We start from the raw sequence: 57,671 nt of genomic DNA, 5'->3' as shown, positions 1-57,671 counted from the left end.
AAGAAGGTGTTCCCGTAATATGAAGTGCAGAGGCAATTTGAATGTTTTCTTTAAAAGCGTTTTGCAGAGTGGGATCTTGTATTGCATTATGTAGTTTTTTTTCATCTGCTCCTAATGAAACAGCTACTTTAATAGCTTTAGCTTCATTTGCACGACCCTGATACATTAAAAGCGTTTTGTGAAACTGAGGATATTTCTCTGGAAATTGTTTTCGAAATGCGTAGGCAACAGTATGGGCTGCCATAGAATCAGAGCTTAAAATTGGTAAGTCCTTGATAATAACCTTTAAATCTGGATATTCTTTTATCAAGTCTTCTATATTTGAATAGGAAATTTTACAATATCCACAGTTGTAATCAAAAAAATTGACAAGCACTCTTTTACCATTTGGGTTTCCCAAAACAGCGTCATGAGGAGAATGAAAAATCTCTTTTTCTAATGAATGAATGACTGAAGTTTGTTTTTGGTTTTCGTATTCATTCTGTTTTTCCAGCTTATCTTGAAGAATAAGCTGCATTTCAATCATAATTTCTGGATGAGTAAGAAGATACTCTCTGACGATTTGTTGAATATGATGAGAATCAGTATGTGGTATCATTTTTTCTTTAAGCTTAGATAAAAAGCTAGAATCTTCTAAAAGTTGTGATTTAAGCTTTTCTAAGCTTAAATCATTTGCTGTTTTTGAGCGTGACGTTGCGTTTGATAAAGAAGGTAAAAAGATTAAAATACTCGACATAACTATGACTAAAATTTTTGAAAGAAGTGTTATTTTCGAGTTTTGAGAGTGATAATTCATTTGGATACCTTCACATTTTCTAGGGTGTCATTGAGTGAACTATATGAAAAGTGCTATCTATGTGCAATGAAGCATTTAGTTATAGTGTATCTTTAAGAATGAGAAAAAACATCAATTTTTCTCTAAAAAGATTTCATATGATGAACCTTGGCTTGGCAAGGATTATGTTTTGTAAAAGATAAAAAAATTCTCTTTAATTTGTCAAATGTTGTTTTGATGTATAAGGATATCAAAAGCTTTTTGTGCGTGTTTATTTTAAGAAAAAGTACGTTGATAATACAATGAAGAACACTTGTATTATTTTTTCCTGTTGCTTTATTGAATACTGAGAAACAAAATTAAATAATGAAAAGTGAAATTATGAAAACTACAACACATTATGAGCTGTTTATCATTGGAGGAGGGATAAACGGCTGTGGATTGGCAAGAGATGCAGCAGGACGCGGATTTAAAGTGGGATTGGCTGAAATGAACGATCTTGCATCTGGGACCTCAAGTGCGTCAACAAAGCTTATTCATGGTGGGCTTCGTTATCTTGAACACTATGAGTTCAAACTTGTTCGTGAAGCATTGAAAGAACGCGAGATCATTTTACGTATGGCTCCACATATTGTGCGTCCTTTGCGTTTTCTCCTTCCTTATCATAAAGAATTGCGCCCTGCTTGGATGTTGCGTTTTGGACTTTTTATTTATGATTATTTAGGGAATTGGAATCAGAAATTGTGGCGCAGTAAAACGATTAATTTTTCACAAAAATTTTGCTCTACACTGAAGAAAGAATATCAGAGAGGTTTTGAATATTCTGATGCAAGAGTAGATGATGCGCGTTTAGTTATTGGCAATGCTCGTGATGCAGAAAAGTGGGGAGCTGATATAAAAGTACGAACAGAAGTTCTCTCTTTAAAAAAAGAAGACAATAAATGGCATATATTTCTTCAAGACAAGTTAAGTAGCAAAGAATATAGTGTCACAGCTTCTTATATCGCGAATATGACAGGACCTTGGATTGATCATGTTTTGGCAAGCATATTAGATTGTAAAGAACATCCACCAGTACGGCTTGTTAGAGGTTCTCATATTTTGGTTCCCAAGCTTTATACTCATGATCGTGCTTATATTTTTCAAAATGGTGATGGGCGTATTATATTTGCTATTCCGTATCAAGAAGAGTTTACCTTACTTGGAACAACAGATTGTAATTATCAAGGAGATCCGGCTGACGTTCATATTACTGATACAGAAATTGATTATATTTGTGCAGCAGCCAGTGAATATTTCATACAACCAGTGTTGCCTGAAACGATTGTCTGGTCTTACTCTGGAGTTCGTCCACTCTATGATGATGGAGCTTCAAAAGCACAAAAAATTACGCGCGATTATGTTTTAAAAGAAATGGGAACAGGAACGACACCAAAGATACTTAATCTTTATGGTGGAAAGATTACAACTTATCGTAAGTTGGCTGAAGATGCGATGAAATTTGTTGAAAAAGAGCTTGGTAAAAAGGGAGCATCATGGACGGCTAAGGCAGTACTTCCAGGGGGTGATTTTCCCTATAACAAATTAGATACAATCGAAAATAGGATTGCTCTTTTAATGCCAGATTTAGATGCTTTTACACATCGCAGGCTTGCACGCTCCTACGGTACGGAAGCATTGGTGATCTTTGCACATGGTAAGGCAAATAAAGGAAAAAATTTTGGACATGGGCTTTATGAAGTAGAAGTAAAATGGTTGATGGAAAAAGAATGGGCTAAAGTATGTGAAGATGTGTTATGGCGTCGTTCAAAACTGGGGCTCCTATTTAATGAACAAGAGGTTGATACTCTTTCTTCCTATATGCAAAGCCAACAAGAGATTGAACAACGTTTATGATCATTTCATTTTACAAATTGTATCTGCAATATTGTAAAATATTTTCCTTCGAGAGATACTGATATTAGTTATAGATATTAAAAAGGCAATGGTTGTCTATACCCTGATTTTAGTTTTTTTTTGCAAGAATCACAAAATGGCAAAATTAGATAGAATATTTAAGATGAAATTTGTCTATCTTATAAAGTGAAATCTAAGAATATCACCAAAAAGAACTCATTGATAAAAAATAATTTATAATTAGATTCGTGTGAAATAAGGTTTTTTTCTTCTTTAGGAGAAGATAAAGCTACTTTCTGTATCGTTTATTTGCACAATGAGTTAAAAAAATCTAAAGAAAATTAAATCGATCATGAAAAATTGTATAATGTGTTAGTTTAGCATTTATTATCTTAAACGCTGTACTAAATCATGTAAGGGGAGAGGCTTGAAGAGCGTAAGAAGAACTTATAAATGAGATTTTTATATTATAGTAAAAATCTTCTTTTTTCATGTTTATATACCTGAACACTAATCTATGAGAAATGCGATATTGTGTTTTGGCATGATTGATTGTAGTAAACCTTGATATCAATTGGAAATAATGAGCTGTTATTATACTCATGATAGTATAAGAGAATAAAATTTTCCGTAAACTAAAAGTAAGTATTTTTTTATGTATAAAGAGAGAGCTATAGGGACATGAGAGTAATACCCTCATGATATTTTACAACCTTCCATCGCCTATAAAATTTGCAGTAGCACCAATGTTGGACTGGACAGACCGACATTGCAGGTTTTTTTATCGTCTTTTAACGAAAAAAGCTCTCCTTTATACGGAAATGATGGTAGCAGATGCTGTCATTCATGGTGTTCGTGAACAATTGTTGGCTTTTAGCGACAAAGAACGTCCAGTTGCATTACAATTAGGGGGGGCAGATCCGAAAAAGTTAGCAGAAGCTGCACGAATTGCTGAGGATTTTGGCTACAACGAAATAAATCTCAATGTTGGTTGCCCATCAAATCGTGTTCAAGCAGGGGTCTTTGGAGCTTGTTTGATGCTACATCCAGACATTGTGGCAAATGCAGTAGAAGCAATGAAACGAGAGGTTACTATACCTGTAACTGTCAAATGTCGGATTGGAGTGGACGAACAAGATGAAGAGTTAGCGTTAGATCTTTTGGCTAATCAGGTTTGGAATGCTGGATGTGATGCGCTCTGGATACATGCACGCAAGGCATGGCTACAAGGATTGAGTCCGAAAGAAAATCGCAATATTCCGCCCCTTAATTATGAAAGGGTTTACAAATTAAAAGGTCAATATCCTCATAAATTCATTGGGATAAATGGTGGAATTAAATCGATTGATGAGATCAAAGAACACTTAACTTTCTGTGATGCTGTCATGGTTGGTCGCCAAGTTTATCATGATCCAACTTTGTTAAAACATATTGATTTTGAACTCTATGGTGAGTCGCAGAATAGTCTAAGTGAGAGTGATCTTATTGAGGTTATGTGTGATTATGCGGCTCGACATATTGCATCGGGGGGACGGCTTTCTCATGTGACGCGTCACATGATTGGTTTATTTCATGGGCGGGGTGGGGCACGTCGATGGCGGCAAATACTATCAAATGATGCGACAAAACCAAACGCAGATATATGTACTTTAAAAGAAGCTTTTTATGCTCTCATTTAATAACAGTCAGACAATTAACATATATTAAAGTTGAGATCCTTTGCGTTTTGATTTCTTTGCGATAATTTTGATCCCTTCAATTTTATAAGTTTTTGAAAGTTTATAACTTTTATTATGAATAAGAATGTTAGAATTTATATATTAAACGGCATGCTGATTATGCCTATTAAATAAAAAATAGCTTAAGGGTATCACTGTAAAGTAGTCATAAGATATTAATAACATTTTGAATCTTGCACGTTTGTTATTGGGGTAGAAAATAGAATGTAGAAATTATTGCTTTCATAGTATTTAACATTTTTAAAGCACTGTTAAAAAAACAATAAATTATTCATATCCTGTATATATGACGTGATTTTCATAAACATTGTAGATTTTAAAAGGTATCCTTATGATCGCTAGTCCATTTGATGATTTTCGTGCTTTGCTTACAAATTTACCTGTTGCTGATGAGTTTTCTATAATTTTGGCAAAAAAATGGCAAAAAAACTTAACAAAAGAGCAAGGAACATTGGGAAAACTAGGAGATATTGCTGTTTGGTATGCGGGGTGGAGGGGTACAGAAAAACCTATCGTAACGCGACCTTTGGTTGCTATTTTTTCTGGAAACCATGGTATTGTAGAGGAGAATATTACACCATTTCCACAATCTATGACACAAAAAATGGTAGAAAATTTTGCCTCTGGTGGAGCTGCTATCAATCAAATTTGTATTGCTTATGATCTTGGATTAAAAATTTTTGATTTAGCATTGGAATATCCAACAATGAATATTACGAAGGATGCCGCAATGGATGAGCGGAGTGCGGCTGCTACAATGGCATTTGGAATGGAATCCATTGCGGGTGGGACAGATCTTTTATGTATTGGAGAAATGGGAATTGGAAACACAACAATAGCTTCAGCTTTATGCTTAGCATTGTTTGGAGGGGAAGTGGAAGAATGGACAGGAAATGGTATGGAATCAGAAGGTGATTTTTATCAGCGTAAAATTGCAGCGGTTAAGACAGCCATTTCTTTGCATAAGGATTATTTTAATGATCCTTTTGAGATAATGCGTCGCTTAGGAGGACGTGAGATTGCTGCTATGGTTGGTGCTATTTTAGCAGCAAGAATAGAAAAAATACCCGTTATTTTAGATGGTTTTGTGGCAACAGCAGCAGCAGCGGTTCTTTATAAAATGCATCCAAAAGCTCTTGATCATACCCTTGTTGGACATGTTTCTTCTGAGACAGCTCATCGTAAACTTTTAAAAAAAATTGGCAAAGAACCACTTCTAGATTTGGGGATGCGTCTTGGTGAAGGGACAGGAGCAGCTATAGCAGCTGGTATTGTCAAAGCTGCTGTTTTAACACATGCACAAATGGTGGTTTTTTAACAAGAAAGTTTGAATGCCTAAAAGATCATAAGACGGATATAAAAAATCTTAAGAGCTTTGTTCATGCGTCTTGTCGTGTAATTTAATATAATTAAGTGGAAGTTCTGTTGTATATTTAATCTGTTCCATTGCGAAAGAAGAAGAGACATCACGGATGTCAATTTTAGAAATTAATTTTTTATAAAAAAGATCATAAGCTTCAATGTTGGGCACAACAACACGCAATAAATAGTCAATATCTCCACTCATTCGATAAAATTCAATGACTTCACGGAATTCTTGCACAATTTTTGAAAAACGCTTAAACCATTCATGACTATGTGTATTTGTGCGAATAGACACAAAAACAGTGACGTGTGCGTTTACTTTTTCTGGAGAAAGAACAGCAACACGACGTTGAATGACGCCATCTTCTTCAAGTTTTTGAATTCTACGCCAGCAAGGAGTGGTAGAAAGCCCCACTTTTTTAGCAATATCAGCAACAGAAAGTGTCGCATTTTCTTGCAAAAGATGTAAAATTTTTCGGTCAAGACGATCCATATTTTTTCTCAATATTTTAATTTATAAAAATTTACGCACTAAACGACGCAGATATACAATAAGCTCATCGTTAAACCATGGTTTTTTCTGTAACCAAGAAGTATTTCGCCATGACGGATGAGGCAAAGGCATAACATTATAGCCTCGAGGTTGAGGAATGGAAAGAATATTTCTCCAATCACCAACAGTTGCAGAAACGGTTTTATGTTTTAATTCTGTAATGTGCCACTTTTGCGCATAACTGCCAATAGCAAGAACAAGCTTTATTTGAGGCATTGCCTGAAATATCTTTTCATGCCATATTTCTCGACATTCCCGTCTTGGTGGTAAATCAGCTTTATTTTTGTCATAACCTGGAAAACAAAATCCCATAGGAACAATAGCAAAAAGAGATTTATTATAAAATTCTTCTTTCGTGACACCCAGCCAATTACGCAATTTTTCACCAGAGCGATCATTAAAAGGGATAGAAGTTTCATGGACACGCAACCCTGGTGCTTGGCCTGCAATTGCAATCGAAGCAGTATCGGATAAATAAACGACAGGGTTTGGTTCATGAGGAAGAGGAGGAAAATAATGGGGTTGTTGGACGCAAACACGACAGGAATAGATCTCTTTTTCAAGTTTGATAATTGGGCTACATTGTTTCATTAGTAAATAAAATTAAAAAATATTTTTCTTATTCTGTGCGAGGATTTGCTTTGCGCCATTCTTTTGGTCGTTGAAAACTTGATACCCATATTCCTTTCTTTTTCTTCCTAGCTTCTTGCTCTTCTTTGGGGTATTCATAATAATTTACAGCCCAACCATTATGTACAAGTGTTGCGTTGATATTGCTAACTTGTTTTGTTTTACATGTTGCAAGAATACGGCGATATTTATCTGTTTTTTGCCAGTGACATGTAACAATTTGATTTTTTAATAATTGTTCTAAATATTTCTTTGCTTCAAGCCCACAAGGGTAGCGTGCTTCCTTTTTTCCACAAAATTGGTGGAGTTCAGGAGCATCAATTCCAGCTAGTCGAATCTTAATTGAAGAAATCATAATGGTATCGCCATCAATAATTAAAGCATTTCCTTTAACAGAGTTTTGAGAAGAAAAATTTTCTTTTTGAGGCAACCGTTGAGTCTGCTTAAAATAAGTTGACATAATGATAAGAATGCTAGCAGCGACAAAAATACTGAAACCGATAACTTTTAGATTAAAGATTCTTAGATCAAAATGAGAAAAAGATTTTTTCATGAAATAAAGAAACTGCTAACATTACTATAACTCTATTTTAGTATTGTTTATAATTCATCCGAGAAGCTTTATTCATATGACGAAACAATGTCTCGTTTTAATGACAAAATTTTCGTTAGATATCACAATAATCAAATACTCATGCAAAATATATGTAAGCAACTTAAATAATAAATCAACTTATCCAAATCCGTACAAAACATACAAAGTTTAAAGTAAACTTTTTAAACTTAAGGAAATAAAAAAAACACCCCTCAAAAAATAACTTTGAAGAGCAATACTCCCACATTTCTTTTGGAGTATAAAATCTATCAATTTAATAATAATTTTATTTATTTAATTTTTGTTTCTTTAAATTCAACGTGCTTTTTTACAACTGGATCATATTTACGCTTGCTCATTTTATCTGTCATTGTACGGCTGTTTTTCTTTGTTACATAGAAAAAACCAGTATCTGCAGTTGATAAAAGCTTGATCTTAATGGTTGCTGCTTTAGCCATAATGTAAATACCCTATTTATACTGAAAAAATATTATTTCTGTCAAAATTTATTTCCGACATCATCAGATTTTCCGGCAACACTACGGATGTTCTCAAAAAAGTCAAGAGCTGATTAATTTTCTCATAAGTTGGACAAACACCAAAATGACATATAAACCGAAAAAAACAGCCATGGCTATTGAAAAACCAAAGGGTTTAAAGATATCCATGGATTTTCCGATAAAGGTCGGTCCGATGAGCATACCAATTCCATAACAAAAAATAAAAGCAGAATTAGCAGCAGCAAGTTCTTGCCCCTTGAGACGGGCTCCTAAATGTGCAAGACTAATTGTATAAAGGCTCGCTGATACACCACCCAGAAAAAACAAATCAAGCATCAGAATCCATGGATATTGAAGAATCCATGGTACTATAAAAGTTCCTATAAAACCTAGAATAGCGCAACTCATCAGTGGGTAGCGTCGATCTTTGGCGTAGTCGCTTATAATGCTGATAGGAATTAAGAGGAAAATATTCCCAAGTGCAAGGGTTGCCATAAAATGTGCTGCTTCATTCTCATTATAACCAATGGATAAACTAAAGGGTATTATAAGAGTTAATACGCCCATTTGAATGGCCCCGTAAACAAGGACCGCCATCATTGCACTTGGAACGTGAAAAAGATAACGAAAAAATGGCATATATTGATTTTTTTGAAATTCTGGACTTAATTTCCAAGCGGTAAGAATTGGTATAGTAGCAAGCATAATAAGGCTATATCCAACAGCAAAAGGAATAAATCCTTGTGTTCCCACTTTTGCTAGCAGCGTTAGACCTATTATAAACCCTAATCCTAAGACAATAGCATAAATAGAAAGGATCAAACCGCGTTTTTTGGGGGGAGCATAACTGTTGATCCAAAACTCTGACAGGATAAACATAACTGTCATGCTGAAATGTAATATAAACTTTAAAATAAACCAAACCCATATGGGATCAAAAAAATAGAATCCTAAAAAACTTAAAGATCCTATCGCCATCATAAGTAATATTGTTTGAGCGATTCCTAAGCATAAGGCGATTCGAGACGTAAAAATAGCTGCAATAATTGTGGCGATTCCACCAACTGTTCCACTATAGCCGATTGTACTGTTGGAAAGTCCTTTCTCTGCCATAAGAAGAGAAACAAGTTGTGTTCCCATTGCCAATGCTGTTCCAACAGTGCCAATGGTTGCAATAGCGGCAATAATTGCACGCAAAGAATTATTTTGAGAGTCAAAAGGTTTTTTTTTCATGAGAATGGCTTAAGGTACTCTTGTTTATTTAAACAATGAAAAGATGAGCTGAAATGAAAGGAAGCCAAAACTATCCTTTGCAGTTTCTCTCATTTTCTAAGTATAAAAAACTGCAAGATTTTTATATGGTTATTATAGACTTAATAATAAAATTTATCCTCTTGTATACTAGAGAAAGAATATTGTATATATAAAATAATATAAATATTATATAATATAAGTCATTTCTTAAATTGAATTTATTATTCATATTCTATTTAATTGAGGGCAAGAAGCTTAATTTTTTCTTTTCCCATAAAGAGTATACTTTTGTTTTTTTAATTTGTTTTTATGGTAGGATGTCGGTGAAAATTTTATTGGACGAGGTTTTGTTAACAGTTTAAAGCATAAAGCGCCAGCAAAAGGTTGTACCGTTATAAGTTTTACTTCTACAACATCACTGAGCTGATAGCCTTTATGGCTACGCTGTCCTACAAGAACATGTTGTGCTTCATCAAAATGATAATAATCATTTTTAAGTGTAGAAATATGGACAAAACCATCTGTATTGAGTTTATCAAGTGAGATAAAAAGACCTGCTTTTGTAACTCCGGAAATGCGGCCTGTAAAAATACGACCGATTTTATTCGTTAAATAGTGAGCAACAAGCCGATCTATCGTTTCTCTTTCAGCCATCATTGCACGGCGTTCGTATAAAGAAACTTGCGTAGCAATTTCTGCAAGATTTTTTTCTTGTGTATCTGTTAATTGATCATTTCCTAATTTGAGAGCTTTAATGAGTGCTCGATGAATAATGAGATCAGCATAACGACGGATTGGTGATGTAAAATGTGTATAGTTCTGCAAATTCAAACCAAAATGGCCACTATTTTTAGGGTTGTACTCTGCTTGTGATTGTGAACGCAAAATAACTTGATTGACTAGTTCTTGTTGTTGAGTATGAGCGACCTTTTCTAAAATTCTATTAAGGCGCGCTGAGGTAAGTTCGCTTCCGCGGGAGAGTGGTATCCCCAAACTTTGAAGAAAGCTCCGAAGTATTTCTTGCTTAGCAAGAGAAGGTTTTTCATGAATACGATAAATGAGCGGCTGGTGATGTTGTTTTAATGTTTCAGAAGCTGCAATATTGGCTTGTATCATAAACTCTTCAATTAAACGATGCGCTTCTAATTGTGTTTCACTCACAACATCTTTTATGCATCCATTTTGATCAAGAATAATCTTTTTTTCTGCAATTTCTAATTCTAGTGGTTGGCGACGATTTCGCGCAGCTTTAAGGCATGCATAGGCTTCCCATAAGGGGTGCAAAATGCTCTCAAAAAGAGGGGCTATTTTTTCATTTATATTACCTTCAATTGCCAATTGTACTTCTTGATAAGAAAGTTTGGCTCTTACACGAATCATAGTACGATGAAAACTATGTTTTCGTTTATTACCGTTTGCATCAAAAATCATACGAACGGCTAAAGCTGGTCTTTCTTTTCCTTCACGCAGAGAACATAAATCATGAGAAAGGCGTTCAGGTAACATTGGCACAACGGTATCGGGAAAATAAACAGAATTTCCACGTTTCAATGCTTCTTTATCTAAAGCGCTTCCTGTTTTGATATAATAAGAAACATCTGCAATGGCTACAATAATAATCCAACCATCATTATTTGCTGGATCCTTATCCTTGGTTGCATAAACTGCATCATCATGGTCTTTTGCATCTGGTGGATCAATTGTAATAAAGGGTAATTGTTGCCAATCTTCACGATTATCCATATTGGCAGCTTTGATATGTTTGGCTTGCTCAAGAACACTTTCAGGAAAAATATAAGGAATTCCTTTCGAAAGAAGCGCTATCATTGAGAGTGTTTTCTCACTCTTAATGTGCCCTAAAACATTCTTTATTTTTGCGCTCTTTAATCCGTAACCAGTATTTTTTTTTATTTCGACTTCAACGAGATCACCAATTTGAATCTTCATTTCTGGAGACATTTCAACAATGAGTTCATTGGTTTTGCGGTCTATAGGATCAAGGCGCCATTGATTATTTTCCAATTTTCGTACAATAGCAAATGCGCTTTTGGGAGATACGTCAATTTTACGAATAATTCGTCCCGTATAAGGATGACTTGAGCTTTCAGAATTTTTATTTCGAAAAACTTTTACAAGAATATGATCTCCAACACCAATATTACTTCCTTTTATGTGATGAAAAGAGTGTATTTCAATATTGGGCTTTGGAGAATCTTCCCATTCAAGAGGTTTTGCAATAAAACTTCCATCTTTATCACGTCCACTAATTTTCATTAAAGTAACAGGGGGTAATTTTCCTTTGTTTATTGCTCTTTTGTGGTGTTTAGATATGAGATTTTGATCCTTTAACTCACGTAACATATCTCTAAGCCAGATACGAGAATCGCCTTTTAAGTTAAAAGCTTTAGCGATTTCTCGTTTACTTGAGTGGTTAGGATTCTCAATTATAAAGGAAAGGATTGCTTCCTTATTGGGAAAAGTTTTCCCCTTGAATGAAGAGAGATATTTTATGTTTTTTTCACCTTTAGCCAAAATTTATGTCTCTTTTATTTTTGCTTTTGTTTTAGAAGAAGCTCTTTTTGAAGTTGTTTTTTTACTCGATGCTTTAGCCGATATAAGTTCTAGTGCCTCTGGAAGAGTTACACTAATGGGATCTTTATCTTTTGGCAATGTTGCATTAATTTTACCCCAATTGACATAAGGACCATAACGCCCGTTGCGCACGGTAATGGTTCCTCCTTCGGGATGCTCTCCTAATGTTGCCAATGCTTCAGGTGTTGTTCTGCTTTGCCTGGTTTTGTTTTCTTGTTGTTCTGCTAATACTGTAACAGCGCGATTGATACCAATATCAAAAACTTCATCTGCATGAAGAAGGCGCGCAGATTTTCCGTTATGGCTAAGATAGGGACCATATCGTCCAATCGTAGCCGTGATTGTTTTTCCAGTTTCAGGATGAATGCCAATTTCACGGGGAAGGGATAGTAAAGCCAAGGCTTTATCAAGGGTTACATTTTCTGCCTGCCATTCTTTTGGTAATCCTGCACGCTTAACTTCTTTGCTTTCACCAAGTTGAATATAGGGACCAAACCGGCCATTACGAAGAGAGATCTCTTTTCCTGTTTCAGGGGCAATACCAAGTATAACAGGTTCATCATTGCGTACAGCTTCATTCTCTTCTCCAGTATCTGTACCAAGTTGGCGTGTGTATTTACATTCGGGATAATTGGAACAGCCAACAAAAGCACCATAACGCCCAAGTTTTAATGATAATTGACCATTTTTACAAAGAGGACAGGAACGTACATCACTTCCATCTTCGCGTTCAGGAAAGGCGAGAGGTGCTAATGTTACATTTAAAGCATCAAGAACATTAGTTATACGGAGTTCTTGGATATTGATAATAGATGCATTAAATCCATCCCAAAAATCTCGCAATACGTCTTTCCAAGAAAGTTTGCCATCAGAGATAAGATCCAGCTTTTCTTCAAGATCTGCTGTGAAACCATATTCTACATAGCGATTAAAAAAATTTTCAAGAAAGGCTGTAACAATACGTCCCTTGGCATCGGGAATAAGCTTTCGTTTATCAATGACAATATATCCACGGTCACACAATGTCGCCAATGTGGATGCATAAGTTGAAGGACGACCAATTCCTAACTCCTCAAGCTTTTTAATTAATGAAGCTTCAGAATAACGAGCAGGGGGCTCTGTGGTATGTTGTACAGATTCAACTTTTTCTTTTGTAAGTGCTTCACCAGTGTTTATTTGTGGTAAACGTGTTGTTTCATTTTCTTCATTATTTTCTTCGTCTCGTTGATCCGTGTAGACGGAAATAAAGCCATCAAAGCGAATAACAGATCCTGTTGCCCGTAGATTTGCACAGTTTTCTCCTGTCTGTGCTTCAATTTCAACAGTTGTACGTTCAATTTCAGCAGAGCGCATTTGGCTGGCAATAGCACGCTTCCATATCAGCTCATAGAGCTTTGCTTGATCGCTATCGAGAAAATTACGGACTTGACTAGGATTGCGTTGAAAATCTGTTGGACGGATCGCTTCGTGTGCTTCCTGTGCATTTTTTGCCTTTGTTGAATAAAAACGTGGCTTTTCAGGAATATAGTCTTTTCCGAAAGTTTCATGAATAACTTTTCTTGCTGAATCAATAGCCTCAGGTGCTATCTGCACACCATCGGTACGCATATAAGTAATAAGCCCTGCCGTTTCACCATTAATTTCAATGCCTTCATAAAGTTTTTGGGCAATTTGCATAGTGCGAGAAGCTGAAAATCCTAATTTTGAAGAAGCTGCTTGTTGTAGTGTGGAGGTTGTAAATGGAGGAAAAGGATTTCTCTTTGTAGGTTTTGCTTCAACACTGAGTGTATGGTATTGGGCTTGCTCCAACATAAAGCGAATTTGGTCTGCTTGTTCTTGAGATTGAATATCAAGCTTGCCTATTTTTCTTTGATTAAACATTGTCAATCTTGCTTGGAAACTATCATTTCGGATGGTTTTTAACTGTGTTGTAATGGACCAATAATCTTCTTTGATAAAATGTTCTATTTCTGATTCACGATCACAAATAATACGCAAAGCAACCGATTGAACGCGTCCTGCTGAACGCGCACCAGGGAGTTTACGCCATAAAACAGGTGAAAGTGTAAAACCAACGAGATAATCAAGAGCGCGACGTGCAAGATAAGCATCTACAAGTGATGTATCAATATCACGTGGATTGTTCATAGCATCAAGCACAGACTTTTTGGTGATGGCATTGAAGACAACTCTTTTAATAGGTTTATCTTTTAAAACTTTTTTTTGACGGAGAACATCCAGAATATGCCATGAAATAGCTTCCCCTTCACGATCAGGGTCTGTTGCTAATATAAGGCTATCAGCTTCTTTAACGGCTTTTGCTATTTCATTTAAACGTTTAGCGGCAGCAGAATCTATATCCCATTTCATAGAAAAATCTTGATCCGGTAAAACAGAACCATCTTTTGCAGGCAAATCACGAACATGTCCAAATGATGCGACAACTTTGTATTGAGACCCAAGATATTTATTAATTGTTTTTGCTTTTGCTGGAGATTCAACGATAACGATATTCATAATTTTACCCAAATATTGAAATAAAAATTTTTTTATAAACGCCTTTTACGCGAATAGCTAATGCCAATTGCTTAAGAGCACATAAAAAAATATTAGCCATATAAAAAACATGAATATTGTACAACTTATGATTGTCATTATTAGAGTACACCCTATATAGAATTACACGATTTATTTTCCACTGTTATTACAAAAACATACGGCGAAATACTAAGATAACGTCTATTGAGAGGTAGGAGGGGAAATGCTCAAGGATAGAGGATTATGTTTATAAATCATTTAAAAGTTATCCAATATATTACAGACATGTCAAAGCAAATGAATCAGATGGCGCGTCAGGCGCACAGTCCGCTTTTAGCATTGCTTTTGGATATGGTTGCCAAAGAAGGGCAAAGCATTATTAATAGTGCTGAGGCTCTTGGGGAAGATCAAGATTCGACAATGACACACAACCACCAGAGTGTCGAATAAGCTTTCCAGCAAGCTCGAGTTCTACCAACAAGAGGTAGAGAGTTGGGAGTGAAACACCGGAGTGGATACTGAGTGTGTCTAAGTCGATTGGCGTTGTTGAAAGAGCGGAGAAAACTGCTGCACGTGCTGCGTCATCATCATCTGCTAAAGAGAGGCTGCTGTTTTTTTCATCTGCTAAATTAAAATTCTCCTTTTCAAGTTGTAAAGAGGATGGTTCCTCAAAAAAATTGAGTTGCGAATTTGGAAGCGGTAAAATTAATGGCGTAAGTGTTTCTATAATGTCAGAAGGATGTGTGGTGAGTAGAGCACCGTCTTTGATAAGATTGTTTGTACCAACAGATCTTGGATCAAGTGGAGAACCGGGAATGGCAAAAATTAACCGTCCCATTTCAGCTGCTTGACGTGCGGTAATTAAGGACCCTGAGCGCAGGGCTGCTTCTACAACCAAGAGACCAAGTGATAGAGCTGCAATAATACGGTTTCTTCTTGGAAAATCGATAGCACGCGGCTTCCAAGAAATGGGCATTTCGCTGATGATGGCTCCACCGTTGGCAATAATATCTTCATGCAACTTTTTATTTTCAGGAGGATAGATATGATCAATTCCTCCAGCCATGACTGCAACAGTTCCTGTTTTTAAACTTGCTTGATGCGCAACGCTATCAATTCCACGAGCGAGCCCAGAAATTGTTACAAAGTCTGCTTCTCCGAGAAAACGTGCAAATTGAGCCGTAAGCTTTTTTCCAGCAGCTGAAGCATTTCGAGAACCTATAATTCCAATAGAAGTTTTTTGAAAAATTGAAACATTACCTTTGATAGCAATAAGCGGCGGAGGGGCTTCTGTAACCTTAAGAAAAGCTGGATAATCTGGTTCTCCCATACCGATAAACCGGACACCTAATTTTTTAGCTTTTTGTATTTCTTTTTCTGCATCTTCTAAGCTTGCTATTTTAATAGATGCAGAACCACCACCTTTTCTACTAAGCTCTGGCAGTGCTGCCAGAGCTTTTTCTGCTGTTTTATAATGATCAATGAGATTGCGAAAACTAACAGCTCCAATATTTTCACTACGCAATAACCGTAACCAGCTTAGACGTTGACGATCAGTAAGCAGGATTCCTTTATTTATCTCCGTGTTGCGTGCCAATCTTACTTTCTTCCCCAATTAATAATCTACCGATATTTGCAGAATGTTTTATAAACACAAATACGCTCATCACAATCAGCATACAATAGAAATAAGAATCGGAAAAATAAAAAACAAATATCGGTGTGATCGTAACAGCAATAAGCGCAGATAATGAAGAATAACGCATGAGGAGAAAAATCGTTATCCATACAATAATAAAAATAATTGCTGCAGGCCAATAGATTCCTAAGCAGACTCCTAGATAGGTAGCAACACCTTTGCCACCTTTAAATTTAAGCCATACGGGGAAAAGATGTCCTAAGAAAACAAAAAAGCCTGCTAGAGAAACAAGGATACTATTGTCTAGCGGATCACTAAAAAACTTTATAACGAAAACAACGATAGTTCCTTTCAACATATCACAAAGAAGTGTTAGAGCAGCAAGCTTTTTATTTCCTGTTCGTAAAACATTTGTTGCTCCAATATTGCCGGAACCGATTGTTCTTATATCACCAATTTTGAACAATTTCGTTAAAAGAAGACCAAATGGAATCGAGCCAATGAGATAAGATATGAGGAAAATAAACCATGGAGTGGATTGAAAAAATATTTCTGCTTCATTCATTAAGAATCTCATTAAATTTGTTGATCAAGTTTAAAAACGTTTTTCCCTTTCACAAAGGTCTGGAGCACGCGTCCTTGAAAACGTGCATTCTCAAAAGGGGTATTTTTTGAACGTGAATAGAGCTTCTCTTTCGAAACAACCCATGGTTCTTCAAGATCAACCACAATAAGGTCTGCATGAGCCCCTTTTTTGAGTGTTCCTGCATTGAGTCCAAAGAGCTTTGCAGGCGCCGTTGACAAAAGTTCCGTTATCCGTAGAAGAGATAGGCTCTCATTATGATAAAGGCGTAAGGCTGCGCTCAATAAGGTCTCCATACCAATAGCGCCAACTGCCGCGTCATTAAATGGTAAATGTTTTGTGTCGATACTCTGAGGATCATGAGAAGAGACAATAACATCTATAATCCCATCCTTTATTGCTTCAATCATTGCTATACGGTCTTCTTCTGTACGCAATGGGGGCATTAAGCGAAAAGAGGTGCGATATTCACCAATGTCATTTTCATTGAAAGATAAATGATTAATAGATACACCCGCTGAAATTTTCTCACTGCGTTTTTTACCTAAACGAAGTGCATCAGCAGAGAGTGCTGTCGATATTTGAGCAGCATGATAGCGTGTTTGCGTTAATACTGCTAATCGCAGATCTCTTTCAAGAGGGATAACTTCTGCTTCGCGAGGGATGCCAGAAAGACCAAGCCAACTGGCAAGCAGTCCTTCATTCATCACACCTTGCCCTGTAAGATCTTTATCTTGCGTTTCATGTATCAATGGAACATCAAAATCACGTGCATAAGTCATTGCACGCCGCATAACAGATGAATTTTGAAGTGTTTTTTTTCCCTCACTAAAAGCAACGGCTCCTGCATCTTTGAGCAAACCAAATTCGGTTATTTCTTGTCCGTTGAAACCTTGTGTGATTGAAGCAACGGGATAAATATTGACCAATGACATTTCCTGTGCTGTATGCGTAATAAATTTAACGAGTGCTACATTATCAATAACTGGATGCGTGTTTGGCATCATAAGAAAGGAAGTAATACCACCTGCTGCGGCCGCGTAACTTGCTGATGTAATTGTTTCACAATGTTCATTCCCTAATTCTTCAACAAAAACGCGCGCATCAACAAGTCCAGGGAGAATTGCTTTGTTTTGTGCGTTAATAACTTCTGCTTCTTCAGGGAATCCCTGATTCAGAGCTTCTTTTCCAGCGGCTATAATTCGTCCATTTTTAACAATAACTGTACCAATTTCATCGATTGCGCGCGAAGGATCAATAATACGAGCATTCTGAAAAACAATTGGTTTTATCATTTTTTTTCTCCACTGATCTTTGCGCGTGAATCTAATAAAGCCTCCATGACAGCCATACGCACTGCAATTCCCATTTCTACTTGTGTCTGAATCATACTTTGTGGTCCATCTGCTATATCGGATGCAATCTCTACACCACGGTTTATTGGTCCAGGGTGCAGAATAATAGAATCATTTTTGGCATAGGCTAAATTTTCTTTATGTAAGCCAAAATAATGGAAATATTCACGCGTAGAAGGAATGAAAGAGCCTGTCATCCGTTCATGCTGTAAGCGCAACATCATGATAACGTCAGCATTTTTAAGACCTTCTTTCATCGTGTTAAAAACCTCAACACTCATATGAGCAATTTCTGCGGGTAAAAGTGTTGAGGGAGCAACAGCACGAACACGAGCACCCAAAGCATTGAGACACAGGATATTGGAACGGGCAACACGTGAGTGTAAGATATCTCCGCAAATCGCAACAGTTAATCCTTCAATACGACCTTTTGCCCTTTTAATGGTTAGAGCATCTAATAAAGCTTGGGTTGGATGTTCGTGGGCACCATCACCTGCATTAATAACACAACAATCAACTTTTTGCGCTAATAAAGCTGCCGCTCCTGCACTGTTATGGCGAAAAACAAGTATATCTGGCTTCATCGCATTGAGAGTTGTAGCAGTATCAAGTAATGTTTCTCCCTTTTTTACAGATGAGTTGCTGATCGCAAGACTCATCACGTGTGCACCTAGCCTTTTACCCGCTAATTCAAAAGAAGATTGTGTTCGCGTAGAGGCTTCAAAAAAGAGATTAATTTGAGTCCGTCCATGCAAAGTAGATTTTATTTTATCAATTTTGTTAGAAAGGATAACATTTGCTTCTGCACGATCAAGCAATGTATTAAGATCTTGTACACTCAGATCTTTAATAGCTAAAAGATGTTGATGAGGGAAAAGTGGAAAAAAATTATTTTGCATCATAGCATTCTTCTTTATCTCTCTCTAAACAGGTTAAACAAGCATTTGTTTGAATATGATAAATGTTTCTTAACTCTAAAAAGACAAGTAGTCTATGATATGAATGATTTGAATGTAGGAATATACCTATGAGTGCTGTATCTGCGCAAAACACTCGTCGAAAAAATACATTTCTTAGCGATACGCTTATGTTTCGTATTGCTTCTACTTTGCCTAAGTTTTTGTTAGCAAGTTTTGAAGAAATAGGGGATTTTGCCGCGAGTCGAGAAGCATGGAAACTTTCTTACTTAGCGAATCATTATAAGCCTTTACTATGCTATAATGATGAATGGGGGCAACCAACAGAAAGATTAGAGATCCATTCTTCCTATCAAGCTCTTCAACAATATTCTAGACAAGCAGGTTTGGTTACCTCGCTTTGGGAAAATACGAGCTCAGAAAATGGAGTACGCTATCAAGCGCGTGCGATTCGTTTAGCTTTATCTGCTGGTTTAGAAACAGGACATTTGAATGAAGTTATCATAACGAGTGCAGCTATTGCTGTTTTAATTAGTGATATTGAGCTCTTCAAAAAATGGCAAAATGTACTTTTATCACGCCAATATGATTCCTCATCAAAGCCTATTCATCATAAAAAGGCTGCTTCTCTAACTTGTGCATTTGACGATATTGAAAAATACGCTTTCAATTTTCCAAGTGTTAAGAAAATTTCTTTCGATGAAAGTATGGAACGTGATCTATATCGTTTAAATGTTGTAAAAACCAACGTTATTAATCCTGCCGCTGACGGATATCTTGTTAGTGCAGATTTAGATGGTCATTTAAGTTGTTTTTTTATTCCACGCATACAAGAAAATGGCGCATTAAATGGATCTATATCGATTCGTCATTTAATTCAGCGTTCTGGAGAACTTTTAACACCAGAGGGGGTTGTCGATTTCCAAGGCAGTTATGGCTGGCTTTTGGGAAATGCTGGAGAAGGGCTTAAAGTTATTAAAGATATCGAGACGATGATGCGTTTCGATCAATCTGTCATATCGGCAGGTGTTTTACGAGCGGCTCTTCAATTTGGTATGGATTTTTTTCGGAAAAAAATGCCCAATCAGCCTTTACCTCCACTGACAGAACGTATTTTTGCAGATATTGCATTAGATATAGCTGCCTCACAAGCATTGGTTTTGCGTTTAGCGAGAGCATTTGACAATGCAGCAAATGACCGTTCTGAAGCAGCTTTTGCCCGCATTATGACACCTATTATTGCTTATCATGTAAGTCAATTGGTTGTGCCTATTATTGGTGAAATTATTGCACAACTTGGTATTGAAAGTTTTATAGAGAATAATCCATTATCACAAATGTTGCATAATGGGCCTGCGCGAATTGTGAGAAATAGTTCTGCTAATCAATTGGTAAAGGATGCCATTCTTATTGCTGAAAAAGCACCGGGATTGTTTCAGAAATTGTTAGAAAAAATTGCTCTTGATATTGGACCAGCGGGACCACGAGCAATTGAAATTATTAAGTCAGCAGGTGATATGGCATCAGCAAATGAAGGTGCAGGAAGATTTTTTGTTGAACAAGTAGCTTATGCAGCAGCAGCAGCAGCATTACGTTCTACAGACATAGAACATGTTGCGAATGCCTATATGGAAAGCCGCCTTGGAGGACAATGGAGATCTTCTTACGGGATGCTCATTGCACGATATAATGCAGGGCATTTGCTCAATGTCCTCTATCCTTCCATATGATGAAAGTTTTGAATTCTATTAAGAGCACCTTGCAATATAAAAGCGGCGGCTGCCGAATCAATACGGCTTGCTCGTTTAGCGCGCGATACATTCATTTCTAAAAGAGACCGTTCCGCAGCAATTGTTGATAAACGTTCGTCCCAAAAAACAAATGGAATTTTTGTATAAGCTTTCATATTGCTCACAAAAGCTCTGGTTGCTTGAACACGAGAGCCACTGCTTCCATTCATGTTAAGAGGTAAGCCAATGATAATAACGCCTACATTTTCACGGTCAAAAATTTTAATAAGTGTGTAAGCATCTTCTGTAAATTTTTTTCGCTGTAGTACAGGACGCGGATTTGAGACAATCAGCCCCCTATCAGAAATCGCAATTCCGATAGTTTTTGTCCCTAAATCTAAGCCTGCTATTGTTTGTCTAGGCAAAAGATGTGTTATAACTTCATCTATATTAATAACAGTCATAAAGGTATAATACGTTTTTTAATGTTTCAGATCTATAGTTATATTCTTTATTCATGTTATCTAATATTCTTGCACTTACAAGTGCAGCCTTGTATAGCCAGAATAAAGATCAATAAATAAACAAAAAAGCAGAAAGGCGTAAAGAGTATGTCTGTTGATCAAGAGACAGTCAAGCGGATAGCACATTTAGCAAGGATTGCCCTCCACGATGATGAGATAGAACCTGTGACAAAAAAAATCAATGCTATTTTAGGTTTTGTAGAGCAATTGAATGAAGTTGATGTCAGTGGAGTTGAGCCATTAACATCTGTGATGCCGATGACACTACGAATGCGTGAAGATAGTGTTACAGATGGCGATAAAGCAGCAGATATTGTAGCCAATGCCCCTGTTACAGAAGAAAATTTTTTTCTTGTCTCAAAAATTGTTGAGTAACTTTTTATATTTTTGAAATTTGAGAACCAATATGACTGATTTAACAACTCTCACAATTGCGCAAGCTCGTGATGCTCTAACAAAGAAAAATCTCAAAGCAACAGAATTAACGGAAGCTTATTTACAAGCAATAGAGTTGGCAAATCCAACTTTGAATGCTTATGTAACAATAACAGCAGAACAGGCAATGAAAATGGCTGCTGAATCAGACAGTCGCTTAGCGAAAGAACAGGGAGGGCTTTTGGAAGGAATTCCCTTGGGGATTAAAGATCTTTTTGCAACCTATGGTGTTCATACTCAAGCCTGTTCAAATATCCTTGATGGTTTTAAACCGCACTATGAATCAACTGTCACGGCTAATTTATGGCAAGATGGTGCTGTGATGTTAGGAAAACTTAATATGGATGAGTTTGCTATGGGCTCATCCAACGAAACATCATATTATGGTCCCGTTATTAGTCCATGGAGAAAAAAAGGCTCAAATGAAAAACTCGTACCCGGTGGTTCTTCGGGGGGATCTGCAGCCGCTGTTGCTGCACAAATTTGTGCTGGTGCAACTGCAACCGATACAGGTGGCTCAATACGTCAACCAGCAGCTTTTACTGGAACTGTAGGAATAAAGCCAACTTATGGACGTTGTTCGCGATGGGGCGTTGTCGCGTTTGCTTCATCTCTTGATCAAGCTGGACCTGTTGCTAGAGATGTTCGTGATTGTGCTATCTTACTCAGATCAATGGCCTCTTTTGATGAAAAAGATTCTACTTCCGTCAATTTACCAGTTCCTGATTATGAAAGTTATCTTGGTCAATCAATCAAAGGAATGAAAATCGGTATTCCAAAAGAATATCATGTGGATGGAATGTCTTCAGAAATTATTGAGCTTTGGCAAAAAGGAATAAATTGGTTAAAAGAAGCAGGTGCTGAGATTAAAGATATTTCTTTGCCCCATACAAAATATGCTCTACCTTCTTATTACATTATAGCTCCTGCAGAAGCCTCTTCTAATTTAGCGCGTTATGATGGTGTGCGTTTTGGTTTGCGCATGCCTGGAAAAGACATCATTGAGATGTATGAAAATACGCGTTCTGTTGGTTTTGGTGATGAAGTCAAACGGCGCATTCTGGTTGGGACTTATGTTCTTTCATCAGGTTATTATGATGCCTGTTATTTAAGAGCTCAAAAAGTAAGAACACTCGTAAAACGTGATTTTGATCAATGTTTTGCTTCAGGCATTGATGCTATTTTGACACCAGCAACACCAACACCTGCTTTTGGTATTGCTGATGAAAAAATAAAAAATGATGCTGTAGCAATGTATCTTAATGATATTTTTACGGTACCAGTTAATATGGCTGGTTTACCAGGAATTTCTGTTCCTGCTGGTCTGTCATCAAATGGTTTACCTCTAGGATTGCAATTGATTGGTAAACCTTTTTCTGAAGAAGTCATTTTTCAGATAGCGCACATTATTGAACAAGAAGCAGGAATATTCAGTGCAGAAAAATGGTGGATGTAATAGTCAAAATTCACAAAGGAGCATTTCTCATCCTTAATGAGAAATGCTTTTTTAAAAGGTGGAGGGATGAGCTCTATTTCCTTAATTCGTAGTCTTACCCACCAAGATAGGCTTCTTTAACACGCGAATCAGAGAGCATAGTTTTTCCTTCACCGTGAAATAAAATATGTCCTACCTCTAAAATATAAGCATAGTCAGCTATGGAAAGTGCAGCAAATGCATTTTGTTCAATAAGAAGAACAGTTTTTCCCATATCATTAATTTTTCGAATAATCGAAAAAATTTCTTGAACGAGAAGTGGTGCTAACCCCAACGAGGGTTCATCTAATATGACCATATCAGGATTGCTCATAAGTGCACGGCCCACAGCAACCATCTGTTGTTCACCACCTGACATTGTTCCTCCCAACTGTTTTGCTCTTTCACGTAGGCGCGGAAAAAGGTCAAATATCCATTCAATATCACGGGAAATTCCCTGCTTATCGTGACGAATATAAGCGCCTAGATGAAGATTCTCTAAAACAGTGAGATGGGGCATGATACGTCGTCCTTCAGGGCTTAGAGCAATCCCTAATCGCAAAATCTCTTCTGGTGATTTTTTAATAATAGATTTGCCATTATAGGTAATTTCTCCATAAACAGAGCGATTAAGCCCTGTAATAGAACGTACAATACTGCTTTTTCCTGCACCATTGGCTCCAATTAAAGTGACAATACTGCCCCGCTTTATGGACATAGAAAGATTTTGGACAGCTTTAATGGCGCCATAATGAACGTAAAGATTTTTTATTTTAAGAATATCCATAAACATCTCCGCCAAGATAAGCTTCAATAACTTTAGGGTTATTACGAATTTCATCTGGTGTACCACTGGCAATGCAACAGCCATATTCCATAACCAAAATATGTTGGCAAAGTCCCATAACCACTTTCATATCGTGCTCAATAAGAAGAATTGTAAGATCAAAGTCTTTTTGCACTTTTGCTATGAATTTTCTAAGATCTTCACTTTCTTGTGGATTCATGCCAGCAACAGGTTCATCAAGAAGAAGCAATTTGGGCTTTGTGGCTAACGCACGTGCAATTTCTAGACGTCGTTGCACACCATAAGGTAAAGCTGTTGCCGATTGATTGGCAAGGTGATCAAGTTGTAGCTGTTCAAGGAGCTCCAAGGAATTTTTATAAACTTCCTTCTTTTCTTTTATTGCTTTTGAAAAAAAGAGAGCTGAAGAAAACCAAGGATATTTTTGTCGAACATGCGCTCCTACCATAACATTCTGCAAAACCGTTAACCCTGAGAAAAGACGAATATTTTGAAATGTTCTGGCAATATGGCTTCTACAGATAATATAAGGAGACGCTCCAGAAATTTTTTTCTCATCAAAAAGAATGATGCCGCTTGTAGGAGCATAAAATCCAGAAATCATATTGAAAACTGTTGTTTTTCCAGCACCATTGGGACCAATTAATCCAGTAATACTTCCTCGTTTAATTGCCATATTAACATTATTTACAGCAACTAATCCGCCAAAACGCATTACAATATTATTGAGTGAAAGGATATTGTCGTTCATAGCTTTCCCTCAGTATTAGAAAGCTTTTTGCGTGTCAAAAAGCTATAAATTCCATTCCATGAAAATTCTCGTTGTCCCATTAACCCTTTTCTCCAAAACAAGATAATTACCAGCAATAAAAGGGAAAAAACAACCATACGAAGCCCTGGGGTTTCTGGAATATGTATAAAACCTAAGTCAAATGGACTTTCAATAATACGAAGCCATTCAAGCATGACTGTAATAATAATGCTGCCAATAATGCTCCCTGTAATTGAACCGAGACCACCAGCAACAACAATCATTAAAATATTAAAAGTCAGAAGAAAATTAAACATTTTTGGATCAATGGTTGAAATAAGAGCCGCCATTAATGCGCCACCTATACCTGCAAAAAACGCTCCAACAGTAAAGGAAAAACTACGGTAGAAAAAAGCATTAATTCCCATAGTTTTCGCAGCTATTTCATCATCACGAATAGCACGTAATACGTTACCAGTATTACTTTGCAGTAAGAGGACAATAAAGAGAACTGTAAATGCTAGCCAACCATAGTTCCACCATAATGTTGCATTTTGAGGTATTCCTTTGATTCCCAAAGAGCCATTTGTGAGCGATGTTGCGTTCGTAATGACAATGCGAATAATTTCCGCAAAACCTAATGTTGCAATTCCAAGATAATCGCCACCAAGACGCAATATTGGTAAAGCAATTAATAAACCTACAACAGCAGCACACAAACCACTTACAACAACAGCGATAAAAAAAGGTAACTGCAAATGATATAATGGTTCAGCAATAGGCTCAAGAATCCACATCATTTCTTTTTGTTCAGGGGAAAGAAGTAAAATTGCGCAAACATAAGCACCAATAGCCATAAATCCAGCATGTCCAAGAGAAAACATACCTGTGAAACCGTAAATCAAATTAAGCGAAATTGCCAATATCGCATTAATAGCAATCAGATTGATGATACGAAGCGTATAGTCATTAAAATGGCTATCAGCATAAAATAAAAAACCTATGAGAACTAAAACACTTATACACGATAAAACAGTTGTCGCTGACTTTGCCATTAGATTTTCTCCTGATTTCTTTTACCCATTAATCCTGTGGGCAATATCAATAGAATCAGAATCAATAAAATGAAAGCGAAGGCATCTCGATATCCAGATAGCGCAGGGAAAAATGCGATAATCATAATTTCAATAAACCCTAATAATAATCCTCCCAACATTGCACCTGGTATCGAACCAATACCTCCAATAACAGCAGCGATAAATGCTTTGAGACCAGGAAGAACACCCATATAAGGCTGAATTTGAGGATAACGTAAAGACCACATAATACCAGCTATGGCGGCAAGAGCTGAGCCTATTCCAAATGTAAACGCAATAACTTTATTGACAGACACACCCATCAAACGTGTTGTTTCAATATCATGGGAGATTGCGCGCATAGCAAGACCCGGTTTTGTTTTATGGATAATCCATAATAGTAATAAAATAAGAATTAATGACACAAAGGGAACGATCAGAGACATGGGAGCAATTCTGATGATACCATCTGCTCCTGATCCTAGATGCCATAAAAATGGTGTTACAAGAAAATCTGGCTGTTGTACACCTTTCGGAACACCACTAAAGAGTACAGTAGCAAGATTTTCAATAAAAAAAGAAACACCAATTGCACCGATAAGTGCCGAAATACGCGGAGCATGGCGTAGAGGTTTATAAGCAAATTGATCAACAGCAACACCCACAGCACTTGTAATAAAAATGGAAAAACAAAGAGCTAAAACCCAAATCGGTGTAAAATCTTGCGGGGAAATTTTAAAATAATAAACAAATCCTAGCGCAAGAATTAAAAAAGCAGCAATCCAATAAATTGGAGGACGCCTTTTAAAGCCTATAAAGACCGAATAATAAACAAGAGCAGCAAAAAACAAAAGAAGAAAAGCTACCCAAGCAGGCATAAAGCCAATTGTGGAAAAGAAAACAAAATATGCTCCCAGCATAAAGATATCACCGTGAGCAAAATTAATGAGTCTCAGTATACCGTAGACCATGGTGTAGCCAATAGCAATAAGCCCATAAAGAGATCCCAATGCCAGTGCATTAAAAAAGTACTGGATGAACATTTCAGTGCTCATCTCTCATCCTTCCACATTTGTTAATTTACATAGGATAATAAGAAATTTCTAAGTTTTTGGTTGAGAAAAAAATCCTCAACCAATTCTTGCATTTTAGTAAATAAAACTTTTTAATTAAAAAGCAGGTTTAACTTCTTCTAAATAAACACGTTTTCCATCCTGTATTTTAATGATACCAATAGAAATTTTAGGGTTATGATTTTCATCCATTGACATATCCCCAAAGGGGGTAGGAAAATCTTTTAATTTGCTAAGTGCGATAGTAATTTTTTCACGATCAGTGCTACCAGCATTTTCAATAGCCTTCATAAACATCATATAACTCGTGTATCCCAAAACAGAATTGATATTTGGCTCTTTGTCCGGGTAAGCTTTTTTCCATTCTTTTGTGAATTCTTGCGCAGCTACTGACATATTTGGCATATACTCACTATAGGGAAGTGTCGTATGTAAGAAACCTTCTGCAGCTTTTCCTGCAATCGTAATGGTTTCTGGATTATCCATAGCATCTCCACCCATAATTTGAAACTTCGCCCCTAATTCTCGTGCTTGTTTCATGATGATAGCACCTTCAGAAAAGTAAGATGGAATGAATAAGATATCAGGTTTCTGGGCGATAATTTGCGTGAGAACAGCTGAAAAGTCCTGATCTCCAGAATTATAATTTAAATTTGAGATAACTTCACCACCTAATTTTTTGAAAGCACGCGTAAAATAACTTGCAAGACCAATAGCATAATCGCTTGAAATATCTTTAAGGATAGCAGCCTTTTTTGCGTGTAAAGTTTGGCTTACATAAGTTGCGATTCCTACTCCTTGATAGGAATCAATAAAGCAAGCACGAAAGTAATATTTTTTACCCTGTGTAACAAGGGGACTTGTTGAGGACGTTGCAATGGTTGGAGTTTTTGCCTTTTCAGATATTTCACCACCTGCTAACGAGAGTGAAGAACCATAGCTACCAATGATTCCACTCACTTTTTCACTTGCTGTTAAACGCATAACAGCATTAGCCGCTTCTACTTTATCAGATTTGTTATCAATAATAACAAGTTCCACTTTACGTCCTAAAATTTCTGGAACTTTTTTATGGGCTAATTCTATACCTCTAATTTCAAGCTGACCTCCAAATGCATTTTGACCACTTAATGGAAGATAAACACCAATCTTAATAGGTTCACTCGCATAAACATTTGCTGTAAATGCCATAAATGCTGCGATTATCGTAAGGATTTTCTTCAATTGCATTGCGCATTTTCCTTAATTGAATTGTCGTTTTTTCACCTTATATTGAACTTCTTCATCATGCAAGTTACACATTAATCAAAATATCATTATGTAAAAAAACTTTTATATGACCTCTTTTGTAGTGCACCCCTTGTAAGGTATGTAAAGTGTACAATCAAATAGTTTTATAAATATTCATGTTGATATTCTCTGACATTAACATAGAAGATACGACAATGTGGGGAAATCTTATCTTGGGGCTTGCGTGTTGATACAAGAGCAATGTTTACTTAAACTTAGAGAATCAATATCGTACAATTTATAAGCTACAGGATCACGTTATTATGACGAGTAAGGATGCATTAAAGGGTTGTTCCCCATCTGAGGATAGTATAGGTGCTTGTGGGGAGATTATCGAAATCAGTGGTGTCATTAAGTGGTTTGATGGTAGTAAGGGGTATGGATTTATTGTACCTGATTTACCTCATTTTCCCGATATATTATTGCATGTTACGGTAATGCGAAGGGATGGTTTTCAAACAGCTTTAGAGGGAGCTAAAGTCATTTGTGCTGTGGAAAAAACTGAACGAGGGTTAAAGTGTGTTCAGGTGAAATCCATAGATTGTTCTTCAGCAATTCATCCATCAGAAGTTCCTGCCCGTACCCATGTTGTTGTTACTCCAGAAAGTGGACTAGAACGAGCAATTGTTAAATGGTTTAATCGTGACAAAGGATACGGTTTTCTTAGCCGTGGGCAAGGAACAGAAGATATTTTTATTCATATGGAAACATTGCGCCGTTTTGGTTTAGCAGAGCTTCGTTCTGGCCAAGTTGTTCTTGTACGTTTTGGTAAAGGAGAAAAAGGTTTAATGACAGCAGAGATTTATCCGGACATAGGCATTCCTTTAGCTACGCATTGAATTTCACGAGTGAAATCAGTATGTTTTCTATATTTTTAAAGATTGTTGTTCCGTAAATTGCTATAGAGGTAGATTTTTAAAGAAAATATGGCTCTCGTGAATCCATAAACCAAATGAAGAAAATTTCGCATATTACGTTGAAAGAAACTAGAAAATAACAAGGAAGCAATCCTCTTTTTTTGACTTTTAAACTCTGGTACCTTTTATTTAGAAACAAAATTTAAAATTTTTCTGTGGTGGAGACAAGAATGTTAAAGCCTTTTAAAAAGGGGCATATTGTTTTATTGGTGATGCTTTTTATGTTAGATATGCGTGTTGTTGTAGCAAAGGAGCCCATAGAGATTCCTGTGCATCCAATTCCTTTAGAAATACATACAAAGCAAGGTTCGGTTTTTTATAAGGTAGAGATTGCTTTTACGCCATCTCAAGCAGCAGCTGGTTTAATGTATCGAACTGATTTTCCACGCGATCGTGCAATGCTCTTTAAGCAGCTAAAAAGTTCTCGATCGGGAGATGAGCAGAAAATTTTTATGTGGATGGCAAATACGCCTTTACCTTTAGATATGATTTTCTTAAACTCTGAGGGAATTATTGTATCGATTATTGAAAATACTTCTCCACTTTCAACAAATACCATTTCATCAGAAGTTCCTGCAGCTTTTGCACTTGAAATTAACGCTGGTGAAGTTTCTAAAAAAAAGATACAAAAAGGACAACGTGTTATTCATCCTGTACTTTGTGGAAAGTGCAATAAAAAATGACCGCTGAAGATATTCGTTTTTTTGAATATAATGGTTTGCGATTTGCTTATCGAGAAGAAGGGCAGGGCGCGCCTATTTTGTTGATCCATGGTTTTGGATCTTCTGCACGGGTGAATTGGTATGCAACGGGTTGGTTTCGTATTCTCACTGAAGCAGGATATCGTGTTATTGCTCTTGATAATCGCGGTCACGGAGATTCAGTTAAAAGTTATGATCCTGTCTTTTATACACCTCAAGCTATGGCTGGCGACGCAGTAAAGTTACTGCAGCATTTAGAGTTATCTAAAGCCCATGTTATGGGATATTCTATGGGGGCTCGTATTAGTGCTTTCATGGCTCTTTTGCATCCAACATATGTACACAGTGTTATTTTTGGTGGTTTAGGTATTGGTATGGTGACGGGAGCAGGAAATTGGGAGCCTGTTGCTGAGGCCCTTTTAACAGAAGATATTTCCACTATTACCAATACGCGCGGTTTAATGTTCCGTAAATTTGCAGATCAAACGAAAAGCGATAGGCGTGCTCTTGCTGCTTGTATCATTACATCAAAACAGGAGTTAACGGTGTCTGAAGTTTACAAAATCAAACAACCAGCACTTGTTGCCGTTGGTTCATTAGATGAAATTGGCGGTGATGCAGAGCCATTGGCAGCCTTGTTGCCTTGTGGTAAAGCTTTATCAATTCCTGATCGAGATCATATGTTTGCTGTAGGCGATAAAGTTTATAAAAAAGGCGTTATCGATTTTCTTTCTCGTTATCCTATAAAATAAGAACTCTTCATAGCTTTTAGAATTTACAGAAATACCCAATATTTTTATTTCGTATAAATTGAAAAAAGCTTATTAAAAAATCTTTCTGTTGTGACATAAGTTTTTATAAAAAATGAAAAGAAAAATAAACTCTTATTAGCTTATTTTGTATATTTTCCAGAGACGTAATTCTTCTAAGATTAGATAATTATAATTTAAAGGTTATTAAAAAGAATTATTTTCGAATGATGTAATAAATATTTTTTGCTAAAAAATGTAGTTTTAAATAAAAAAATATTTTTATTTGTATTTTTTATAAAATAAACAAAATTATAAATTATTGATCAATTTATTTTTACGAATATGCGTTTTAAATACAGATGCTAAAATTGGAGATAAAGTAAAATTATTAAAAATATACAGTTTTTTTTTGCCATTTTTTAATCTATACGGGTATATTTAATAATGATAGACTCCTTTTGTAAACGTTCTTTATGAATGCATAAAGAACGTTGTGAATATATGTAATATTAAGTAAATATTCAGATTATGCTTTTTTACTGACGTTACAGAATCATAAGAGTGTCTTATTTGCACGACACGCAATTATTTTAATCGTTTCAAAAAACAGGAGAGCATAGTGAATGCTGATGAAATAAAAAAACTTGATAATTATTTTAAAAATATATTCCAAAACTCAGCATTGCAAGTCAGAGCACGGCCTAAAAAGAGTGATTCTTGTGAGGTTTATATGGGAGATGAGTTTTTAGGCATTATCTATCGAGATGAAGATGAAGATGAGCTCTCCTATAATTTCTCAATGGCTATATTAGATATTGATTTAGAAAATTGATTCGTTATTCATAGTTGAATGAAGTCTTTTTTATCCCATAAGATTTATATAAGTTTTAACGCTTTAAAACTCGTATGGTTATTTCGTGCAATAATAAGATGGTCATGGATAATAATTCCTAATGCATTTGCTGCATCTTTTAATCTATATGTCATTGTTATATCTGCATTAGAGGGGGTGGAATCGCCAGAAGGGTGATTGTGGACTAAGATAAGTCCTGATGCGGATAACTCTAAAGCTCGAGAAATAACTTCACGAGGATAAACAGGGGTATGATCAATGGTTCCAGTTTGTTGTACCTCATCAGCAAGTAAGCCGTTTTTCTTATCAAGAAACAAAATACGAAATTGTTCACGTGTTTCGTGAGCCATAACAGCTTTACAATACGCTAACACTTTATCCCATGATGAAAAAATATCGCGCTTAAACAATTGCGCACGAGCAAGACGTCCAGCAACATCTGAAATAATTTTTAAATCAACTGCAGTGGCGGGACCACATCCTGGAATTTCTTGAAGTCGGTGAATATCCGCTCCCAACACATCAGCTAATGAACCAAAACGTGCTATCAAATTTTTAGCTATGGGTTTTGTGTTTGCACGGGGTATTGTGCGAAAAAGCAATAATTCAAGATATTCATAATCTTCAATTGCATTTCCTTTTGACTTTAAATAGCGCTTCCGAAGACGTTCACGATGGCCTTGATAATGTTTATGAAGCTGTGCGTTTTTCTGAGGCTCTTCACTTTTTCTTTCTGATACTGGGGTGAGTGGAGAACTCGATGTTAATGCAAAGTGATTACTTTGAGTATCTTCCTTTTGATTTAATTTTTTAGCCATAACATCTCTACATTGCGTTAGGTATGCGAATTTGGAATATAAAAAATATTTTTAGGAGATTGTGTAAATATTTCATACCCTTCATTTGTAACACCAATTGTATGTTCATATTGTGCTGTCAGAGAGCGGTCACGGGTAACAGCAGTCCAACCGTCAGATAAAATCTTAACTTGTGGTTTACCAAGGTTAATCATAGGCTCAATTGTAAACATCATACCTTGTTTTAATTCAACTCCTTCTCCAGGGGTTCCATAATGGAGGATATTGGGAGCATCATGAAAAAGCTGGCCGATACCATGTCCGCAAAAATCTCTCACAATTGAACAGCGTTCAGATTCAGCATACTGTTGAATGGCTGCCCCAATATCACCTGTCGTTGCTCCAGGCTTAACGACAGCGATTCCTTGCATAAGACTTTCATAGGTTATTTTTAGCAAGCGTTCTGCTGCACGCCTAATTTTTCCAACAGGATACATTCGGCTTGAATCCCCATGCCAACCATCAAGGATAAAGGTTACATCAACATTTACAATATCACCTTCTTGCAAAGGTCTTTTATTGGGAATGCCATGGCAGACAACGTGATTGATAGATGTACAGCATGAATGGCTGTATCCATGATAATTTAGATCAGCAGGAAGTGCTCCTCGCTTAGCTCCAAAAATAAATACAAAATCATCTATTTCTTGCGTAGTAACGCCCGGCTTAATAATATCTGTAAGCGCATCAAGGCATTCTGCAGCAATACGACCAACTTCACGCATTTTAGCAAAAGCATAATCATCGAAAATGCGGATTTTTCCATTAAATTTTAAAGGGATTTTATTATATTCGATATACTCAGTCATTGTTTCTTCTATTTTCTATTTTTACTCTCTGAATCGGAAAAATGCCTTCTACACTTACATGACACTTTACAGCATAACATTCTACTCCTGATTTTAATGCTAAATCAAACTTACGTCCATAGAGTGGATCAAGATCATGACAAATTGTAAAAGCTGAGCAATCTTCTCGTTGAATAATATAAAGCATAGCAGCTCGTTTTCCTTGTTGTACAACTCCTACGAGCTCATCAAGGTGACGTGCACCACGTTTTGTTTCGCTATCAGGAAATTCTGCTAATCCTTTCTGACGAATAAAATGAACATTTTTGACTTCTAGGTAACAATCAGGAAGAATGTCATCACGTAAAAGAAAGTCAATTCGTGATTGTGTCCCATAGCGTTGTTCTTTTAAAATTGTTTTATATCCACTTAATTCTGGTAGTAATCCGTTTTGAATTGCTTCTAACGCAAGTTTATTGGGTAAAGAAGTATTAATGCCAACCAAAGTATTATCGGCTTCAATAATTTCTAATTGATAGGCATATTTTCGTTTGATGTTGTTATGATAAGAAAGCCAAATATTGGTGTTGAAAGCTGTTAATTCAAGCATTGATCCTGTATTAGGTACAGACACGGTGAGGACATGCTGATCATCTTGTTGAACATCCGCAAGAAAACGTTTATAACGACGGATAAGCTTTGCAGGAAAAAGTTTGGGAATAAAGTGCATATCCCTTTTTTAGGATTTATGATTTCATAATTCAACTGAGATTATGATTTACAGGGGCTGTTCCCTATTAAAAAAAGATAAAATTGATGTAAAAAACGCTACGATATCTTATATAAATTGTTATAAATTCCATCGTTCACTTTAATGGCTTTTAAAATTTATTATTAGGTTTAGAAACTATTATCTTTGAATGAAAAGATAGATTATCTATAATTTATTATTAAACAGCATTAGAGTATTGTGAAAAAGGTTTCGTAAAAACAGTGGAGAGGGAGATAGTTTAAGTGAAACTAGGTAAAATTGATGGCAGGAACGAATAGGAATCGTGAAAATTTAACAAATGGTCCCATTATTATTTTAGTTGAACCGCAGCTTCCTGAAAACATTGGTATGGTCGCAAGGGCAATGGCAAATTTTGGGCTTTCTAAGCTTCGATTAGTCAAACCTCGAGAAATGTTTCCAAATGAAAAAGCTAGAGCTGCTGCAAGTAAAGCTGATCATGTCATTAACAATGCTGTAATTTTTAACACATTGCGTGATTCAATTGCAGATTTACACTATGTTTTTGCCACAACAGCACGTGAAAGATGTGGATTTAAAACTGTAAAAAGTGCTGTCGAAGCAGCAAGCGTATTACGTCAGCGTGAAAGTATCGGACATAAGACCGGGATTGTCTTTGGAAGAGAGAGATGGGGACTAGAAAATGATGAAATCAGCCTTGTTGATGAAATTATTACTTTTCCAGTTAATCCTGCTTTTGCGTCACTTAATATTGCGCAAGCGGTTCTTTTAATGTCTTACGAATGGATGAAAACTGGTTTAGAGAATGTCAGCGATACGGCATTTCGTGCAGCAGAGATGGAACCTGCAAATAAAACAATATTCCATGGTTTTTTATCTCAGTTAGAAGAGGCTTTGAATATCCGTGGGTATTTTAGACCACCAGAACGTAAAGAAGTAATGCTTGCAAATTTGCGCTCTGTTTTTACGCGCGCTAACTTTAGTGAACCTGAGGTTCGTTTATTGCGAGGCATTATATCTTCTTTGGATCATTTTTCGCCACAATATCCACGGGGGAGTAGAGCACCGGAAGAGCGTGATCGTAAAAAAATTAAAAATAAGTGTGAAAACTAATGGATGAACGACCTGTTCTTTTTTTTGATAGCGGTATTGGTGGTTTAACAGTGTTCAGGGAAGCGCGTGTTCTTATCCCTGACATGCAATTTATCTATGTTGCTGATGATGCAGGATTTCCTTATGGAAATTGGAAAGAAAATATTTTGAAAGAGCGTATTTTGAAGATTTTTACAAATCTTTTAACACGTTACAATCCAGCTTTATGTGTGATTGCTTGCAACACTGTTTCTACACTGATGATAGCAGATTTACGACAGAATTTTCCTCATATCCCTTTTGTAGGAACGGTTCCTGCAATTAAATCAGCTGCTGAACAAACAAAATCTGGTTTTATTTCCGTATTAGCGACTCCTGGAACAGTTAAACGTGCTTATACAAATGAATTAATTAACTCTTTTGCTAGACAGTGTCATGTTCAGCTTGTAGGAAGTAAAAAGCTGGCTGGACTTGCTGAAGATTATTTACGGGAAAAATCTATCGATTCAGAAGAATTAAGAAAAGAAATCCTGCCATGTTTTGTGGAAAAAAATGGACAATATACGGATGTTATTGTTTTAGCCTGCACACATTATCCTTTTTTGATTAATTTCTTTCGTGAACATGCTTTATGGTCCGTTGAGTGGATTGATCCGGCGAAAGCGATCGCCAAACATATCAGATCTTTATTACCATTGTCGGGAAAGATACACCATCAATATATAAAGAAATATCAAGATTTTGCGTTGTTGACATCGAAAAATATCACTTCTTTAACGGAGAATTTGTTTAAAGGATTTGGCTTAAAACTCATGAAAGGAGTTGACTTTGGGTTACGAGACCAATAATGATGATCTAGCTATTTTTTCAAGAAAATAGCATTAATTGACGTGTCCCGTGGATAACTTTGCATATTGATATGTTAAGGTATTCTGTCAGTCTTTAGTATTTAAAGGCAGAGGAGGGCGCGTTTCCTTGGGGTCTTAAGATCTCGTGTTTTATTTTATAAGGAAATGCGATGAGTAAACGCGAAACAACAAAGTATAAAATTGACCGTCGTATGGGAGAAAATATTTGGGGGCGTCCAAAATCTCCTGTCAATCGTCGTGATTATGGTCCAGGTCAGCATGGACAGCGTCGTAAAGGAAAACTTTCTGACTATGGGGTTCAGTTGCGCGCTAAACAGAAATTGAAAGGGTTTTATGGAGATATTTCAGAAAAACAATTTCATAAAACCTATGAAGAGGCAGCTCGTCGACGGGGCGATACTGGCGAAAATCTTATCGGTCTGTTAGAATCACGTTTGGATGCTGTTGTTTATCGTGCAAAATTCGTACCTACGATTTTTGCTTCTCGCCAATTTATCAATCACGGTCATGTTAATGTCAATGGGCGGCGCACAAACATTCAATCTTATCGTTGTAAACCAGGTGATGTTATTGAGGTTCGGGAAAAATCGAAACAACTTGTTTTAGTGTTAGAATCAGTGCAATTGGCAGAACGTGATGTCCCTGATTATATTGAAGCAGATCATAAACAGATGAAAGCAACCTTTACACGTATTCCTGCTTTTGCAGATGTTCCTTATGCTGTGCAAATGGAACCTAATTTGGTTGTTGAATTTTATTCTCGATAATTTTTCTGTAAGAGAAATTATTTCTCTCTTCTATTATGATAACTTCAAAATATTGTGTTATTCTTACAATATTTGAAGTTAATAAGTTCTTTTTGTAAATGGTTCTATATTAAGTTTATTGCTATGTTTTTATAGTCATAAATTTGTATAGTTCCATTTCTTTTTTATGTATCTAATTTATAAATTCAAAAAACATAAATGTAAGCTTGCTTTAATATTTGTTTTTATCTTTGCAAAACGAGCCGTTTATTGTGCAGGATATGGTATTATGAATGATGTTTCAGTTGAATATCAGGCAATAGAAGAAAACAAAGGGAGAGATGATCCTTTAATAAGCGAAGCAGATAATTGTCATCCAATGTTTCGTGTTGCTCCTTCAAGCGTAGAATTTAATAAATTGCGCAAACGACTTTTACGTCATATGCGACAAGCTTTGGATGATTTTTCTATGCTCTCTACAGGGAAAAAATGGCTTGTTGCTTTATCGGGTGGAAAAGACTCTTATGGTTTATTAGCGCTTCTTTTAGACTTAAAGTGGCGAGGTCTTTTATCCGTTGAAATTCTTGCCTGTAATCTTGATCAAGGGCAACCAGGATTTCCTAAGCATATTCTTCCAGATTTTTTAAGTTCTTATAAAATTCCATATCGTATTGAATATCAGGATACTTATTCCATTGTTACAGATAAATTGGCAGAGTCGCAGACATATTGTTCACTTTGTTCTCGATTACGACGTGGTAATCTCTATCGTATTGCACGTGAAGAGGGATGTTCTGCATTAGTTTTAGGTCATCATCGTGATGATGTTTTAGAAACATTTTTTATGAATTTGTTTCATGGTGGTCGATTAGCTGCTATGCCTGGAAAACTTAAAAATGATGAAGGAGATCTTTTTGTGTTACGTCCTCTTGTTTATGCTGCTGAGGAAGATATGGAAAAATTTTCTCAAGAAATGCAATTTCCAATTATTCCTTGTAATCTTTGCGGTAGTCAAGATGGATTACAACGTAATGCAATGAAAGAAATGCTGAAAAATATAGAAAGACAAATGCCAGGACGTAAAGATACGATGATTCGCGCTTTAACAAATGTACGCCCAAGTCATTTGCTTGATAAGAAATTCTTTGATTTTAAAACGTGTTAATAAAAATTAGATATTAAAAAAATAAGTTCAAAGAATTTACGATAAGATACTTATTTATAATGATAATTTATTGTTTTTTAATTTAAATACCGTCAGATTGTTTTGTTTCAAATTCTCTTATATTGCATCTATAAAAAACATCTGCCTGCATATCACAAAGGAAATTCTTGTGTGCATAAAACACTCTTGAAAAAAGTTTCCTTTCACTAACCAATGACTGTCGTAATATGAAAAATGGGAAAATAGTACGGTTGTCGATTTGCTCTTTTGTTAATTAAAAATGGTGAACCTTGTGGATTTTATTCTTTTGCGCCGCTGTCACCGCCATTTAAAGCTCATTTAAGGCATTAAATTAAGAGAATATATAACTGCTTTGTATTTTGGGAGTGTATAGCAAACATTCAGAGCAAGGATTGCTCGTAAATTCTCATGAAGTGAGCTATATAAGTGATCAAGTTCGATTGTGAGTAGCTGATCTTTTTATAAACCGATGCTAATAGAAATCTTCATCATTGAGGACAGGGAAGGAGTTAAATTTTTAAACTGCTATACCATAAAGGTCATAGGCATCCGATTGTTCGATTTTAACGGTGACAAATTCACCAACACGCAGTGGGCGTCGTGATGATATATGGACAACACCATCTATTTCTGGAGCATCGTACTGACTACGTCCTTTGGCAACTTTTCCTTGACTTTCATCGATAAGCACTCGGAGTCTTTTTCCAATTTTTTTCTTTAAAAGATGTGTAGAAATTTGTTGTTGTCTTGCCATAAAACGATGCCAGCGGTTTTCTTTCACCTCTTCAGGAATATTTTCTAATCCCAAATCATTTGCGGCAGCTCCTTTTACTTCTTCATATTTAAAGCACCCCGCGCGTTCAATTTTTGCTTCTTCTAGCCATTCTAGAAGTATATTAAAATCTTCATTCGTTTCACCAGGAAAACCAACGATAAATGTTGATCGCAAAGTAAGATCTGGACATATTTTCCGCCATTTTTCAATTCTACGATTTGTTTTTTCCATAAGTGCGGGACGCTTCATGTGATGCAAAACAGTCGGTGATGCATGCTGAAAAGGTATATCCAGATAAGGAAGAATTTTTTTTGCAGCCATAAGTTCGATAACTTCATCAACATGGGGATAAGGATAAACGTAATGCATACGTACCCAAATACCCATATCGCCTAGTTCACGACAAAGATCAAAGAATTTCGTTTTGATTGTACGATCTTTCCAAGAATTTTCGAGATATTTAAGATCAATACCATAAGCACTCGTATCTTGTGAAATAACCAAAAGTTCTTTTACACCCGCTTGCACGAGTTTTTCAGCTTCACGAAGAACATCGCTGATGGGACGTGAAGTGAGATCACCACGCAAAGTAGGGATGATACAAAAACTACACCGATTAGAGCATCCTTCAGAAATCTTTAAGTAGGCGTAATGGCGAGGTGTTAAACGAATACCTTGGGGAGGAACTAAATCAAGAAAAGGATCATGAACAGGAGGAATTGCTGTATGAACAGCTTCTATAACGCTTTCATAAGCTTGCGGTTTTGTAATAGCCAATACATTAGGATATGTTTGGCGAATAGCATCAGGATCAGCACCAAGACACCCTGTTACAATAACTTTTCCATTTTTTTTAAGAGCTTCATCAATATTGGCTAATGATTCTCTCCTTGCCGAGTCAAGAAAACCACAGGTATTCACAATAACGACATCAGCTCCTTGATGTTGACGTGAAATATCATACCCTTCAGAGCGAAGGCGTGTAATAATTCGCTCAGAATCTACGAGTGCTTTTGGGCATCCGAGGGAGACAAAACTAATACGAGGTGCTACCATAATGATCCTACAATTACTATGAATGATTGAGTTACGCTTTTATTAACTTAAAAATAATGTTCTTTATTTTTATACCTATGCAATACAATCTGTTACAAAGTTATTTGATTTTTTTCTACAAAATTTTATATGTTTTTATGCATGCATACAATTTTGTCTTATTATATCGTAAAATTCCGTCATTGAGGATGATGATATAAGGCTGCTTCCTTCAAAGCATTTAAGTTCTTTTCAAAGTACGTGGTGAATATTTTAAAACTTACTTGTCAAGCCTTGCGTAAGAGAAGGACATGGAGGGGAAGGGGAAAGTGAAACCCGCTCGATAAGGATCTGGATTGTTTATAAACCTAATTGGGGGCATCCTTTGGCTGTGGAGAAGAAGTCAATTGCGTGTGGCACAATAAAAAAATGCTCAACAGTTTCTTACTGCGATATCTATCGCGTACTATAAGGTTTATTTTTTAATATTTTCGAATAAGACCGGTAAGTTTGCCTTGTATTTCTACACGCTCGGATTCGTATGTCCGTACTTCATAATGAGGATTTGCAGCTTCTAATGCAATAGAAGCTCCTTTGCGTCGATAACGTTTTAATGTGGCTTCTTTTTTATCAATAAACGCAACAATAATTTCACCTGTTATTGCTGTATTTTGACGTTTCACAATGATCGTATCTTTATCAAGGATACCAGCCTCCATCATAGAATCATCTTTAACTTCTAATGCGTAGTGCTCACCTGTATTAACCATATCGAGTGGAAGAGAAAGGCTGTTTATTTGTTGCAGTATAGCAGAGGCGGGTACGCTTGCAGAAATACGTCCCATAATAGGAATGGTGATATTTTTTTTTTCTTCTTCATCAAAGGGACTCAAACTTTTTGATATTTCTCTTTTCTTTCTTTCTATCATACTGGGAGAAATTTTACGTGCTAAAGAAAGGTTAAATGTTATTTTTTCAGGGAGTCGAATCACCTCCACAGCACGAGCACGATTGGGCAAGCGACGTATAAAACCTCGTTGTTCTAAGGCTATAATGAGCTTATGAATACCAGACTTTGAAGAAAGTTCTAATGCATTTTTCATTTCTTCAAAAGAAGGAGGAACACCAGTTTCTTTTATATGGTTATGAATAAACAAGAGTAGCTCATATTGTTTACATGTTAACATTCAATATTCCAATCAAAATAATAAAAATTAGTAAAGTAAAAATACATTTATATATAGCACTTTTACAATTTTTATCGCCAAATCAAAATTATTTTCTTTGTTTTTGATCTTATCAATTTAATAAATTAATATTTTTATTTATAGATATATTTAAATTGTTATTTATATACTGTATATATACATTAATATTAAATAATGTATAAATATACTTTATAGTTCTGACTGAATTATCCAATACTAAATTTTGTGACTAGTATTATCCTTTTCTTCTAAAAATATATCTACGTATTTTGTAAATTTTAATATAAAAAAGTTAACTAGAAGGCATTCTATATATTCAGAACACTTAAAATCATTTTGCATACTGCATATTATTTCTGCTTTTTTATTCTTAGTAAAATTATCTACAGCTCTAATAGTGAGCATAATTTATAGTCATTCGGGATATTTTCAATGAGACTAAATTTTGCTTCATATCTACTTTATTCTATAGGATAAATTGGCTTTCGTTATTATTCATTATACATGAACAAAAATCATACTCTCAAAGCCATTGTTGCTCATTGTTCCATTTTCAAGTCTAACGTGTCAACCGCTATATACTATTTTCATGACCCCTAATGTTGCGATAATTTTTGGTTATTAAAAGGAGGCATAAAAGGTATTTTCATTTCTTTTTTATAGTTTTATTCTCTCACTTATATCGGTCAAGAAAATGCTTTTTATTGTTTCAATATAAAAAAGATTTGAAATGAGAAAAACTTACATTATTTGAGACTTTTCACTCAAGTGAAAAATGATAAATTATTATAAATCAATATATTATCTTATAAAGCTGTATTCATATTTGAAAATTGAACACTAAGATATAAAAATTAAGATATAAAAATAATATTATAATAAAAGGTATTTTTTCTTCTCTACCCATTATGCTCAACAACCCATGTGAGGGGAAGGGGGTATTTCTCATAATTTTAACGCTTCAAATCTATGCAATATTTTGCAGTGAAATTTTTCCTTTATTGAAACTTCAAAAAGAAGATTAAAGAGTACTTATACAATGATGAAGTAAAGGGGCGAAAACGGAAAATTATTGATAACTGAAGAAAATAATAATATTTTTTTTCAAAAGGTGTTGACCAAATGGAAAGTCAACCGTATGTTCCCTTCACTTTCTGCAAACTAGATAGTATGCAAACTAGATAGCTTGTGTGAGAGCGCGTAGCTCAGCTGGTAGAGCAACTGACTTTTAATCAGTAGGTCCAGGGTTCGAATCCCTGCGCGCTCACCAAATTTAAGTAATATCAATAGGCTATAAAAAATTTAAGAATCTTTTTTTGATTCTTTTTGAAGTTTTTATTGATTCTATTTTTATCAGCTGTTTTGGAATAGAGCGATGTTATGCTGTCTCCTTTCCAACAAAAAAGAGCTTTAAGCTTATGGATAGGGTTGTACCTGCGTTGGCAGCACATGTGGTTTCTAATTTTCTCAATCCATAGGTGTTTTTTTTAATATCCACTGCATTACATGATTCGCAAAACAGTTGCTAAAATCACCACTTATTCACACTTATATTATGAAATGAATTTTCTATAAGATGTTGATTTGTTTAACTTTTAATCTTTTTAATATCTACTAGACTACATTTATTTCGTATGAAAACCATAAAAAGATTAACAATACGTTAATTCCTTGGTAAAAGGGGCCAATTCAAGAGTGGTATATACGCGAGGGGAATCATTTAAAAACGTAAATTCTTCCGTTGCGTACAGAAGCGTGACGTGGTTTTTACAGTAGTACTTAACAGAAATAAGTGGACTGAATAGATGCCTTCAAATAGAAAAAAGAAAATTACTTTTATGATTAAACCAACACTTCAATTGTTTTCTATGATTGTCATTTCTCAGTCACTGGTATCTTGTTGCGCAAGCCAAACTATGAATTTTTCAATAAAAGATTCCTATCATAATAAACCAATTAACGTAAACACTTCTGTACTACCTCAACAAGTATCCAATAAGAAGAATCAATCAGAAGAAAAAAAGCGTGGACGAGTGATTGTTGGTAAACCTTATCAAATAAAAGGAAAGTGGTATTATCCTCAAAGTGATCCAACTTATAAACGTGTTGGCGAAGCATCTTGGTATGGTTCAGATTTTCATGGACGTTTAACTGCCAATGGTGAAATTTATGACATGAATCTTTTGACTGCTGCTCATCCTACAATGCCTTTACCTAGCTATGCTCGTGTTACTAATTTAAAAAATGGATCTTCAATCGTTGTTAGAGTGAATGATCGCGGACCTTTTATGAAAGACAGAATCATTGATTTATCAAGGCAAGCTGCGACAATACTGGGGTATGTAGATAGGGGGGTCGCAGATGTTAAAGTAGAATATATTGCTGAAGCACCTGTTGGCTATTATGATGCTGCATATTTAATGTCCTCTTATACTCCTGGAAATGCTGCCCCATATTCATTAGCGTCGGAAAATGTTGCGAAAAAAAGAGAAACTGTTTTGTTAAAAGAGCAGCGCAATACAGGGAACAAAAAAGAATTAGCTAAAGCAGCTGCTGTTGAACAAGAACAACGTAATAAAACTGTTGCAGTTAAATTGCCAGAAATTGGTCCTATCATGGTTGATAAGCCGATACCATTCGATCAAGTTGCTTCTATAAATAAGCTAAACAAAAAAACAAAGGTTAATTGGCTACAACTATTTTAAGAAAAAATGCATTGATTTTTTATCTATATAATTTTTTAGTAAAAAAGGTAAGAAATTACGGATTTAGTGTAGGATTTTTATCTTAAAGCGCGTTGTCCTTTTCAAAAAGCGTGGTTGGGTTCTATCATTATAAGTTTAGTACGGACTTTCCACTCCATTGCTGGCCTATTCGTCGTTTTATGATATTGCTTGCTTAATAAAGCGTGTACTTTTCTTGCTGTAATAGCTTTTGCTGGACGAAGGTAGATTATTGTATAAGTCTGTTTTTGTAATCTCTAAAACAACTTGTACAATCGATTTGAGAGGAATAAAAAGCTTAACAAGTAAAAAAATATTTTCTTTTGATTCGTCCTTGTATCTTTCTAAAGTATCTACGGTAATATCTTATGAAAAGATTATGCATTATCTCATGCTTTTGTTTATCATGTTCTTTAATGGAGTAAGTTCCCTCACGAAAAACAGAGCGTCTCAAACAAAATACACTTACATTGCCAATTCATGGACTTATTTAAAAGAGACATACTTTAACACGCTACAAGCCTATTTTACGACAGCGCCTGTGAATGGTATAACTGTTAACGCCTTTAGATATCAGCATCTTTACACTTATGAAGATATAAATCGACACCATCATACACTTTGCAAGTCCCCAATGTTTTGTGCGATAATTCTTAACACTTGAGAGGTTGATAAGAAGTATTTTTACTCTCTTTTTTAATAATTTTTATCCATATACGAACCCTACTTATGACCCGTAAGTAAGCGATTTTTAATGAATTAAATATGAGAAGAGGGGATGAGAGAATCTTACAGTATCTTTGAGTTAGCTTCAATTTTAAAATGATAATTTATCATAACAAATCAAAATACTATCAATAAAAATATGAAAAAATCTTTTGTCTCTCATACATTTAAAATGTTAAACTGAACCTATATAGAAGATAAAAAACGTGTCATATTATTTTTTCTAAAGCTAAATGAAAATAAAATCTTTTTATGAGTTGTAAATAATTCCTCAATTTTCAGAAATCAAAAAGTTTTTTCCTATATAAGATTCTTTATGTTGATCTTTGGGATGGGAGGAGCAGCTATGTATACAGCATTAAGGATCTTATTGATATTATGGGGAGTATTGGCATTTGATACGTGGGGGAGAGCACAAGATTTTCAAACTCCCGCATACCAATTGTTATTACTCGATGATGATACAGAGACAGTACTCTATGAAAAACAAAGTGCTATTCCTTTTTTTCCTGCTTCATTAGTAAAATTGATGACAGCAGAAGTTGTATTTCATCAATTAAAAAAAGGATTATTAAAAAGTACGCAGAAATTTAAGGTCAGTGAAAATGCTTGGCGCAAGGGTGGAGCACCTTCTGGTACAACCACTATGTTTGCAAAGATAAAAACAGAAATCAGTGTTTCTGATCTGTTGCGTGGTTTAATTATTGTCAATGGAAATGATGCTGCTATTATTCTTGCTGAAGGAATATCAGGACATGAAGATCATTTTGTAAAACTGATGAATCAGCGCGCAAAAATGATTGGATTATCTCAGAGTCATTTTGTTAATGCAACAGGGCTACCCGAAGAGGGACAATTTGTAACTGTGCGTGATATGATTATATTAGCACGTCATATTGTTCAGGAATATCCGGATTATTATGCACTTTATTGTGAGTCTCATTTTACATGGAATAATATTTTTCAACGTAACAAAAACCCTCTTATTTCTAAGGAAATTGGTGTAGAAGGATTTGGTTTTGGTTACAGTGAAAAAGAAGGTTTTTCAATGGTTGCCACTATTTCTAAAAATCATCGACGTCTTTTTTTAGCAATCAATGGTTTGCAAGATGGTAAAAAATATACAAAAGAAATAGAACGCATTCTTCAATGGGGAATGACGGCTTTTGATCTCAAAACGATTTTCAGAAAAGGAGAAATAGTTGGTCGTGCTGCTGTTTATGGTGGTAAGAAAAATTTTGTTCCACTCATTATTAAAACACCAATAAGTTTTATGCTTTCGAATGAAAAAAAAGTAAATGTTAAAGCAAAAATTAAATATCATGGTCCATTGAAAGCTCCCATCGTTTCTGGGCAATCAGTTGGCGTTATTCAAATTTTAGAAGATAAAAAGGTTCTTCTGGAAAAACCAGTTTTTGCCGGAATGAATGTTTGGGAAGGAAGTTTCTTTGCAAAAGTAAAAAGTGCATTCTATGAAATAACAATTGGATGGTTACGGAAATATTTATAGTTACGCGCTAATAAGGTTAAGATCATACGTGTCAGGTTATTTTATTACATTCGAAGGAGGGGACGGGGTAGGGAAAACGGTGCAGATTTCTTTACTTGCTGAGTCTCTCTCTCACCAAGGTTATGATGTTGTCACAACACGAGAACCAGGAGGAACGCCAGGAGCAGAAGCAATCCGGCATATTTTGTTGTCGGGGCAGGCGCGACAGTATGGACCGTTGATTGAAGCTGTTTTGTTTACAGCTGCACGTGTCGACCATGTTACTGAGGTTATCGCACCTTCTTTGCAAAAAGGTAAAATCGTTTTATGTGACCGCTTTATTGATTCTACACGCGTTTATCAAGGACTCAATAATAGAGTCAGTTCTTCTTTTCTTTCTGTTTTAGAGTGTATTGCGCTCAATGGTATTTTGCCTCATTTAACATTTTTATTAGATATGCCAGCAATGTGTGGTATGAAGCGTGCAAATTTGCGAAGAAAAAAAACAGAAGAAATTGATTATTTTGAAAAAGATCAGTTGGAAATTCAAGAACAAAGGCGTCAGGCTTTTCTTCAATTGGCCAAACAAGAACCCCATAGATTTCGAGTCATTGATGCCACTGGCTCAGTAGAAGCTATTGCTCATCAAATAAAAAATATTTGTCATCAGGTATTGTTGGATCAGCTTTCATGAGTAATTTAAATACCTTACGCCAATATGATGATATTGATACAATTTTATCACCATCCCAGAACAATGTTATCTTTGGTCATGAGGATGTGCGTCATTTTTTGACACAAATGCTTAAAGAAGAGCGTTTGCATCATGCATTATTATTTGAAGGAGAATATGGGATTGGAAAGGCTACATTAGCCTTTCATCTTGCTTGGAACATTTTAAGTTTTCAACAGAGTGCTTTCTTGAAACCCGATCCTTATTCTACCCCATGGCGCCAAATTACACAAGGAAGTCACCCTGGTCTTTTGTATATTTCACGTCGATTTGATGTGAAAACGCAAAAGTTTAAAACAGGAATACTCGTTGATGATATCCGTGATATTATGCATTTTTTAAGCCGAACATCACAAGATAATGGATGGCGTATTGTTATTATTGATTCTGCAGATGATATGAATAGAAATGCAGCGAATGCAATTCTCAAAATACTTGAAGAACCACCTACAAAAACGTTATTTGTTATTATCGCACATTCTTCAGGAAAATTGCTTCCAACAATCCATTCACGGTGTCAAAAAATTTCTTTTCGTCCGTTGAATAACGATGAAATGAAAAAAGTTATTATACATATTTTCGCCGATCAGGATTTACCTGATGAAAAAACAATTGAAATGATTATTAAAAAATCTAAAGGAAGCCCTCGAAAAGCCGCTTTACTTATTTGCCATGGCGGTCTTGAAATTATTAAAACAATTGATGCTCTCCTAGAGAAACCTGTTTGTAACGCAACAATTGTACATACTCTTGCACAAACATTTTCATCTACTTCTTCTACATTCCAATTTCAACAATTTTGTGATGAAATTCTTAATAAAATTCAAAAAAAAGCTATCATGCTCGTTGAAAAGGGAGACTTATTTCTCTCAAAAAAATATGCGGAAAAATGGCAGGAGATTCATCAAGAAATAGAGGAAATACAACTGTTTAATCTCGATAAAAAGCAGTTTGTTATTAACTTACTTTTTAAAGTTCATAAGATCATTCATGAGAATTAGTTTTTCCGTGACAATGCGATGAACAAGCGTTATGTCATTATATCTTCTATTTATAGCGTTTTACAACGAGTATGACATGCGTGACACATATTACATAACAACTCCCATTTTTTATCCTAATGGTGCTCCACATATTGGACATGCTTATAGTGCCATTGCAAGCGATGTTTTAGCCCGCTTTCAACGGTTAAACGGAAAAAATGTATTTTTTCTTTCTGGTACAGATGAGCATGGTCTCAAGATGCAACAAACAGCAGCTGCATTAGGCATGACACCTCAGCAACTTGCAGATCGTAATAGTGCGGTGTTTCAAAAAATGCTTGCAGTATTAAATTGTTCTAACGATGATTTTATCCGTACGACAGAAGAACGCCATTATCAAGCTTGTCAAGAAATTTGGAAAAAGATGGAAGCAAATGGCGATATTTATCTCGGTCGTTATACGGGGTGGTATTCGGTTCGCCAAGAAGCCTATTATGAAGAAAAAGATACGGAAATTGGAGCAGACAACATCCGTCGTGAGAAAGAATTAGGCTCTCCAGTTGAATGGAATGAAGAAGAAAGTTATTTTTTTAGACTTTCTCATTATGAAAAGGCTCTTCTTGAATATTATGAAAAACATCCTGATTTTATTGCTCCATTTGAGCGGCGTAATGAAATTATAAGTTTTATCAAATCAGGTTTAAAAGATATCTCTATTTCACGCGCAAGTTTTAACTGGGGAATTGCTGTTCCTGAGAATCCAAAGCACGTGATGTATGTCTGGGTTGATGCGCTTACAAATTATCTATCAGCAATAGGTTTTTTCAATGAAAATTCAAAAAAACGTGATTTTTGGCCTGCAAATACGCATATTATTGGTAAGGATATTATTCGTTTTCATGCAGTCTATTGGCCGGCATTTTTAATGTCTGCTGGAATTGAATTGCCTAAAAATATTTTTGCACATGGTTTTTTACTTAATCGTGGTGCAAAAATGTCAAAATCTATTGGAAATGTCGTTGATCCTTTTGAAATGGTTGATCATTATGGTCTTGATCAGGTCCGTTATTTCCTTCTCCGTGAAGTGCCATTCGGACAAGATGGTAGTTATAGTCATGAAAGCCTTGTGAACCGTATTAATGCTGATCTTGCTAACGATCTTGGTAATTTAGCACAGCGCTGTTTGTCTATGATTGCCAAAAATTGTAATGCACAAGTCCCGAAACCAGCTTCATTTTTAGCTCAAGATAAACAGCTTTTAGAACAATCTCTTCAAGTACTTGAAACTGTACACCAAGCTATGTGTTCTTATAGTATGCATTTAGCACTTTCAGCTATTTTTTCAATTGTAGCAGATGCCAATCGTTATTTTGCCAACGAACAACCTTGGAGTTTACGTAAAAATGATCGAGAGCGATTTTCTACAGTTCTTTATATAACTGTAGAAATCTTGCGGAGAATAGGAATTATGCTTTTGCCTTTCATCCCCCAATCAGCTGCGAAACTTCTTGATAGCCTTGCGGTTGCTGAAGATGATCGGTTATTGTATCATATAAGTCATTCAAAAATTCAAGAAGGGCTTAATCTTCCACCACCAGAACCAATTTTTCCTCGTTATATCTTGAAGAAAGAAGACACTCATCATGTTGATTGATACACATTGTCATCTTGATTTTGAAGACTTTTCACAAGATTTGGATAATGTTATCCAACGGGCTTTAGATGCTGACGTTAAACGTATGATAACAATTTCAACCCATGTTCATAAGTTAGATAAACTGTTAGCCATTGCGCAAAGCTATGATCAAGTCTTTTGTTCCGTTGGAACACACCCCAATCACGCGCATGAAGAACAAAATATTACAGCGGAAAAGCTTATACAGCTCTCGAATCACCCTAAAATTGTTGCGTTTGGGGAAGGGGGCCTTGATTATCATTATGATTACTCTACACCAGAAGAGCAAAAGAAAGTTTTTCAAGAACATATCATTGCTTCTCGAGAAACACAGATTCCTCTTGTTATACATTCACGCAATGCCGATATCGATATGGAGAAAATATTACGTGAACAGATAAAAGAAGGAGCTTTTCCCTTTATCCTTCATTGTTATTCGTCTGGAATGCAACTTGCTCGTGCTGGAATTGAACTTGGTGGTTATATTTCTTTTTCGGGTATTCTTACTTTTAAAAACGCACTTGAAATCCGTGAAATAGCAAAAATTGTGCCCCATGAGCATTTGTTAGTGGAAACAGATGCTCCATTCTTAGCACCTAATCCCCATCGGGGCAAAACAAATGAACCATCTTTTGTATGTTATACAGCAGCTGTTTTGGCTGAAACAATTGGCTTAAGCATTGAAGAAATAGCTCAAATAACAACGCGTAATGCTTTTCGTTTATTTAGCAAAATGAAATAAGGCAAAAGATATGTGTGATCAATACCGATTTACAATATTAGGTTGTGGTCCTTCTCCAGGAGTGCCAAGACCTAATGGTGATTGGGGAACATGTGATCCGAATAACCCTAAAAATAAACGCTACAGAAGTTCTTTATTAGTTGAACGTATTAAACCTTCTGGAGACAAAACAACGATCGTTATTGATACAGGTCCAGATTTTCGCTCACAAATGATCGATGCGCGTGTAAGCCATCTTGATGCTGCTCTTTACACGCATTCTCATGCAGACCATATCCACGGTATTGATGATTTACGCAGCTATGCACTTGCACAAAAACGTTTAATAGATATCTATGCCGACAGATTTACACTAGAGCATCTCAAAAGTGCTTTTGGATATTGTTTTCAAACTCTAAAAGATTCATCTTATTCTCCCATTTTAAAAGAACATCTTATCAATGAAGATAGCCAATTTATTATTCAGGGGCAGGGCGGAGAAATAAGTGTCAATACACATTTACAACACCACGGAAACATTCATTCCTTAGGTTTTCGGATTGGGAATGTTGCCTATTGTACGGATGTTAGTAAATTTCCTGAAAAAACTTTATCCAAATTAATGGATTTAGATGTTCTCATCATTGAAGCTCTTCAATTTAAATCCCATCCGAGTCATTTTTCTGTTGATCAAGCATTACAGTGGATAGAATATTTAAAGCCAAAACAAGCAATACTCACACATATGGACAGATCGCTGGATTACAATAAGGTAATAAATTACGTTCCATCCTATGTAAAACCTGCATATCAAGGTCTTACTTTTGAAACAGATGCGTAAGCTTATTATGCGCAATATTTTAAGTTAAATAAAACACTTTTAAATTTATCCTTTATTTTATTTCATTTTTGACATATTTAGTGTTTTTATGTCAAAAATGAGGCTTTTATGTATAAGAATTTTAAGCGGGGTGTATGTATTGTGGTTTTAGCGGTTTCCTTGACAGCATGTGGGGGGCGTTTAGAAAAAAATATTGCAACGACAACATTACATGACGGATCAATGAGTTGTGCCGATATTCAACGGGAGTTTTTTGCTAATAAACGTCAGATTAATGATACAATTACAGAGCGTTCTAAAGCAAGAAATAAAAACGTGGCTTTAGCAGCGGTAAGTGTTGTATTTGTACCTGCTTTGTTTTTTATGGATACTAAATCCAGTGAAAGTAATGAAATTTCGGCTTTAAATAATCGTAATGCTGTTTTAAGTGATCTTGCACGTATGAAGCGTTGTAAAATAGTACAGTAATTTTTCTTAATTTTTGGTCTTTAAGGTATATACCTTAAAGACCAAATTTTATTTTAAAAGTAAATTGTATGATATAAATATTATGATGATGTTTTAAAGTAGGGTTTTCTGTATCATATTATCGCATAATATATATTATGGAACTTTATGAGGAAGTATAACTAGCATCAGCGTTTTGAGGAACGAAGCTTTAAAATGAGCTACTTAAGTTAACTAAGATCGAAAATCGAGCCTGTTATTCTGGCTCGAAAATTTTAATCACAATGTTTTTTTATTTTTTACTCTTTTAAAAAAAATAATTACAATTTGTAGTACTATAAAAGCTAAAAACAATATTCCATGAAATAATGGTACAAATGGCTGATAAATAAAATCGGAATAATATATTGTTATTGCTTCAATCAACGCTGCAATACACCACACAATGATACCCCATAGTGAATACATCCAAAGTCCAACTAAGGCAATAGGATAGAGAATAGCCAATATAGCTGATGTAAATTGCCACTGCCAAGGCATAAGATCAAAACGCCATAGAATACCTGGAAAAACACCAACAAGGCGTATCCAATAACAAATACCTAGAACTAAGCAAATAAGTGCCAAAAAACGTAAGTAACAGTTATAGATTAAATTGATTTTTGAAATCTGTTTGTGAGAATTATTTTTCACAATAATAACTCTTGTTCAACAGGTTGGAAGTAAGAATCTACCATTTCATCTGTCACATTTGAAAGTTTATCTGGTTGCCATTGAGGTCTTTTATCCTTATCGATTAACATAGCACGTATACCTTCATAAAAATCATGTGAATGAAGCATATGATACGCTATGCGGTTTTCAATTTTCATACAATCTTCCAACGTTTGAGATGAATTTTGTTTCATTTGTTTCCAGATAACTTTTAAACTTGTCGGAGAACGTGACTGCAAAATATCATAACATTCTTTAGCAAATAAAACATCTTCATTGCTTTTTTTATGTAGCAACTCAAGACATTCTTCTAAGGTATGGGCACTAAAACAAGTGTTAATAATACAACGTATTTCATGACTTGTTTCATAGTCTTTTGTAATTGCTCGCTCGTTTAAAGCTAAAGTAGGATCTCCTTGCTCAATAACAGCTTTTCTAATCATATCGAATTCAGTTTCAGCAACGGCGTGTGTTGCTAATCCTAAATTTAAGCAATCTCCCCACTTTATACATGCGCCCGTTAATGCAAGATAGATACCAAAATGATTGGGAAGAGATGGTAAGAAAAAACTTGCACCTACATCTGGAAAAAATCCAATCGCACCTTCTGGCATAGCAAAAACTGTATTTTCTGTAACAATTCGATGCGAGCCATAGAGAGAAATACCTACCCCACCTCCCATCCAAATACCGTTTAAGAAAGAAATGTAGGGCTTTGAAAAATGTTTGATATAAGCATTTAAACTATATTCATTCCTAAAGTATTGACAAGAAGCAGTACTTTTCCCCATATGATAGATTTCTACAACATCTCCACCAGCACAAAAAGCACGCCCCTCCCCTTCAATTAAGACACAAAAAACATTATCATCTATTTCCCATGTTCTGAGAGCTTTTTTTAAAGCTGAAACCATTCGTTGATTAAGAGCGTTTAATGCTGAAGGACGTGTGAGCTTTATAATACCAGCACGCCCTTCTTTCGTAAAAGAAATATCATCATCTGCTCCAAAATTAATTTGCATCTCACACCCTTCTTAAAACAATTATTTCATTGTTTTTTTTATACTTTTTTCCCCAAGTTTAGGAAATGTTTGCATGATTGCGCCAATACAATATATATAAATTCCTGTTACCGAAATTCCTATTTTAACCCAATAGGGAGCCTCTAGTTGATAAAAGAAGGCAGAAACACCAAAAAAACACCATAAGAGAAAAATGGGAAAATTAATTCTACGTAAACGAAGGACTCTTACTGGATGAATAAAATAAATTGGCAAAAAAGATATAATCGCCGATAAAACAATAATGATAAAAGTAATCCACTCTCCTGGTCTGACGACAAAAAGCGTAAAAATCATCATATTCCAAACAACAGGAAATCCTTTAAAAAAGTTTTCTTTGGTTTTCATACTAGTATCTGCATAATAAATAGCAGATGAAATAACAATAATTGCACTCAATGAAAATGATAACCCTACCCCCATGAAACCACTTTGATAGAGTGCAAAGGCAGGAATTAAGACATAAGTCACGTAATCAATAATATTATCTAACAGCTCTCCAGACCATGTTGGAAGAACGTATTTAACATCAAGTTTGCGTGCAATTGGTCCATCTATACCATCAACGAGAAGAGCAAGCCCAAGCCAACAGAACATAGCTGTCCATTCTTTTTGAGAGGCTGATATAAGAGAAAGAAACGCTAAAAATGATCCCGAAGCTGTCAGTAAATGAACGGAAAAGGCCTTTGCTTGTGGCATTGTTACTTTTTTATGGCGTAATAATTTAGCATTTGTTTTGATTTTCTTTGTTAATTTACGTTTCAAGGTTTTCTTATCCTCGTTTTTAAAGTCTTCAACCATCTATCAATACGCCATTTTTTAACGATGATATAACTCAGCATTTAAAAAAATCATAAAAAGGTTACTTTTTTATATCGCATTATTTATTACATACTATAATAATAGAAGAGCTTCATATAATAAAAAGAGAGAGATCATTTGGAAATGTTAAAATATTTTCTCAATGAATAAAGGTTCAAATCGTTGTGATATTTGAAAAGGAAGAGCATAAAGATATTGCTGTTATTGGTGCAGGTCCTGTCGGAATGTTAGCCGCGCTGAGTCTTGCACAGAAGGGGTTTTCTGTTTTTCTTGTTGGGCCCCCTGCTCATACAGATGAGTTACGGACAACGGCTCTTATGATGCCCGCAATACGCACGCTTCAAAAACTCAATATTTGGGATAATCTTCAAAAACATGCAGCTGCTTTATCGTCCATGAGAATTATAGATATAACTTCTAGAATTGTGCATGCTCCTACGGTGCATTTTTCTTCTACTGAAATTGGCGAAAAAGCTTTTGGCTATAATATACCTAATGTAAAATTGAACAGTGCTTTAGTCGACGCTGTTACACATACGCCCAATATTATAAGATTTGTTTCTGCTGCCAAATCTGTTCATCACACAAAAAACCATGTATGCATTACTCTTGCTGATCATAGAATTATTCAAGCACCACTTGTTGTTGCAGCTGATGGACGTCACTCTCTTACACGTGCCGCAGCAGGGATAAGTGTGAAACAGTGGAATTATCCACAAAAAGCACTTGTTCTCAACTTTTCTCATGAGTTTTCTCATCAAAATACATCAACTGAATTTCATACAGAACACGGTCCATTTACACAGGTTCCACTACCAGGACGAAGATCTAGTCTTGTATGGGTTGTTCATCCTTCCCGCGCTGAGGAATTATTAAATATAGAACCAAAAACAATTGCAAAAATGATCGAAAACCAAATGCAATCAATGCTTGGAAAGCTAAGCTTAGAAACATCAATTCAAGCATGGCCGATTTTCGGACTTCTTTCTCATCATTTTGCTGCTAATCGAACAATTTTAGTGGGTGAAGCCGCTCATGTTTTTCCTCCTATTGGAGCACAGGGATTGAATTTAGGATTCCGTGATGTCCAAACTTTAATTGATATTTTACCCAATAAAATATCCAATTCTAACTCTGAAATGATTGTTGCACATTATAACAAATGCCGCAAACCAGATATATTAATCCGAAGTGGAGCTGTTCATACACTGAACTCTGCCCTACTTTCTCATATGTTGCCTGTTCATATCATACGAAGCATTGGGCTTGGTTTGTTGCATAGTTTCCCACCATTACGTAATTTATTTATGCGCGAAGGAATGTATCCCGGTTATGGATTTAAGGAAATTATGCAAATATTTCCAACAAAAACATCAAAACAGCTCTACTAAGCAATAATGGATAATAACGTAAAATAATAAATTGCATTTTGCAATCATATCTATTACTGATATAAAAAATATTTTTGTTCTTTATAAGAAGTAACAAATTATATTAAAATAATTAATTATATTTATTTGATTTATTTATAATAATAACATGTTATAATTAATATAACTGTAAATTATTTTTTATTAAAAATTATTATATATATTTAGTATGTTGATATGAAATAAGAGAAAACTGAATTATATACTACAAATTAAATTATAAAGATATCTTGCTAAATCATAGCTGTTAAATTTAGCACTATAAAGAAAATGAAAAATAATACCGTTTTGAAAAAGTTATTTTATAAAATTAATTTTAATAAGAAAATAAATAAAAAAAACGGTTTTATTTAATCAATATGTTTTCAAAAATTTTTATTGTTAAGTATAATATTAAAAATAAAATCATCTTTGGAACCTGTTAGTAACACAGAGGTTAATGAAGTGTTGTTTCAACAAATGGTAACAAGATGACACTAAATAATTTTTTGAAATTAAGTACTTTTTTTATAATGATTGCATGTGTCTCGTTGATAGTCACGACTTCAATAAGTGAAGTTTTTCACCTTCCTTATTGTCAAACCTTTACCTATAGCTCTACTCAAAAGGTCACTAAAATAGGTCAGAACTCATTTACTGCCTCACAAGTTAAAAATTGTCTTATGCAAAATGGTTTTGAGAATATTAAACGATTGCGCTTAGATGACAATGGTATCTGGCGTGCTTTAGTAAAATTTAAAAAGTCCCATTTTTTCGTATCCGTTGACTATTCAGGAACAGTTAGCATTCAAAATGAAAGAAAAGAATATGATTGATTTAAAAACTTACAGCAACGTTTCTTTTCACAGCTGTAAGAAAAAAAAATTAAAAAAGTACTGCCATTCTATTAAAGAATTTGCTTTCATTGGCGGTTTAAATGGTAGCATATCAGGAGCTATCGCGGCAATTCTTGCAGCTTATGGTTATATTGCTCTTCCTGGATTTGGTCCAGTTATCGCAATGGGTATAGGAGTAGCACTTTCTTCCGGAATAATAATAGGAGCACTGATAGGATCAGGAATGGGAGGGAGTGTCGGTATATGCTGTATTTTATTGGGAAATTTATATGAATCATAATAATTTTTTCTCTTATAAATTACATAATGCATAGAAATTTCTCGTCATTTTTTCTATGAAAAACAATTAAATCATCAACAAATTATATGTTCTTTTTTTGATGAAACGATTATCATATTATAAATGAAATAACATCTAACTTACTAAAATTCCTTATTTAATTTCTTATTATACCTCAAAAAGTAGATTTTTTAAAAACATCTCTTGAAGAAATGTAAGTGAGATATAATTATCCATCCATAAAAGCTGTATTTTTTATAGATCAAAAAATAAAATTTATGTTCAGAAATATATATAAACATACTTTAATTTATTTGCTCTTTATAAAAACTAATATTTCTATGTAAATTATTTTTCTTAAAGTTCAATTTAAGACACTTATATAACATATAATTAGTATAGATTATTATTTATAGATAATAATCTATTTAAAGATAAGTATAAAGGTACTTCATGAAAAAAATATTATTATCATTATTGTTTTTTATGGCATTTTTAATTCATAAAAATTCTGCATTAGCACTATCAAAACAAGTAAATATTTATAAATTAGAAGATAACAATTCCAAAAAGGCTATTGGTAGCATTAAAATTGAAGAAACCACATACGGTTTGATTTTCATCCCTAATTTATCTACTTTATCAGAAGGAATGCATGGTTTTCATGTACATGTAAATCCTTTATGTGATACAAAAGATGGTATAATTGGTGGAAGCGCAGGTGGACATTATGATCCGGAACATACCGGAAAACATTTAGGACCTTATAATGTCAATGGTCATCTTGGTGATTTACCAGCACTTTATGTTGATAAGCAGGGATATGCCATAATGAGCGTTCTTGCTCCACGATTAAAAAAAATCTCTGAAATTAAAGGGCGCTCTTTAGTCATTCATTTAGGGGCTGATAATCAATCAGATAAACCATTACCGCTTGGCGGAGGTGGAGCACGTTTAGCGTGCGGTATTATTGAAAAATAAAGAGAGTATTGTGGCAGACTGCGACAGTACACACTCCCTTTACCATAAGGTGTGAGAGAAATTTATTTTTTTAATCTATTTCAAGAAATTGAGTAAACTATGTGAATATTTTATAAAATTAATGTTTTTTTAAATGTTTACTTCGGATAACAAAAAGCTTAATAATCATCAAAATGAACAGTAATGGAAATTAAAGAAATAGTAGTGTAAATTCTCCGTAAGAAGACTTCAATATGAGGAAGTAATATTTTCCATGCTTGATGTAAACAAAGCAAAAAAGTCGAATTTCACCCTCTATAATAGCAAATTTATAATAAATTATAATCATTAAGTCTAGTATCTAATGGAATCACGCTCAATGCACAAAATAGAACAGGACTAAAACAGAATTTTTACTCTTCCCCTACTCAACCCTACTCATGAGGTACGTGAGAAAAATTTTAATTGATACAATATCAATATAATAAGTCAAACAAAATAGTTAGAGTAATTTTTCATCACTCTGAAAAAAGGCTTTTAAACAATAGAGTCTTTTTAAAAATACCCCTTATAGATACATATGATCCCAATCTAGTGGACGTATCTCACCA

Annotated in this window: 53 protein-coding genes, 1 tRNA gene and 1 pseudogene (2 of these 55 cut by a window edge); 28 read left to right on the top strand and 27 right to left on the bottom strand. The window is 35.2% G+C overall.

Annotated elements, in window-relative coordinates:
* On the bottom strand, window positions 1-796 hold the 5' portion of the coding sequence (locus ACFIL7_RS07190) for a DsbA family protein (protein ID WP_375634153.1). It extends 77 nt beyond the left edge of the window; 796 of the gene's 873 nt are visible here — the first part of the coding sequence; its start codon is at window positions 794-796; the stop codon falls past the left edge of the window.
* Between the two features lie 345 nt (window positions 797-1,141).
* On the opposite strand from ACFIL7_RS07190, the gene glpD reads away from it, so the two are divergent.
* The 3 genes from glpD to cobT all read left to right on the top strand — a co-directional run bounded on the left by glpD (window position 1,142) and on the right by cobT (window position 5,728).
* A complete protein-coding gene (gene glpD / locus ACFIL7_RS07185) occupies window positions 1,142-2,671 on the top strand; it encodes a glycerol-3-phosphate dehydrogenase (RefSeq protein ID WP_375634151.1) in 1,530 nt (509 codons plus the stop codon).
* Window positions 2,672-3,369: 698 nt separating this feature from the next.
* Complete coding sequence (gene dusA / locus ACFIL7_RS07180; protein WP_375634149.1) at window positions 3,370-4,350, top strand: tRNA dihydrouridine(20/20a) synthase DusA; 981 nt, start codon at window positions 3,370-3,372, stop codon at window positions 4,348-4,350.
* A gap of 391 nt (window positions 4,351-4,741) precedes the next feature.
* Complete coding sequence (cobT, locus tag ACFIL7_RS07175; RefSeq protein WP_375634147.1) at window positions 4,742-5,728, top strand: nicotinate-nucleotide--dimethylbenzimidazole phosphoribosyltransferase; 987 nt, start codon at window positions 4,742-4,744, stop codon at window positions 5,726-5,728.
* Window positions 5,729-5,776: 48 nt separating this feature from the next.
* On the opposite strand, the gene ACFIL7_RS07170 is transcribed toward cobT, so the two are convergent.
* The 7 genes from ACFIL7_RS07170 to topA form a co-directional block, all read right to left on the bottom strand.
* On the bottom strand, window positions 5,777-6,268 hold the full coding sequence (locus ACFIL7_RS07170) for an Lrp/AsnC family transcriptional regulator (RefSeq protein WP_375608344.1): 492 nt from the start codon (window positions 6,266-6,268) through the stop codon (window positions 5,777-5,779).
* 21 nt (window positions 6,269-6,289) lie between these two features.
* Window positions 6,290-6,919 carry a uracil-DNA glycosylase family protein gene (locus ACFIL7_RS07165; protein WP_375634145.1) on the bottom strand — a complete coding sequence of 210 codons (630 nt, stop codon included), beginning with the start codon at window positions 6,917-6,919 and terminating at the stop codon, window positions 6,290-6,292.
* 28 nt (window positions 6,920-6,947) lie between these two features.
* Window positions 6,948-7,511, bottom strand: a complete 564-nt coding sequence (locus ACFIL7_RS07160; protein WP_375634643.1) for a thermonuclease family protein — start codon at window positions 7,509-7,511, stop codon at window positions 6,948-6,950.
* A gap of 332 nt (window positions 7,512-7,843) precedes the next feature.
* Window positions 7,844-8,011: a 50S ribosomal protein L33 gene (gene rpmG, locus ACFIL7_RS07155; RefSeq protein ID WP_004864083.1), complete on the bottom strand. Its 168-nt coding sequence runs from the start codon at window positions 8,009-8,011 to the stop codon at window positions 7,844-7,846.
* 102 nt (window positions 8,012-8,113) lie between these two features.
* Window positions 8,114-9,286 carry an MFS transporter gene (locus tag ACFIL7_RS07150; RefSeq protein WP_375634644.1) on the bottom strand — a complete coding sequence of 391 codons (1,173 nt, stop codon included), beginning with the start codon at window positions 9,284-9,286 and terminating at the stop codon, window positions 8,114-8,116.
* Between the two features lie 276 nt (window positions 9,287-9,562).
* The gene (rnr, locus tag ACFIL7_RS07145) at window positions 9,563-11,839 is read right to left on the bottom strand and encodes a ribonuclease R (RefSeq protein WP_375683470.1); all 2,277 of its coding nucleotides are present in this window, start codon (window positions 11,837-11,839) and stop codon (window positions 9,563-9,565) included.
* 3 nt (window positions 11,840-11,842) lie between these two features.
* On the bottom strand, window positions 11,843-14,416 hold the full coding sequence (gene topA, locus ACFIL7_RS07140; RefSeq protein WP_375634137.1) for a type I DNA topoisomerase: 2,574 nt from the start codon (window positions 14,414-14,416) through the stop codon (window positions 11,843-11,845).
* A 264-nt stretch (window positions 14,417-14,680) separates the two neighbouring features.
* On the opposite strand from topA, the gene ACFIL7_RS07135 reads away from it, so the two are divergent.
* Complete coding sequence (locus ACFIL7_RS07135; protein ID WP_005773510.1) at window positions 14,681-14,887, top strand: hypothetical protein; 207 nt, start codon at window positions 14,681-14,683, stop codon at window positions 14,885-14,887.
* Here ACFIL7_RS07135 and dprA read toward each other — a convergent pair.
* The 4 genes from dprA to ACFIL7_RS07115 are packed head-to-tail and all read right to left on the bottom strand — an operon-like array spanning window position 14,817 to window position 18,916.
* Window positions 14,817-16,052 (bottom strand): DNA-processing protein DprA, encoded by a 1,236-nt coding sequence (gene dprA / locus ACFIL7_RS07130; RefSeq protein ID WP_375634646.1) that lies wholly within the window; start codon window positions 16,050-16,052, stop codon window positions 14,817-14,819. The two genes, ACFIL7_RS07135 and dprA, sit on opposite strands and share 71 nt — an antisense overlap.
* Window positions 16,009-16,641 (bottom strand): glycerol-3-phosphate 1-O-acyltransferase PlsY, encoded by a 633-nt coding sequence (plsY, locus tag ACFIL7_RS07125; RefSeq protein WP_375634647.1) that lies wholly within the window; start codon window positions 16,639-16,641, stop codon window positions 16,009-16,011. Before plsY ends, dprA begins: the two co-directional genes overlap by 44 nt.
* A gap of 11 nt (window positions 16,642-16,652) precedes the next feature.
* Complete coding sequence (locus ACFIL7_RS07120) at window positions 16,653-17,954, bottom strand: dihydroorotase (RefSeq protein ID WP_375634648.1); 1,302 nt, start codon at window positions 17,952-17,954, stop codon at window positions 16,653-16,655.
* Window positions 17,951-18,916: an aspartate carbamoyltransferase catalytic subunit gene (locus ACFIL7_RS07115; protein WP_375634130.1), complete on the bottom strand. Its 966-nt coding sequence runs from the start codon at window positions 18,914-18,916 to the stop codon at window positions 17,951-17,953. Before ACFIL7_RS07115 ends, ACFIL7_RS07120 begins: the two co-directional genes overlap by 4 nt.
* A 125-nt stretch (window positions 18,917-19,041) precedes the next feature.
* On the opposite strand from ACFIL7_RS07115, the gene ACFIL7_RS07110 reads away from it, so the two are divergent.
* Complete coding sequence (locus tag ACFIL7_RS07110) at window positions 19,042-20,661, top strand: acyl-CoA dehydrogenase family protein (RefSeq protein WP_375634649.1); 1,620 nt, start codon at window positions 19,042-19,044, stop codon at window positions 20,659-20,661.
* On the opposite strand, the gene ruvX is transcribed toward ACFIL7_RS07110, so the two are convergent.
* Entirely contained in the window at window positions 20,646-21,125 is a 480-nt protein-coding gene (ruvX, locus tag ACFIL7_RS07105) for a Holliday junction resolvase RuvX (RefSeq protein ID WP_375618120.1), read from the bottom strand. The genes ACFIL7_RS07110 and ruvX overlap by 16 nt on opposite strands.
* 147 nt (window positions 21,126-21,272) lie before the next feature.
* Between ruvX and gatC the strand changes: the two genes are divergently transcribed.
* Window positions 21,273-21,560, top strand: a complete 288-nt coding sequence (gene gatC, locus ACFIL7_RS07100) for an Asp-tRNA(Asn)/Glu-tRNA(Gln) amidotransferase subunit GatC (RefSeq protein WP_375634126.1) — start codon at window positions 21,273-21,275, stop codon at window positions 21,558-21,560.
* A gap of 31 nt (window positions 21,561-21,591) precedes the next feature.
* Window positions 21,592-23,076 carry an Asp-tRNA(Asn)/Glu-tRNA(Gln) amidotransferase subunit GatA gene (gene gatA, locus ACFIL7_RS07095; protein ID WP_375634124.1) on the top strand — a complete coding sequence of 495 codons (1,485 nt, stop codon included), beginning with the start codon at window positions 21,592-21,594 and terminating at the stop codon, window positions 23,074-23,076.
* A gap of 94 nt (window positions 23,077-23,170) precedes the next feature.
* Here gatA and ACFIL7_RS07090 read toward each other — a convergent pair whose 3' ends face one another.
* The 5 genes from ACFIL7_RS07090 to ACFIL7_RS07070 form a co-directional block, all read right to left on the bottom strand.
* Window positions 23,171-23,881: an ABC transporter ATP-binding protein gene (locus ACFIL7_RS07090; protein WP_375634650.1), complete on the bottom strand. Its 711-nt coding sequence runs from the start codon at window positions 23,879-23,881 to the stop codon at window positions 23,171-23,173.
* Entirely contained in the window at window positions 23,868-24,650 is a 783-nt protein-coding gene (locus ACFIL7_RS07085; protein WP_375611930.1) for an ABC transporter ATP-binding protein, read from the bottom strand. Before ACFIL7_RS07085 ends, ACFIL7_RS07090 begins: the two co-directional genes overlap by 14 nt.
* The gene (locus ACFIL7_RS07080; RefSeq protein ID WP_375613416.1) at window positions 24,647-25,705 is read right to left on the bottom strand and encodes a branched-chain amino acid ABC transporter permease; all 1,059 of its coding nucleotides are present in this window, start codon (window positions 25,703-25,705) and stop codon (window positions 24,647-24,649) included. The genes ACFIL7_RS07085 and ACFIL7_RS07080 overlap by 4 nt, the downstream gene beginning before the upstream one ends.
* A complete protein-coding gene (locus ACFIL7_RS07075; RefSeq protein WP_375634122.1) occupies window positions 25,705-26,781 on the bottom strand; it encodes a branched-chain amino acid ABC transporter permease in 1,077 nt (358 codons plus the stop codon). Before ACFIL7_RS07075 ends, ACFIL7_RS07080 begins: the two co-directional genes overlap by 1 nt.
* 114 nt (window positions 26,782-26,895) lie before the next feature.
* The gene (locus tag ACFIL7_RS07070; protein WP_375683469.1) at window positions 26,896-28,029 is read right to left on the bottom strand and encodes an ABC transporter substrate-binding protein; all 1,134 of its coding nucleotides are present in this window, start codon (window positions 28,027-28,029) and stop codon (window positions 26,896-26,898) included.
* Window positions 28,030-28,352: 323 nt separating this feature from the next.
* Between ACFIL7_RS07070 and ACFIL7_RS07065 the strand changes: the two genes are divergently transcribed.
* From ACFIL7_RS07065 to ACFIL7_RS07050, 4 genes are all read left to right on the top strand, one after another.
* Window positions 28,353-28,928, top strand: coding sequence for a cold-shock protein (locus ACFIL7_RS07065; RefSeq protein WP_375634118.1), 576 nt, complete (start codon window positions 28,353-28,355; stop codon window positions 28,926-28,928).
* A gap of 248 nt (window positions 28,929-29,176) precedes the next feature.
* Complete coding sequence (locus ACFIL7_RS07060) at window positions 29,177-29,689, top strand: DUF192 domain-containing protein (protein ID WP_375634116.1); 513 nt, start codon at window positions 29,177-29,179, stop codon at window positions 29,687-29,689.
* Entirely contained in the window at window positions 29,686-30,459 is a 774-nt protein-coding gene (locus ACFIL7_RS07055; protein ID WP_375634114.1) for an alpha/beta fold hydrolase, read from the top strand. Before ACFIL7_RS07060 ends, ACFIL7_RS07055 begins: the two co-directional genes overlap by 4 nt.
* 619 nt (window positions 30,460-31,078) lie before the next feature.
* Window positions 31,079-31,291, top strand: coding sequence for a DUF3126 family protein (locus tag ACFIL7_RS07050; RefSeq protein ID WP_375621268.1), 213 nt, complete (start codon window positions 31,079-31,081; stop codon window positions 31,289-31,291).
* A gap of 44 nt (window positions 31,292-31,335) precedes the next feature.
* On the opposite strand, the gene radC is transcribed toward ACFIL7_RS07050, so the two are convergent.
* From radC to sfsA, 3 genes are read right to left on the bottom strand one after another with little or no spacing between them, the layout of a single operon-like run.
* Entirely contained in the window at window positions 31,336-32,130 is a 795-nt protein-coding gene (gene radC / locus ACFIL7_RS07045; RefSeq protein ID WP_375613419.1) for a DNA repair protein RadC, read from the bottom strand.
* 17 nt (window positions 32,131-32,147) lie between these two features.
* Window positions 32,148-32,978 carry a type I methionyl aminopeptidase gene (gene map / locus ACFIL7_RS07040; protein WP_375634112.1) on the bottom strand — a complete coding sequence of 277 codons (831 nt, stop codon included), beginning with the start codon at window positions 32,976-32,978 and terminating at the stop codon, window positions 32,148-32,150.
* Window positions 32,971-33,687, bottom strand: a complete 717-nt coding sequence (gene sfsA, locus ACFIL7_RS07035) for a DNA/RNA nuclease SfsA (RefSeq protein WP_375634651.1) — start codon at window positions 33,685-33,687, stop codon at window positions 32,971-32,973. Before sfsA ends, map begins: the two co-directional genes overlap by 8 nt.
* Before the next feature lie 303 nt (window positions 33,688-33,990).
* Here sfsA and ACFIL7_RS07030 point away from each other — a divergent pair.
* From ACFIL7_RS07030 to ttcA, 4 genes and pseudogenes are all read left to right on the top strand, one after another.
* Window positions 33,991-34,828: pseudogene (locus ACFIL7_RS07030) on the top strand (RNA methyltransferase).
* Window positions 34,821-35,648, top strand: coding sequence for a glutamate racemase (murI, locus tag ACFIL7_RS07025; RefSeq protein ID WP_375634652.1), 828 nt, complete (start codon window positions 34,821-34,823; stop codon window positions 35,646-35,648). The pseudogene ACFIL7_RS07030 and the gene murI overlap by 8 nt, the downstream one beginning before the upstream one ends.
* Window positions 35,649-35,818: 170 nt before the next feature.
* On the top strand, window positions 35,819-36,436 hold the full coding sequence (gene rpsD / locus ACFIL7_RS07020) for a 30S ribosomal protein S4 (RefSeq protein ID WP_273722651.1): 618 nt from the start codon (window positions 35,819-35,821) through the stop codon (window positions 36,434-36,436).
* Between the two features lie 268 nt (window positions 36,437-36,704).
* The gene (ttcA, locus tag ACFIL7_RS07015; RefSeq protein WP_375634106.1) at window positions 36,705-37,580 is read left to right on the top strand and encodes a tRNA 2-thiocytidine(32) synthetase TtcA; all 876 of its coding nucleotides are present in this window, start codon (window positions 36,705-36,707) and stop codon (window positions 37,578-37,580) included.
* 538 nt (window positions 37,581-38,118) lie between these two features.
* Here ttcA and rimO read toward each other — a convergent pair.
* Window positions 38,119-39,432 carry a 30S ribosomal protein S12 methylthiotransferase RimO gene (gene rimO / locus ACFIL7_RS07010; protein WP_375634653.1) on the bottom strand — a complete coding sequence of 438 codons (1,314 nt, stop codon included), beginning with the start codon at window positions 39,430-39,432 and terminating at the stop codon, window positions 38,119-38,121.
* 461 nt (window positions 39,433-39,893) lie between these two features.
* Window positions 39,894-40,598 carry a transcriptional repressor LexA gene (gene lexA / locus ACFIL7_RS07005; protein WP_375634102.1) on the bottom strand — a complete coding sequence of 235 codons (705 nt, stop codon included), beginning with the start codon at window positions 40,596-40,598 and terminating at the stop codon, window positions 39,894-39,896.
* Between the two features lie 1,215 nt (window positions 40,599-41,813).
* Between lexA and ACFIL7_RS07000 the strand changes: the two genes are divergently transcribed.
* The 9 genes from ACFIL7_RS07000 to ACFIL7_RS06960 all read left to right on the top strand — a co-directional run bounded on the left by ACFIL7_RS07000 (window position 41,814) and on the right by ACFIL7_RS06960 (window position 50,978).
* Window positions 41,814-41,889 (top strand) — tRNA-Lys (locus ACFIL7_RS07000).
* A gap of 535 nt (window positions 41,890-42,424) precedes the next feature.
* Complete coding sequence (locus tag ACFIL7_RS06995) at window positions 42,425-43,324, top strand: septal ring lytic transglycosylase RlpA family protein (RefSeq protein ID WP_375634100.1); 900 nt, start codon at window positions 42,425-42,427, stop codon at window positions 43,322-43,324.
* Window positions 43,325-44,414: 1,090 nt separating this feature from the next.
* The gene (locus ACFIL7_RS06990) at window positions 44,415-45,578 is read left to right on the top strand and encodes a D-alanyl-D-alanine carboxypeptidase family protein (RefSeq protein ID WP_375634654.1); all 1,164 of its coding nucleotides are present in this window, start codon (window positions 44,415-44,417) and stop codon (window positions 45,576-45,578) included.
* A gap of 28 nt (window positions 45,579-45,606) precedes the next feature.
* Window positions 45,607-46,251 carry a dTMP kinase gene (gene tmk / locus ACFIL7_RS06985; RefSeq protein ID WP_375634099.1) on the top strand — a complete coding sequence of 215 codons (645 nt, stop codon included), beginning with the start codon at window positions 45,607-45,609 and terminating at the stop codon, window positions 46,249-46,251.
* On the top strand, window positions 46,248-47,291 hold the full coding sequence (locus ACFIL7_RS06980; RefSeq protein ID WP_375634097.1) for a DNA polymerase III subunit delta': 1,044 nt from the start codon (window positions 46,248-46,250) through the stop codon (window positions 47,289-47,291). The genes tmk and ACFIL7_RS06980 overlap by 4 nt, the downstream gene beginning before the upstream one ends.
* Window positions 47,292-47,367: 76 nt before the next feature.
* On the top strand, window positions 47,368-48,927 hold the full coding sequence (gene metG / locus ACFIL7_RS06975; RefSeq protein WP_375634655.1) for a methionine--tRNA ligase: 1,560 nt from the start codon (window positions 47,368-47,370) through the stop codon (window positions 48,925-48,927).
* Window positions 48,917-49,690, top strand: coding sequence for a TatD family hydrolase (locus tag ACFIL7_RS06970; RefSeq protein ID WP_375643107.1), 774 nt, complete (start codon window positions 48,917-48,919; stop codon window positions 49,688-49,690). Before metG ends, ACFIL7_RS06970 begins: the two co-directional genes overlap by 11 nt.
* A gap of 10 nt (window positions 49,691-49,700) precedes the next feature.
* Entirely contained in the window at window positions 49,701-50,510 is an 810-nt protein-coding gene (locus tag ACFIL7_RS06965) for an MBL fold metallo-hydrolase (protein WP_375634092.1), read from the top strand.
* Between the two features lie 108 nt (window positions 50,511-50,618).
* Window positions 50,619-50,978, top strand: a complete 360-nt coding sequence (locus tag ACFIL7_RS06960) for a hypothetical protein (protein ID WP_375634657.1) — start codon at window positions 50,619-50,621, stop codon at window positions 50,976-50,978.
* Window positions 50,979-51,236: 258 nt separating this feature from the next.
* Here the strand turns inward: ACFIL7_RS06960 and ACFIL7_RS06955 are convergent, their stop codons facing one another.
* From ACFIL7_RS06955 to pcsA, 3 genes are read right to left on the bottom strand one after another with little or no spacing between them, the layout of a single operon-like run.
* The gene (locus ACFIL7_RS06955; protein WP_375634091.1) at window positions 51,237-51,650 is read right to left on the bottom strand and encodes a DUF6163 family protein; all 414 of its coding nucleotides are present in this window, start codon (window positions 51,648-51,650) and stop codon (window positions 51,237-51,239) included.
* Complete coding sequence (locus tag ACFIL7_RS06950; protein ID WP_375634658.1) at window positions 51,647-52,693, bottom strand: enoyl-CoA hydratase/isomerase family protein; 1,047 nt, start codon at window positions 52,691-52,693, stop codon at window positions 51,647-51,649. The genes ACFIL7_RS06955 and ACFIL7_RS06950 overlap by 4 nt, the downstream gene beginning before the upstream one ends.
* A gap of 21 nt (window positions 52,694-52,714) precedes the next feature.
* Window positions 52,715-53,533, bottom strand: a complete 819-nt coding sequence (gene pcsA / locus ACFIL7_RS06945; protein ID WP_375634087.1) for a phosphatidylcholine synthase — start codon at window positions 53,531-53,533, stop codon at window positions 52,715-52,717.
* A gap of 185 nt (window positions 53,534-53,718) precedes the next feature.
* Between pcsA and ACFIL7_RS06940 the strand changes: the two genes are divergently transcribed.
* From ACFIL7_RS06940 to sodC, 4 genes are all read left to right on the top strand, one after another.
* Window positions 53,719-54,945, top strand: a complete 1,227-nt coding sequence (locus tag ACFIL7_RS06940; RefSeq protein WP_375634659.1) for a UbiH/UbiF family hydroxylase — start codon at window positions 53,719-53,721, stop codon at window positions 54,943-54,945.
* A 509-nt stretch (window positions 54,946-55,454) separates the two neighbouring features.
* Entirely contained in the window at window positions 55,455-55,799 is a 345-nt protein-coding gene (locus ACFIL7_RS06935; protein ID WP_375611907.1) for a hypothetical protein, read from the top strand.
* On the top strand, window positions 55,777-56,100 hold the full coding sequence (locus ACFIL7_RS06930; protein ID WP_375634660.1) for a hypothetical protein: 324 nt from the start codon (window positions 55,777-55,779) through the stop codon (window positions 56,098-56,100). Before ACFIL7_RS06935 ends, ACFIL7_RS06930 begins: the two co-directional genes overlap by 23 nt.
* 453 nt (window positions 56,101-56,553) lie before the next feature.
* Entirely contained in the window at window positions 56,554-57,081 is a 528-nt protein-coding gene (gene sodC, locus ACFIL7_RS06925) for a superoxide dismutase [Cu-Zn] SodC (RefSeq protein WP_375634661.1), read from the top strand.
* Window positions 57,082-57,628: 547 nt separating this feature from the next.
* On the opposite strand, the gene ACFIL7_RS06920 is transcribed toward sodC, so the two are convergent.
* Window positions 57,629-57,671, bottom strand: partial view of a COG2958 family protein gene (locus ACFIL7_RS06920; RefSeq protein ID WP_375643112.1) — the 3' end only. The gene runs 896 nt beyond the window's last position; only the last 43 of its 939 coding nucleotides appear in the window; the start codon falls outside the window, past its right edge; its stop codon occupies window positions 57,629-57,631.

The organism is Bartonella sp. AP3QHHD, assembly GCF_042195765.1.
Taxonomy (GTDB): domain Bacteria; phylum Pseudomonadota; class Alphaproteobacteria; order Rhizobiales; family Rhizobiaceae; genus Bartonella.
This window is presented reverse-complemented; position numbering and strand designations above follow the sequence as displayed.

Coding starts and splice junctions, on each gene's coding strand:
- glpD (WP_375634151.1), top strand. CDS start 1,142: ATGAAAAGTGAAATTATGAAAACTACAACACATTATGAGCTGTTTATC.
- dusA (WP_375634149.1), top strand. CDS start 3,370: ATGATATTTTACAACCTTCCATCGCCTATAAAATTTGCAGTAGCACCA.
- cobT (WP_375634147.1), top strand. CDS start 4,742: ATGATCGCTAGTCCATTTGATGATTTTCGTGCTTTGCTTACAAATTTA.
- ACFIL7_RS07170 (WP_375608344.1), bottom strand. CDS start 6,268: ATGGATCGTCTTGACCGAAAAATTTTACATCTTTTGCAAGAAAATGCG.
- ACFIL7_RS07165 (WP_375634145.1), bottom strand. CDS start 6,919: ATGAAACAATGTAGCCCAATTATCAAACTTGAAAAAGAGATCTATTCC.
- ACFIL7_RS07160 (WP_375634643.1), bottom strand. CDS start 7,511: ATGAAAAAATCTTTTTCTCATTTTGATCTAAGAATCTTTAATCTAAAA.
- rpmG (WP_004864083.1), bottom strand. CDS start 8,011: ATGGCTAAAGCAGCAACCATTAAGATCAAGCTTTTATCAACTGCAGAT.
- ACFIL7_RS07150 (WP_375634644.1), bottom strand. CDS start 9,286: ATGAAAAAAAAACCTTTTGACTCTCAAAATAATTCTTTGCGTGCAATT.
- topA (WP_375634137.1), bottom strand. CDS start 14,416: ATGAATATCGTTATCGTTGAATCTCCAGCAAAAGCAAAAACAATTAAT.
- ACFIL7_RS07135 (WP_005773510.1), top strand. CDS start 14,681: ATGTTTATAAATCATTTAAAAGTTATCCAATATATTACAGACATGTCA.
- plsY (WP_375634647.1), bottom strand. CDS start 16,641: ATGAATGAAGCAGAAATATTTTTTCAATCCACTCCATGGTTTATTTTC.
- ACFIL7_RS07120 (WP_375634648.1), bottom strand. CDS start 17,954: ATGATAAAACCAATTGTTTTTCAGAATGCTCGTATTATTGATCCTTCG.
- ACFIL7_RS07115 (WP_375634130.1), bottom strand. CDS start 18,916: ATGATGCAAAATAATTTTTTTCCACTTTTCCCTCATCAACATCTTTTA.
- ACFIL7_RS07110 (WP_375634649.1), top strand. CDS start 19,042: ATGAGTGCTGTATCTGCGCAAAACACTCGTCGAAAAAATACATTTCTT.
- ruvX (WP_375618120.1), bottom strand. CDS start 21,125: ATGACTGTTATTAATATAGATGAAGTTATAACACATCTTTTGCCTAGA.
- gatC (WP_375634126.1), top strand. CDS start 21,273: ATGTCTGTTGATCAAGAGACAGTCAAGCGGATAGCACATTTAGCAAGG.
- gatA (WP_375634124.1), top strand. CDS start 21,592: ATGACTGATTTAACAACTCTCACAATTGCGCAAGCTCGTGATGCTCTA.
- ACFIL7_RS07090 (WP_375634650.1), bottom strand. CDS start 23,881: ATGGATATTCTTAAAATAAAAAATCTTTACGTTCATTATGGCGCCATT.
- ACFIL7_RS07085 (WP_375611930.1), bottom strand. CDS start 24,650: ATGAACGACAATATCCTTTCACTCAATAATATTGTAATGCGTTTTGGC.
- ACFIL7_RS07080 (WP_375613416.1), bottom strand. CDS start 25,705: ATGGCAAAGTCAGCGACAACTGTTTTATCGTGTATAAGTGTTTTAGTT.
- ACFIL7_RS07075 (WP_375634122.1), bottom strand. CDS start 26,781: ATGAGCACTGAAATGTTCATCCAGTACTTTTTTAATGCACTGGCATTG.
- ACFIL7_RS07070 (WP_375683469.1), bottom strand. CDS start 28,029: ATGCAATTGAAGAAAATCCTTACGATAATCGCAGCATTTATGGCATTT.
- ACFIL7_RS07065 (WP_375634118.1), top strand. CDS start 28,353: ATGACGAGTAAGGATGCATTAAAGGGTTGTTCCCCATCTGAGGATAGT.
- ACFIL7_RS07060 (WP_375634116.1), top strand. CDS start 29,177: ATGTTAAAGCCTTTTAAAAAGGGGCATATTGTTTTATTGGTGATGCTT.
- ACFIL7_RS07055 (WP_375634114.1), top strand. CDS start 29,686: ATGACCGCTGAAGATATTCGTTTTTTTGAATATAATGGTTTGCGATTT.
- radC (WP_375613419.1), bottom strand. CDS start 32,130: ATGGCTAAAAAATTAAATCAAAAGGAAGATACTCAAAGTAATCACTTT.
- map (WP_375634112.1), bottom strand. CDS start 32,978: ATGACTGAGTATATCGAATATAATAAAATCCCTTTAAAATTTAATGGA.
- sfsA (WP_375634651.1), bottom strand. CDS start 33,687: ATGCACTTTATTCCCAAACTTTTTCCTGCAAAGCTTATCCGTCGTTAT.
- murI (WP_375634652.1), top strand. CDS start 34,821: ATGGATGAACGACCTGTTCTTTTTTTTGATAGCGGTATTGGTGGTTTA.
- rpsD (WP_273722651.1), top strand. CDS start 35,819: ATGAGTAAACGCGAAACAACAAAGTATAAAATTGACCGTCGTATGGGA.
- ttcA (WP_375634106.1), top strand. CDS start 36,705: ATGAATGATGTTTCAGTTGAATATCAGGCAATAGAAGAAAACAAAGGG.
- rimO (WP_375634653.1), bottom strand. CDS start 39,432: ATGGTAGCACCTCGTATTAGTTTTGTCTCCCTCGGATGCCCAAAAGCA.
- lexA (WP_375634102.1), bottom strand. CDS start 40,598: ATGTTAACATGTAAACAATATGAGCTACTCTTGTTTATTCATAACCAT.
- ACFIL7_RS06995 (WP_375634100.1), top strand. CDS start 42,425: ATGCCTTCAAATAGAAAAAAGAAAATTACTTTTATGATTAAACCAACA.
- ACFIL7_RS06990 (WP_375634654.1), top strand. CDS start 44,415: ATGTATACAGCATTAAGGATCTTATTGATATTATGGGGAGTATTGGCA.
- ACFIL7_RS06980 (WP_375634097.1), top strand. CDS start 46,248: ATGAGTAATTTAAATACCTTACGCCAATATGATGATATTGATACAATT.
- metG (WP_375634655.1), top strand. CDS start 47,368: ATGCGTGACACATATTACATAACAACTCCCATTTTTTATCCTAATGGT.
- ACFIL7_RS06970 (WP_375643107.1), top strand. CDS start 48,917: ATGTTGATTGATACACATTGTCATCTTGATTTTGAAGACTTTTCACAA.
- ACFIL7_RS06965 (WP_375634092.1), top strand. CDS start 49,701: ATGTGTGATCAATACCGATTTACAATATTAGGTTGTGGTCCTTCTCCA.
- ACFIL7_RS06960 (WP_375634657.1), top strand. CDS start 50,619: ATGTATAAGAATTTTAAGCGGGGTGTATGTATTGTGGTTTTAGCGGTT.
- ACFIL7_RS06950 (WP_375634658.1), bottom strand. CDS start 52,693: ATGCAAATTAATTTTGGAGCAGATGATGATATTTCTTTTACGAAAGAA.
- pcsA (WP_375634087.1), bottom strand. CDS start 53,533: ATGGTTGAAGACTTTAAAAACGAGGATAAGAAAACCTTGAAACGTAAA.
- ACFIL7_RS06935 (WP_375611907.1), top strand. CDS start 55,455: ATGACACTAAATAATTTTTTGAAATTAAGTACTTTTTTTATAATGATT.
- ACFIL7_RS06930 (WP_375634660.1), top strand. CDS start 55,777: ATGAAAGAAAAGAATATGATTGATTTAAAAACTTACAGCAACGTTTCT.
- sodC (WP_375634661.1), top strand. CDS start 56,554: ATGAAAAAAATATTATTATCATTATTGTTTTTTATGGCATTTTTAATT.